The organism is Streptomyces sp. GLSS-08 (assembly GCF_056387915.1).
The window spans coordinates 1-57,671 of record NZ_JBWJAQ010000031.1 but is presented as its reverse complement, the minus strand read 5'-3'; the positions used below and the strand labels follow the sequence as shown (position 1 = coordinate 57,671).

38 protein-coding genes, 9 tRNA genes and 1 riboswitch (1 of these 48 running past the window's edge) are annotated in these 57,671 nt (G+C 72.3%); of the genes, 27 read left to right on the top strand and 20 right to left on the bottom strand.

What is annotated here, in order from left to right; translation table 11 throughout:
- The 3 genes from AC0ZLC_RS32530 to AC0ZLC_RS32520 form a co-directional block, all read left to right on the top strand.
- Positions 1-1,667 carry the 3' portion of a M48 family metalloprotease gene (locus AC0ZLC_RS32530; RefSeq protein ID WP_476755527.1) on the top strand. It extends 103 nt beyond the left edge of the window, so the window shows 1,667 of its 1,770 coding nt (coding positions 104-1,770); its start codon lies beyond the left edge, outside the window; the stop codon is at positions 1,665-1,667.
- Positions 1,668-1,846: 179 nt separating this feature from the next.
- Positions 1,847-3,388, top strand: a complete 1,542-nt coding sequence (locus AC0ZLC_RS32525; protein ID WP_476755524.1) for a N,N-dimethylformamidase beta subunit family domain-containing protein — start codon at positions 1,847-1,849, stop codon at positions 3,386-3,388.
- A gap of 233 nt (positions 3,389-3,621) precedes the next feature.
- The gene (locus AC0ZLC_RS32520) at positions 3,622-4,521 is read left to right on the top strand and encodes a phosphoribosylaminoimidazolesuccinocarboxamide synthase (RefSeq protein WP_476755523.1); all 900 of its coding nucleotides are present in this window, start codon (positions 3,622-3,624) and stop codon (positions 4,519-4,521) included.
- Between the two features lie 42 nt (positions 4,522-4,563).
- Here AC0ZLC_RS32520 and AC0ZLC_RS32515 read toward each other — a convergent pair.
- The 4 genes from AC0ZLC_RS32515 to AC0ZLC_RS32500 form a co-directional block, all read right to left on the bottom strand.
- Positions 4,564-4,639 (bottom strand) — tRNA-Gly (locus AC0ZLC_RS32515).
- 195 nt (positions 4,640-4,834) lie between these two features.
- Positions 4,835-4,910, bottom strand: a tRNA-Gly gene (locus AC0ZLC_RS32510).
- Between the two features lie 79 nt (positions 4,911-4,989).
- A tRNA-Gly gene (locus AC0ZLC_RS32505) sits at positions 4,990-5,061 on the bottom strand.
- Positions 5,062-5,249: 188 nt separating this feature from the next.
- A complete protein-coding gene (locus AC0ZLC_RS32500) occupies positions 5,250-5,567 on the bottom strand; it encodes a histone-like nucleoid-structuring protein Lsr2 (protein WP_476755522.1) in 318 nt (105 codons plus the stop codon).
- A 360-nt stretch (positions 5,568-5,927) separates the two neighbouring features.
- Between AC0ZLC_RS32500 and purS the strand changes: the two genes are divergently transcribed.
- The 7 genes from purS to purM all read left to right on the top strand — a co-directional run bounded on the left by purS (position 5,928) and on the right by purM (position 13,117).
- Positions 5,928-6,179 (top strand): phosphoribosylformylglycinamidine synthase subunit PurS, encoded by a 252-nt coding sequence (purS, locus tag AC0ZLC_RS32495; protein ID WP_476755521.1) that lies wholly within the window; start codon positions 5,928-5,930, stop codon positions 6,177-6,179.
- A complete protein-coding gene (gene purQ, locus AC0ZLC_RS32490) occupies positions 6,176-6,880 on the top strand; it encodes a phosphoribosylformylglycinamidine synthase subunit PurQ (protein WP_476755520.1) in 705 nt (234 codons plus the stop codon). The genes purS and purQ overlap by 4 nt, the downstream gene beginning before the upstream one ends.
- Positions 6,877-9,159 (top strand): phosphoribosylformylglycinamidine synthase subunit PurL, encoded by a 2,283-nt coding sequence (gene purL / locus AC0ZLC_RS32485; protein WP_476755519.1) that lies wholly within the window; start codon positions 6,877-6,879, stop codon positions 9,157-9,159. Before purQ ends, purL begins: the two co-directional genes overlap by 4 nt.
- Before the next feature lie 174 nt (positions 9,160-9,333).
- Positions 9,334-10,131: a maleylpyruvate isomerase family mycothiol-dependent enzyme gene (locus tag AC0ZLC_RS32480; protein ID WP_476755518.1), complete on the top strand. Its 798-nt coding sequence runs from the start codon at positions 9,334-9,336 to the stop codon at positions 10,129-10,131.
- Complete coding sequence (locus AC0ZLC_RS32475) at positions 10,017-10,415, top strand: META domain-containing protein (protein ID WP_476755517.1); 399 nt, start codon at positions 10,017-10,019, stop codon at positions 10,413-10,415. Before AC0ZLC_RS32480 ends, AC0ZLC_RS32475 begins: the two co-directional genes overlap by 115 nt.
- Before the next feature lie 62 nt (positions 10,416-10,477).
- Positions 10,478-12,004, top strand: coding sequence for an amidophosphoribosyltransferase (purF, locus tag AC0ZLC_RS32470; RefSeq protein ID WP_476755516.1), 1,527 nt, complete (start codon positions 10,478-10,480; stop codon positions 12,002-12,004).
- 45 nt (positions 12,005-12,049) lie between these two features.
- The gene (gene purM, locus AC0ZLC_RS32465; protein WP_476755515.1) at positions 12,050-13,117 is read left to right on the top strand and encodes a phosphoribosylformylglycinamidine cyclo-ligase; all 1,068 of its coding nucleotides are present in this window, start codon (positions 12,050-12,052) and stop codon (positions 13,115-13,117) included.
- Positions 13,118-13,231: 114 nt separating this feature from the next.
- Here purM and AC0ZLC_RS32460 read toward each other — a convergent pair whose 3' ends face one another.
- Positions 13,232-13,486, bottom strand: a complete 255-nt coding sequence (locus AC0ZLC_RS32460) for a DUF3073 domain-containing protein (RefSeq protein ID WP_358852611.1) — start codon at positions 13,484-13,486, stop codon at positions 13,232-13,234.
- Positions 13,487-13,776: 290 nt separating this feature from the next.
- Entirely contained in the window at positions 13,777-14,859 is a 1,083-nt protein-coding gene (locus AC0ZLC_RS32455; protein ID WP_476755514.1) for a Leu/Phe/Val dehydrogenase, read from the bottom strand.
- Between the two features lie 245 nt (positions 14,860-15,104).
- Here AC0ZLC_RS32455 and AC0ZLC_RS32450 point away from each other — a divergent pair, with 245 nt between their 5' ends.
- Together AC0ZLC_RS32450 and bldC are read left to right on the top strand one after the other, a co-directional pair.
- On the top strand, positions 15,105-15,956 hold the full coding sequence (locus tag AC0ZLC_RS32450; protein ID WP_476755513.1) for a DUF8083 family protein: 852 nt from the start codon (positions 15,105-15,107) through the stop codon (positions 15,954-15,956).
- Positions 15,957-16,505: 549 nt separating this feature from the next.
- Complete coding sequence (gene bldC, locus AC0ZLC_RS32445) at positions 16,506-16,712, top strand: developmental transcriptional regulator BldC (protein ID WP_003949541.1); 207 nt, start codon at positions 16,506-16,508, stop codon at positions 16,710-16,712.
- Between the two features lie 472 nt (positions 16,713-17,184).
- On the opposite strand, the gene AC0ZLC_RS32440 is transcribed toward bldC, so the two are convergent.
- The 3 genes from AC0ZLC_RS32440 to hrpA all read right to left on the bottom strand — a co-directional run bounded on the left by AC0ZLC_RS32440 (position 17,185) and on the right by hrpA (position 21,651).
- Positions 17,185-17,376 (bottom strand): DUF6274 family protein, encoded by a 192-nt coding sequence (locus AC0ZLC_RS32440; RefSeq protein ID WP_476755512.1) that lies wholly within the window; start codon positions 17,374-17,376, stop codon positions 17,185-17,187.
- Positions 17,377-17,538: 162 nt separating this feature from the next.
- Positions 17,539-17,613 (bottom strand) — tRNA-Asp (locus AC0ZLC_RS32435).
- 93 nt (positions 17,614-17,706) lie between these two features.
- Positions 17,707-21,651, bottom strand: a complete 3,945-nt coding sequence (gene hrpA, locus AC0ZLC_RS32430; protein WP_476755511.1) for an ATP-dependent RNA helicase HrpA — start codon at positions 21,649-21,651, stop codon at positions 17,707-17,709.
- A 141-nt stretch (positions 21,652-21,792) separates the two neighbouring features.
- Between hrpA and AC0ZLC_RS32425 the strand changes: the two genes are divergently transcribed.
- On the top strand, positions 21,793-22,854 hold the full coding sequence (locus tag AC0ZLC_RS32425) for an ABC-2 transporter permease (RefSeq protein ID WP_476755526.1): 1,062 nt from the start codon (positions 21,793-21,795) through the stop codon (positions 22,852-22,854).
- A 97-nt stretch (positions 22,855-22,951) separates the two neighbouring features.
- Here the strand turns inward: AC0ZLC_RS32425 and AC0ZLC_RS32420 are convergent.
- The 4 genes from AC0ZLC_RS32420 to AC0ZLC_RS32405 form a co-directional block, all read right to left on the bottom strand.
- Positions 22,952-23,028, bottom strand: a tRNA-Phe gene (locus AC0ZLC_RS32420).
- 24 nt (positions 23,029-23,052) lie between these two features.
- Positions 23,053-23,127 (bottom strand) — tRNA-Asp (locus AC0ZLC_RS32415).
- A gap of 47 nt (positions 23,128-23,174) precedes the next feature.
- Positions 23,175-23,247 (bottom strand) — tRNA-Glu (locus AC0ZLC_RS32410).
- Positions 23,248-23,338: 91 nt separating this feature from the next.
- Positions 23,339-24,922, bottom strand: coding sequence for a metallophosphoesterase family protein (locus tag AC0ZLC_RS32405; protein WP_476755510.1), 1,584 nt, complete (start codon positions 24,920-24,922; stop codon positions 23,339-23,341).
- Positions 24,923-25,093: 171 nt separating this feature from the next.
- On the opposite strand from AC0ZLC_RS32405, the gene AC0ZLC_RS32400 reads away from it, so the two are divergent.
- The 9 genes from AC0ZLC_RS32400 (at position 25,094) to AC0ZLC_RS32360 (ending at position 36,345) form a co-directional block, all read left to right on the top strand.
- Positions 25,094-25,444: a metallopeptidase family protein gene (locus AC0ZLC_RS32400; RefSeq protein WP_358852618.1), complete on the top strand. Its 351-nt coding sequence runs from the start codon at positions 25,094-25,096 to the stop codon at positions 25,442-25,444.
- Between the two features lie 1,367 nt (positions 25,445-26,811).
- Complete coding sequence (locus tag AC0ZLC_RS32395; RefSeq protein WP_476755509.1) at positions 26,812-29,001, top strand: DEAD/DEAH box helicase; 2,190 nt, start codon at positions 26,812-26,814, stop codon at positions 28,999-29,001.
- 166 nt (positions 29,002-29,167) lie between these two features.
- Complete coding sequence (locus AC0ZLC_RS32390; protein ID WP_476755508.1) at positions 29,168-30,727, top strand: amino acid permease; 1,560 nt, start codon at positions 29,168-29,170, stop codon at positions 30,725-30,727.
- A gap of 109 nt (positions 30,728-30,836) precedes the next feature.
- Positions 30,837-30,912: transfer RNA gene (locus tag AC0ZLC_RS32385), tRNA-Lys, on the top strand.
- A gap of 96 nt (positions 30,913-31,008) precedes the next feature.
- On the top strand, positions 31,009-32,163 hold the full coding sequence (locus AC0ZLC_RS32380; RefSeq protein ID WP_476755507.1) for a dihydrofolate reductase family protein: 1,155 nt from the start codon (positions 31,009-31,011) through the stop codon (positions 32,161-32,163).
- A gap of 215 nt (positions 32,164-32,378) precedes the next feature.
- Positions 32,379-32,452: transfer RNA gene (locus AC0ZLC_RS32375), tRNA-Met, on the top strand.
- 140 nt (positions 32,453-32,592) lie between these two features.
- On the top strand, positions 32,593-33,861 hold the full coding sequence (locus tag AC0ZLC_RS32370) for a PP2C family protein-serine/threonine phosphatase (protein WP_476755506.1): 1,269 nt from the start codon (positions 32,593-32,595) through the stop codon (positions 33,859-33,861).
- A gap of 255 nt (positions 33,862-34,116) precedes the next feature.
- Positions 34,117-34,274: riboswitch (cyclic di-AMP (ydaO/yuaA leader) on the top strand.
- An 11-nt stretch (positions 34,275-34,285) separates the two neighbouring features.
- Entirely contained in the window at positions 34,286-35,335 is a 1,050-nt protein-coding gene (locus AC0ZLC_RS32365) for a M23 family metallopeptidase (protein ID WP_476755505.1), read from the top strand.
- Between the two features lie 65 nt (positions 35,336-35,400).
- A complete protein-coding gene (locus AC0ZLC_RS32360) occupies positions 35,401-36,345 on the top strand; it encodes an aldo/keto reductase (protein ID WP_476755504.1) in 945 nt (314 codons plus the stop codon).
- A gap of 13 nt (positions 36,346-36,358) precedes the next feature.
- Here the strand turns inward: AC0ZLC_RS32360 and AC0ZLC_RS32355 are convergent, their stop codons facing one another.
- The 4 genes from AC0ZLC_RS32355 to AC0ZLC_RS32340 form a co-directional block, all read right to left on the bottom strand.
- Positions 36,359-37,708, bottom strand: a complete 1,350-nt coding sequence (locus AC0ZLC_RS32355) for a PrsW family intramembrane metalloprotease (protein ID WP_476755503.1) — start codon at positions 37,706-37,708, stop codon at positions 36,359-36,361.
- A 190-nt stretch (positions 37,709-37,898) separates the two neighbouring features.
- Complete coding sequence (gene trmB / locus AC0ZLC_RS32350; RefSeq protein ID WP_476755502.1) at positions 37,899-38,747, bottom strand: tRNA (guanosine(46)-N7)-methyltransferase TrmB; 849 nt, start codon at positions 38,745-38,747, stop codon at positions 37,899-37,901.
- A 300-nt stretch (positions 38,748-39,047) separates the two neighbouring features.
- Positions 39,048-40,259, bottom strand: a complete 1,212-nt coding sequence (lhgO, locus tag AC0ZLC_RS32345) for an L-2-hydroxyglutarate oxidase (protein WP_476755501.1) — start codon at positions 40,257-40,259, stop codon at positions 39,048-39,050.
- Positions 40,260-40,367: 108 nt separating this feature from the next.
- Positions 40,368-41,789 (bottom strand): MFS transporter, encoded by a 1,422-nt coding sequence (locus AC0ZLC_RS32340; protein ID WP_476755500.1) that lies wholly within the window; start codon positions 41,787-41,789, stop codon positions 40,368-40,370.
- Between the two features lie 867 nt (positions 41,790-42,656).
- Here AC0ZLC_RS32340 and AC0ZLC_RS32335 point away from each other — a divergent pair.
- Together AC0ZLC_RS32335 and AC0ZLC_RS32330 are read left to right on the top strand one after the other, a co-directional pair.
- Positions 42,657-44,765 carry an asparagine synthase-related protein gene (locus AC0ZLC_RS32335; protein ID WP_476755499.1) on the top strand — a complete coding sequence of 703 codons (2,109 nt, stop codon included), beginning with the start codon at positions 42,657-42,659 and terminating at the stop codon, positions 44,763-44,765.
- A gap of 486 nt (positions 44,766-45,251) precedes the next feature.
- A complete protein-coding gene (locus tag AC0ZLC_RS32330; protein WP_476755498.1) occupies positions 45,252-48,527 on the top strand; it encodes an AfsR/SARP family transcriptional regulator in 3,276 nt (1,091 codons plus the stop codon).
- Between the two features lie 34 nt (positions 48,528-48,561).
- Here AC0ZLC_RS32330 and AC0ZLC_RS32325 read toward each other — a convergent pair whose 3' ends face one another.
- Both AC0ZLC_RS32325 and AC0ZLC_RS32320 read right to left on the bottom strand, forming a co-directional pair.
- The gene (locus tag AC0ZLC_RS32325) at positions 48,562-50,517 is read right to left on the bottom strand and encodes a sigma-70 family RNA polymerase sigma factor (protein ID WP_476755497.1); all 1,956 of its coding nucleotides are present in this window, start codon (positions 50,515-50,517) and stop codon (positions 48,562-48,564) included.
- Between the two features lie 310 nt (positions 50,518-50,827).
- Positions 50,828-51,592, bottom strand: coding sequence for a TetR/AcrR family transcriptional regulator (locus AC0ZLC_RS32320; RefSeq protein WP_476755496.1), 765 nt, complete (start codon positions 51,590-51,592; stop codon positions 50,828-50,830).
- A 378-nt stretch (positions 51,593-51,970) separates the two neighbouring features.
- Between AC0ZLC_RS32320 and AC0ZLC_RS32315 the strand changes: the two genes are divergently transcribed.
- Together AC0ZLC_RS32315 and AC0ZLC_RS32310 are read left to right on the top strand one after the other, a co-directional pair.
- Positions 51,971-53,371, top strand: coding sequence for an NAD(P)/FAD-dependent oxidoreductase (locus AC0ZLC_RS32315; RefSeq protein WP_476755495.1), 1,401 nt, complete (start codon positions 51,971-51,973; stop codon positions 53,369-53,371).
- Positions 53,372-53,586: 215 nt separating this feature from the next.
- Positions 53,587-55,236 carry an ATP-binding SpoIIE family protein phosphatase gene (locus AC0ZLC_RS32310; RefSeq protein WP_476755494.1) on the top strand — a complete coding sequence of 550 codons (1,650 nt, stop codon included), beginning with the start codon at positions 53,587-53,589 and terminating at the stop codon, positions 55,234-55,236.
- Positions 55,237-55,261: 25 nt separating this feature from the next.
- Here AC0ZLC_RS32310 and AC0ZLC_RS32305 read toward each other — a convergent pair whose 3' ends face one another.
- A complete protein-coding gene (locus tag AC0ZLC_RS32305) occupies positions 55,262-56,533 on the bottom strand; it encodes an MFS transporter (RefSeq protein WP_476755493.1) in 1,272 nt (423 codons plus the stop codon).
- A gap of 173 nt (positions 56,534-56,706) precedes the next feature.
- On the opposite strand from AC0ZLC_RS32305, the gene AC0ZLC_RS32300 reads away from it, so the two are divergent.
- Positions 56,707-57,261, top strand: a complete 555-nt coding sequence (locus tag AC0ZLC_RS32300) for a MarR family winged helix-turn-helix transcriptional regulator (protein WP_358855610.1) — start codon at positions 56,707-56,709, stop codon at positions 57,259-57,261.
- The last annotated feature ends 410 nt before the right edge of the window (positions 57,262-57,671 follow it).

Below are 57,671 nucleotides of genomic sequence, written 5' to 3'. Positions count from 1 at the left end.
CCGTCGTGCTGCTCGTCGGCGGCCCCACCGGCCATCTCGTCGGCGGAGCCTGGGGGACCGCCCGCTGGGTCGTCTCGGTCCTCGCCGTGGTGGTCCTGCTGGCAGCCGCGGCCATCGCGCTGGTCGTCTCCCGGGCCCGCCCGGCGGTCAGCCCCACGGTCCCGATCGTCGAGGCCTCGGCGCCCGACCTGTACCGGCTGGTGCGCGACCTGGCCGACCGGCTCGACGTCCCGGTCCCCTCCGCGATAGCGCTCACCCCGGACTGCGACAGCTGGCTGGAGGACCGCACCCACCCGGCACAGAGCCGCCCCCCGCGCCGCGCCGGCCGCCTCCCGGCACTCAGGGCTCGCAGGCACGGGCACCGCCGGAGCACCGCGACACCCGTCCTCGTCATCGGCTCGCCCTTCCTGTGGTGGATGCGGGTGGGGGAGCTGCGCGCGGTCCTCGCCCCGGTCGTCGCGGGTACCGGCCCCTCCGCCCACCCGGACATAGCCGCGGCCCGCCGTTTCGTACGAGGGCTGGACGCGGCCGTGGCCGAGACCTCCGCGCCGACCCGCGGCCCGCTGGTGCGTACGGTGCTCGGCGTCGCCGGCTGGGTGACCCGCCTGCTCCTGCGCAGCTGCCGCGGTCACGCGGCCGAGATGGAGCGGGGGGTGGCGGCAGCCGCCGCCGAGCGCGCCCAGGCCGTGGACTACGGCGTGCGGATCGTCGCCCAGGAACAGGTGGGGCTGGCGTACGCGGGCTGGGACCGCCTGCTGACCAGGGTCGCCGTGCCCGCCTGGCGCATGGGCCGCTGGCCCTCCCGGCTCGACGCGGGCGTCGTGGCGGCCCTCACCGAACTCTCGCGCCGCGACCGCCTCGCGGAGGGCTTCGCCTCCCGGCTCGGCGAGCGCCCCGCCTGCGACCTCCTCGAGGAGCCCGGCACGGTCGACGAGGCGGCCTCCCTCCTCGCCGCCCGCCTCTTCCACGGCGGCCCCGCCGAGCGCGGGCCGGACTGGGCACCGGTGAACTGGCAGGAGTATCCGGAGGAGGTCGTCGACCGCACCTGGCGGACCGACGCGGCCCGCCTCCACCGCGTCCTCGACGCCCAGGGCGTCCGCCCCGCGCGGGGCCCGGCCGCCCCCGACCCCGGCCCCACGCTGTCCCGGGTGATGGACCACATGACGACCGTCCCGGCGGACTCGCCCGCCGTGGCGGCACCTCCGGACGAGGACACCGGTGCCACCGGTGACATCGCCGACGAGGACGAGGACCCCCTGGGCAACGAGCGGACGGCCGCGCTGGTGGCCGCGCTCAGTGCGGAGATCGCACGCGAGGAGGCGGCGGTGGGTCCCGTCCCCGCCTCCGGCGTGGAGCAGGGCGGCCCCGACAGCGCGCTGTGGGCGGACGGGATGCCTCCCCTCTTCCCGCTGCGGCCGCCGCGTACGGGCCGCGAGCTGCTGGCCGATCACGTCACCGCGATGGTCTGCTGCGCCGCGATGGACACGGCCGGCGCGGTGCCGGGCCTCGACTGGCTCGACGGCCCGGCCCTTCTGGTCGACGGCGAACGCGCCGCCGACCTGGGCCCCCGAGTCCTCGCCCTGATCGAGTCCGGCGACCCGGCCCCGCTCAGAAACTGGCTCCACGAGACAGGCGTCCGCCCCGAGAAACCAGTGCGCCTGGTCTGACCGCGCACGGACGCGCCGGGCCGAGGCGCCCCACCCGCCGAGGCCACGGAACCCGGTTCTCCGTTTATGCCGATTCGCGACGAACGGTGACGGTGTACGTGCGTTATGTGATGTGCTGGAGACCGTTCGCGCGCATGGCAGGAACCGCAACGTACGGGGGCACGAGGAGGGGAGCGGACATGGGGTCGGAACAGATCCGCCGCTGGGAGTCGGGAGCCCTGGCGCACGCCGTGACGGACCCCTTCGGCCAGGGCCCCGTCCCCTGGCTCCGCGGCGACGAGCAGTACTTCGGCGACACGGGCCAGGTCGTCCCCTGGTACATCGACCCCGGGGACGAGCTCCCCCTCGACCCCGCACCCCCCGGGGGCCCCGCCGTGGCCGTCCCCCGCCCCCGCCGTGCCCCTTCCGGTCCCCGCTCCCGCCCCGCCCCCGGCGGCCCCCGCTCCGCCGACGACGTCCACCGCCAGATCAAGGGCTTCACGTCCACCGGCGCGGCCACCCCGGGCGAGTCCCTCGACTTCCACATCACCGTCGACCCGCCGCAGGAATTCAGCGTCGACATCTACCGCATCGGCCACTACGGCGGAGACGGCGCCTCGAAGATCACCACCAGCCCACGGCTCTCCGGCATCGTCCAGCCGCCCCCGCTCACCGCCGACCGCACGGTCTCGTGCCACCACTGGTGGCTGTCCTGGCGGTTGCAGATCCCGAGCCACTGGTCGGTCGGCGCGTACGTCGCCGTACTCACCACGGTCGACGGCTACCGCTCCCACGTCCCCTTCACGGTCCGCGACGACCACCCCGCCGATCTGCTGCTCCTGCTCCCCGACATCACGTGGCAGGCGTACAACCTGTACCCGGAGGACGGCCGCACGGGTGCCAGCCTGTACCACGCGTGGGACGAGGACGGCCGGCTCCTCGGCGAGGCCGACGCCGCGACGACGATCTCCTTCGACCGCCCGTACGCCGGCGCCGGCCTGCCCCTCCACGTGGGCCACGCCTACGACTTCATCCGCTGGGCCGAGCGTTACGGCTACGACCTCGCATACGCCGACGCCCGCGATCTGCACGCCGGCCGGGTCGATCCCACCCGCTACCGGGGTCTGGTCTTCCCCGGCCACGACGAGTACTGGTCGACCGCCATGCGCCGCACCGCGGAACGCGCCCGCGACCACGGCACGTCGCTCGTCTTCCTCTCCGCCAACACCATGTACTGGCAGGTGGAGTTGGGACCGTCCCCGTCCGGTGTCCCGGACCGCCTGCTGACCTGCCGCAAGCGCAAGGGGCCGGGAAGGGCGGCGCTCTGGCGCGAGATCGACCGCCCGGAGCAGCAGCTGATCGGCATCCAGTACGCGGGACGGGTCCCGGAGCCCCACCCGCTCGTCGTCCGCAACGCAGACCACTGGCTGTGGGAGGCGACCGGCGCGGACGAGGGGGACGAACTCCCCGGTCTGGTCGCCGGTGAGGCCGACCGCTACTTTCCGCGCACCCCGCTGCCCGAGCACCAGGGCCGGATCCTGCTGGCGCACTCCCCGTACGCGGACAGCGAGGGTGTCACCCGTCACCAGGAGACGTCCGTCTACCGTGCCGAGTCGGGAGCCCTGGTCTTCGCGTCCGGAACGTTCGCCTGGTCGCCGGCCCTGGACCGCCCGGGCCACGTCGACACCCGTGTCCAGCGCGCCACGGCGAACCTCCTGGACCGCATCTGCAAACGGGACTGATCCCCCGCCCCCCGCACCTCCGGCCGCATCACCCCGGCGCCTCGGCCCCCACCTTTGACCGGGCCCGCACCGGCACCCGCGCGCGCACCACCCCCGAGGCTTCCCCGCACACCCGGTGACGGGAACCGCCCCCCGCGTGCGGGAGAATCGACGCACCTGGGCCCACCCGTCGCCCACCGCCAGCCTCTTCGGGCCTCGCGGGCGCCCCTTTTCTTCAACCACGGGGAGGAACCGTGTCCGGATTCGTCGACAAGCCCGAGCCCTTGCAGGTGCCGGGCCTGGTGCACCTGCACACCGGCAAGGTGCGCGACCTGTACCAGAACGAGGCGGGCGACCTCGTGATGGTCGCCAGCGACCGCATCTCCGCCTACGACTGGGTGCTGCCGACCGAGATCCCCGACAAGGGCCGCGTCCTCACCCAGCTGTCACTGTGGTGGTTCGACCAGCTCGCCGAGCTGGCCCCCAACCACGTCCTGAGCACCGAGCTGCCGCCGGGCGCTCCCGCCGACTGGGCGGGCCGCACCCTCGTCTGCAAGTCCCTGGAGATGGTCCCGGTCGAGTGCGTCGCGCGCGGCTATCTGACCGGTTCGGGCCTCGTCGAGTACGACGAGTCGCGCACCGTCTGCGGCCTCGCTCTCCCCGAGGGCCTCGTCGACGGCTCGGAGCTTCCCGCCCCGATCTTCACCCCGGCCACCAAGGCGGCGGTCGGCGAGCACGACGAGAACGTCTCCTACGAGGAGGTCGCCCGTCAGGTCGGCGCCGAGACCGCGGCCCAGCTCCGCCAGACGACGCTCGCCGTCTACGGCCGCGCCCGCGACATCGCCCGTGACCGCGGCATCATCCTGGCGGACACCAAGTTCGAGTTCGGCTTCGAGGGGGAGACGCTCGTCCTCGCCGACGAGGTGCTCACCCCCGACTCCTCCCGCTTCTGGCCGGCCGAGGAGTGGGAGCCCGGCCGCGCCCAGCCGTCGTACGACAAGCAGTTCGTCCGTGACTGGCTGACGTCGCCGGAGTCCGGCTGGGACCGCAGGAGCGAGCAGCCCCCGCCCGCGCCGCCCGCGCACGTGGTGGACGCGACCCGCGCCAAGTACATCGAGGCGTTCGAGCGGCTGACCGGCACGAGCTGGTCCTGAACGCACGAAGAAGCCCCCGGCCGAGGCCGGGGGCTTCTTCTGTGGAGCGAACGACGAGGTTCGAACTCGCGACCTCAACCTTGGCAAGGTTGCGCTCTACCAACTGAGCTACGTTCGCACTGCTGCGCCGTGGCGCGACACCTACTATACCCAACCTTTTCGGTGCCCGGGACGCACCAGGGGGGCGCGCCAGGGGATGCACCGGGGGACGCGCCGACGGCGACGCCGGCCGGACGGGTTCCGGCCCCACCGCGACGGGTTCCGGCCCCACCGCACAGCAAAAAGCCCCGGTCATCGACCGGGGCCTTCTCTGTGGAGCGAACGACGAGGTTCGAACTCGCGACCTCAACCTTGGCAAGGTTGCGCTCTACCAACTGAGCTACGTTCGCATTGCCTCCGACCGGCTCTCACCGATCGGCGCGAGCACCACCTTACCTGATCCACAAGAGTGGTAGGTAAGCGATGCGGAGCGGGTGACAGGAATTGCACACTGCGCCTTCCCCCTGGAAGGGGGATGTTCTACTACTGAACTACACCCGCACAACCTCGTGGGCTGCGGCTTTTCGGCCTTGCCCCTCGGCGTGCTCCAGACTCTAGCTGATCAGCAGGGGGGCAGCGCAAGTCGGCTGCCCCCGGGGCCCGCTGACGGGCCCTCGTCAGGCCCGCGCCGCCCGGGTCCCTCGAAAGAGGGACGCCGGGGCGAGGGGCCGGACCCCGGCGGGCCCGGCTCAGTGCGCGTCGGCGAACGCGTCGTAGACCTTCTTGGGGATCCGGCCGCGCGGCGGCACGTCCAGCTTGTTGGACCGGGCCCAGGCGCGGACGGCGGCCGGGTCGGGGGTCAGTGCCGTGTGCGTGTACGCCTTGCCGGACCGCGCCCGCTTGCGGCCGGCCTCGACGTAGGGGGCGAGCGCCTTACGCAGTTTCTTGGCATTGGCTGGATTGAGGTCGATCTCGTACGACTTGCCGTCCAGTCCGAAGGCGATCGTCTCCGCCGCTTCCGAGCCGTCGATGTCGTCGGAGAGAGTGACCACGACACGCTGCGCCACGAATATCGGTCCCTTCGTGCGACACCTCCGCGGTCGCGCGCCATGACGTGCACGGACGCGGTGAAGTACGCGGAGAGATGTCGACTGTCCGGCTGTTATTGGGCAAAGTATCGGCTAATGCGTTTTCCTTTGTACAGGGCCCGGCATTGCATTGTGAAGCCCGGCTATATCCCTGCGCGTGTCCAGCGGCAAAGAGGCGCCCTCGGTCTTCTGCGGTTTTCCCAGGATTTTTCCCGGCCGACCTCGCGTCGATGCGGGATCGTGATCGGGCTCACGTAGGATTCTACGAATCTACGCGAGTAGAAATTTCGTACGGGTAGTCTGAAGGGACCTGCTCAGCACCACACACCGGGAGTGCCAGTGGCACGCGTCGTAGTCGACGTCATGCTCAAGCCGGAGATCCTCGACCCCCAGGGCCAGGCGGTGCAGCGTGCACTGCCGCGCCTCGGTTTCGACGGTGTCTCCGACGTACGTCAGGGAAAGCGTTTCGAACTGGAAGTGGACGGACCGGTGGACGACGCCGCACTCGTCCGCATCCACGAACTGGCGGAATCCTTCCTCGCCAACACCGTGATCGAGGACTTCACCGTGAAGGTGGAGGAAGAGAAGTGACCGCTCGTATTGGAGTCGTCACCTTTCCCGGCAGCCTCGACGACCGGGACACACAGCGTGCGATCCGGCTCGCCGGTGCCGAGCCCGTCGCGCTCTGGCACAAGGACAAGGACCTCAAGCAGGTCGACGCCGTGGTGCTGTGCGGTGGTTTCTCCTACGGCGACTATCTGCGGGCCGGCGCCATCGCGCGCTTCTCACCGGTGATGGAGCCGCTGATCGAGCAGGCGAAGTCGGGAATGCCGGTCCTCGGCATCTGCAACGGCTTCCAGATCCTCACCGAGGCCCACCTGCTGCCCGGCGCGATGCTCGGCAACGACCACCTGCACTTCATCTGCCGCGACCAGAAGCTGCGGGTGGAGAACGCGGACACCTCCTGGACCACCGACTACGAGTCCGGCCAGGAGATCCACATCCCGCTGAAGAACATGGACGGGCGGTACGTCGCGGACGAGCGCACGCTCGACCAGCTGGAGGCCGAGGGCCGGGTCGCGTTCCGCTACGTGGCCCGCGACGGAGTCGCCGACGAGCACTACAACCCCAACGGTTCGCTGCGGGACATCGCCGGGATCACGAACGAGGCCGGGAACGTGGTCGGCCTCATGCCGCACCCCGAGCACGCCGTCGAGCCGCTCATCGGCAGCGGCCGCACCGACGGTCTCCCCTTCTTCACCTCGATCCTCAAGAAGCTGGTCACCGCATGAGCCGCACGCCTCTGGACACGGTCGAGCACGCGGCCACCACCCCTGACGTCGAGCTGCCCTGGGCCGAACTGGGCCTGAAGAAGGACGAGTACGAGCGGGTCGTCGAGATCCTCGGCCGCCGGCCCACCGGCGCCGAGCTCGCCATGTACTCCGTCATGTGGTCCGAGCACTGTTCGTACAAGTCCTCCAAGGTCCACCTGCGCCAGTTCGGCGAGAAGGCCCCGCAGTCCGACGCGCTGCTCGTCGGCATCGGCGAGAACGCCGGCGTCGTCGACGTCGGCCAGGGCTACGCGGTCACCTTCAAGGTCGAGTCGCACAACCACCCCTCGTACGTCGAGCCCTACCAGGGCGCGGCCACGGGCGTCGGCGGCATCGTCCGCGACATCATCGCGATGGGTGCCCGCCCGGTCGCCGTCGTGGACCCGCTGCGCTTCGGCGCGGCCGACCACCCCGACACCAGGCGCGTCCTGCCCGGCGTCGTCGCCGGCATCGGCGGCTACGGCAACTGCCTCGGCCTGCCGAACATCGGCGGCGAGGTCGTCTTCGACGCCTGCTACCAGGGCAACCCGCTGGTCAACGCCGGTGCCATCGGCGTCATGAAGCACGAGGACATCCACCTCGCGAAGGCGTCCGGCGCCGGCAACAAGGTCATCCTCTACGGGGCCCGCACCGGTGGCGACGGCATCGGCGGCGCCTCGATCCTGGCCTCGGAGACCTTCGACACGGATTCTGACAGTGCCGACGGCACGGGCAAGCCCTCGAAGCGTCCCGCCGTCCAGGTCGGCGACCCCTTCCAGGAGAAGCTCCTCATCGAGTGCACCCTGGAGGCCTTCGCCGAGAAGCTGGTCGTCGGCATCCAGGACCTGGGCGCGGCCGGCCTGTCGTGTGCGACCAGCGAGCTCGCCTCGAACGGCTCCGGCGGCATGCGCGTCACCCTCGACGACGTACCGCTGCGCGACTCCACGCTCTCGCCCGAGGAGATCCTCATGAGCGAGTCGCAGGAGCGCATGTGCGCGGTCGTGGAGCCGGAGAAGGTCGACCGGTTCCTGGAGATCTGCGACAAGTGGGACGTCATCGCGACCGTCATCGGTGAGGTGACCGACGGCGACCGCCTGGAGATCTACTGGCACGGCGGCAAGATCGTCGACGTCGACCCGCGCACGGTCGCGCACGACGGCCCGGTCTACGAGCGCCCGTACGCCCGTCCCGAGTGGCAGGACGCCCTCCAGGCCGACGACGCGAACAAGCTGCCCCGGCCGGCCACCTCCGACGAACTCAAGGACCAGGTCCTCGCGCTCGTCTCCTCCCCGAACCAGGCCTCCAAGTCCTGGATCACCTCCCAGTACGACCACTTCGTGCAGGGCAACACGGTGCTGGCGCAGCCCGAGGACTCGGGCATGATCCGCATCGACGAGGAGACCGGACTCGGCGTCGCCATCGCCACGGACGGCAACGGCCGCTTCGCCAAGCTCGACCCGTACACGGGCGCGCAGCTCGCGCTCGCCGAGGCGTACCGCAACGTCGCCACGACCGGTGCCAGGCCGCTGGCCGTCTCCGACTGCCTGAACTTCGGCTCGCCCGAGGACCCGGCCGTCATGTGGCAGTTCGCGGAGGCCGTCCGCGGGCTCGCCGACGGCTGCCTGCAGCTGGGCACTCCGGTGACCGGCGGCAACGTCTCGCTCTACAACCAGACCGGCGAGGCCGCCATCCACCCGACTCCGGTCGTGGCGGTGCTCGGTGTCATCGACGACGTCGCCCGCCGCACGCCGGCCGCCTTCCGGGAAGAGGGCCAGCTCCTCTACCTGCTCGGTGACACGCGTGAGGAGTTCGGCGGTTCGGCCTGGTCGCAGGTCGTCCACGACCACCTGGGCGGTCTGCCGCCGCGGGTCGACCTGGAGCGCGAGCGGCTGCTCGCCGAGATCCTCATCTCGGCGTCCCGCGACGGCATGATCGACTCCGCGCACGACCTGTCCGACGGCGGTCTGATCCAGGCCGTGGTCGAGTCGGCCCTGCTGGGCGGCAAGGGTGCCCGGCTGATCGTGCCGGACGGTCTCGACGCGTTCACGCTCCTGTTCTCGGAGTCGGCGGGCCGCGCGGTCGTCGCCGTTCCGCGCTCGGAAGAGCTCCGCTTCAACGACATGTGCGGTGCGCGGGGTCTGCCCGTCACCCGGATCGGTGTCGTCGACGGGGACACGGTCGAGGTCCAGGGCGAATTCGCTCTCTCCCTGGACGAGCTGCGCACGGCGCACGAGGGGACGATCCCCGCGCTGCTGGCGTAGGCCTCCTGTGCCGCCCGCGGCGGTACGCGTGCGAAGACCCCGTCCGGACCGTCCGGGCGGGGTCTTCGGCTGCCCGCGGGGAGTCCGGGCAGGCCCGCAGGAGTCCGGCCGGCCCCGGAGGACGCTGTGGAAGACCGCGGTCGGCGCGTCGGCCCGGGACTTAGGCTGAGGATCATGCCACCGGCCAGGAAACGCACCCGCACGTACGACTCCGCCAAGATCCGCGCCGCCGTGTCCGCGCAGTTCCACAACGTCCGGGAAGCCGTACGCGCCCTCGACGACGAGCAGTTGGCGCGGCCCTCGGGCCTCGGGGACTGGACCGTGCGCGACCTGGCCGCGCACCTCACCATGACGGTGGAGGCGGTCAGCCTCGCCCTGGACCGGGACGAGCCGGCCAAGGCGGAACTCTCCCTGACCGACATGCTGTTCGCGAGCGCCGGCTACGCGGAGGCCATCGCCGACGGCGTCCGGCAGCTCGCCGCCCGCACCCCGGACCTCGACGCGCTGTTCGCCCGTACCGAGGAACGCCTCACCGAGCGTCTGGCCGCGGCCCCCGGGAACCGCGTCATCGGCATGCGCGCGGGCGCCATGACCCTCGCCGACTTCCTGGTCACCCGGACCGTCGAACTCGTCGTGCACACCGACGACCTCAACCGCGCACTGCCCGGCCTCGACGTCCCCTGCGACCGTCAGGCCCTCGCCGCGTGCACCCGGCTGCTCGCCGACGCCCTCGCGGTGAAGGCCCCCGGCGCCTCGACGGAGGTCCGCGTCCCGCCGTACGCCGTCGTGCAGTGCGTGCAGGGACCGCGGCACACCCGCGGCACCCCGCCGAACGTCGTGGAGACCGACCCGCTGACGTGGGTCAGGCTCGCGACGGGCCGGATCACCTGGCGGGCCGCCCTCGACGAGGCCAGGGTCAGCGCGAGCGGGGAGCGGGCGGACCTGTCGGCACTGCTGCCGCTGATGAGCTGAGCCCGTCCCGGGGGAGGCTCCGTCTCACCCTCACCGACGAGCACGGCACGCCGGCCGGCAGGCTCGGATGCACCACCGGCGGCGCCGAGGCCACCGTCCGCGACGGACATATCACCCTCGGCGCCCCCACCGGCACCAAAATGATGTGCGACGGCTCACTCATGGACACCGCGGAGAGCCTCAGCGTGCTCTGCGACGGTCGGGTGAAGTACCGGCCGATCCGCCGCATCGTCACCCTGACCAGCGAAAACGGCGCAGCCGTGAAGCCCGTCGCGGGCAGGTGACTCATGCGGGGGCCGACGTCCCCAATTCGGACCAGTACTCGATCTCGCCTACACTCGGAGGCGTGCCACGTGGTGACGGTCGACTCAATCATGATCTGCTCCCCGGTGAGAAGGGCCCCCAGGACGCTTGCGGCGTCTTCGGTGTCTGGGCTCCGGGCGAAGAGGTCGCCAAGCTCACTTACTTCGGGCTCTACGCCCTCCAGCATCGAGGTCAGGAATCCGCGGGGATCGCGGTCAGCAACGGCTCCCAGATCCTCGTCTTCAAGGACATGGGCCTCGTGTCCCAGGTCTTCGACGAGACTTCACTCGGTTCGCTCCGGGGTCACATCGCGGTCGGTCACGCCCGCTACTCGACCACCGGAGCCTCCGTCTGGGAGAACGCCCAGCCGACGTTCCGTGCCACCGCGCACGGCTCGATCGCGCTCGGCCACAACGGCAACCTGGTCAACACGGCGCAGCTCGCCGAGATGGTCGCCGACCTGCCCGAGCAGGAGGGCCGGACCACCCGCGTCGCGGCCACCAACGACACCGACCTCCTCACGGCGCTCCTCGCGGCCCAGGTCGACGACGACGGCAAGCCGCTGACCATCGAAGAGGCATCCGCCAAGATCCTCCCGCAGGTCCGCGGCGCCTTCAGCCTCGTCTTCATGGACGAGCACACGCTGTACGCGGCCCGCGACCCGCAGGGCATCCGCCCGCTGGTCCTCGGCCGGCTGGAGCGCGGCTGGGTGGTCGCCTCCGAGTCCGCCGCCCTGGACATCTGCGGCGCCGCCTATGTCCGCGAGATCGAGCCGGGCGAGTTCGTCGCCATCGACGAGAACGGCCTGCGCACCTCGCGATTCGCTGAGGCAAAGCCCAAGGGCTGCGTCTTCGAGTACGTCTATCTGGCCCGTCCCGACACGGACATCGCCGGCCGGAACGTGTATCTCTCGCGGGTCGAGATGGGCCGGAAACTCGCCAAGGAAGCTCCCGTCGAAGCCGATCTGGTCATAGCGACCCCGGAGTCCGGGACACCCGCCGCGATCGGTTACGCGGAGGCCTCCGGCATCCCGTTCGGCGCGGGTCTCGTGAAGAACGCGTACGTCGGCCGGACCTTCATCCAGCCCTCGCAGACGATCCGCCAGCTCGGCATCCGTCTGAAGCTGAATCCGCTCAAGGAAGTCATCAAGGGCAAGCGCCTGGTCGTCGTGGACGACTCGATCGTGCGCGGCAACACCCAGCGCGCCCTGGTCCGCATGCTCCGTGAGGCGGGCGCCGCCGAGGTGCACATCCGGATCTCCTCGCCGCCGGTCAAGTGGCCCTGCTTCTTCGGCATCGACTTCGCCACCCGCGCGGAGCTGATCGCCAACGGCATGTCGATCGACGAGATCGGCACGTCCCTGGGCGCCGACTCCCTCTCGTACATCTCCCTCGACGGCATGATCGAGGCGACCACCATCGCCAAGCCGAACCTGTGCCGCGCCTGCTTCGACGGCGAGTACCCGATGGACCTGCCCGACCCGGAACTGCTGGGCAAGCAGCTTCTGGAGACCGAGCTCGCGGCGGGTCCCGCCGCGACGGCCGCGGCCGACGCGATCCGTCGCCCGTAAGACTCCGCAGCACTACAGCTGTACGACACGAAAGTTCTCACAGCCATGTCTGAGACCACAGGTGCCAGCTACGCAGCCGCGGGCGTCGACATCGAGGCGGGCGACCGCGCCGTCGAACTCATGAAGGAGTGGGTGAAGAAGACGCAGCGCCCCGAGGTCCTCGGCGGCCTCGGCGGTTTCGCCGGCCTCTTCGACGCCTCCGCCCTCAAGCGCTTCGAGCGCCCGCTGCTCGCCTCCGCCACGGACGGGGTCGGCACGAAGGTCGACCTCGCCCGGCAGCTCGGTGTGTACGACACCATCGGCCACGACCTGGTGGCGATGGTCATGGACGACATCGTGGTGTGCGGCGCCGAGCCGCTCTTCATGACCGACTACATCTGCGTCGGCAAGGTCCACCCCGAGCGGGTCGCCGCCATCGTGAAGGGCATCGCCGAGGGCTGTGTCCTCGCCGGCTGCGCCCTGGTGGGCGGCGAGACGGCCGAGCACCCGGGTCTGCTCGGCCCGGACGACTTCGACGTCGCCGGCGCGGGCACGGGCGTGGTCGAGGCCGACCGACTGCTCGGCGCGGACCGCATCCGCGAGGGCGACGCGGTGATCGCCATGGCGTCCTCCGGCCTTCACTCGAACGGGTACTCACTGGTCCGGCACGTGCTCTTCGACCGGGGGAACCTGAGCCTCGACCAGCGGATCGAGGAGTTCGGCCGGACGCTCGGCGAAGAGCTGCTGGAGCCCACCAGGATCTACTCGCTGGACTGCCTGGCCCTCACCCGCACCACCGAGGTGCACGCCTTCTCCCACGTCACGGGCGGCGGACTCGCGGCCAACCTGGCGCGGGTCGTGCCCGACGGCCTGCACGCGATCGTGGACCGCGAGACCTGGACCCCGGCCCCGGTCTTCGACCTGGTCGGCAGGACGGGTCAGGTGGAGCGGCTCGAGCTGGAGAAGACGCTGAACATGGGCGTCGGCATGATCGCAGTCGTCCCCGGAGAGTCGGCGGACGTCGCGCTCGCCACCCTCGCGGACCGGGGTGTGGACGCCTGGATCGCCGGCGAGATCACCGAACGCGGCGAGCACCCGACGGGTGCGGCGCTCGTGGGTGACTACGCGAGCTGAGACAGGCCGGGACAGCACTCAACCCGGTCCGGCGCTGATGCCCCGGACCGGGTTGAGATGCAGTGCTACGAGTTCCTACGAATGCCCCGGAACCTGCTGAGACCGCTGCAAGCGCTAGGCGCCACGACGGTGCGACTGGGGTCCGGACTGGTCGTCCTCGTCCTCGTCGTCGTCGTTGTAGAGATCCGCGTACTGGGCGTACGGGTCGTCTTCCTCGTCCTCGTCCTCGAACGGCTCGCCGTTAGGCGGCTGGCTCGAAGTCGAAGCGCCCAGCTCATTGGCCAGACGCGACAGGTCGGTCCCGCCGCTGTTGTACTTCAGCTGGCGGGCGACCTTCGTCTGCTTGGCCTTGGCCCGGCCGCGCCCCATGGCTCGACCCCCTCGGTGACGGGGCTCGACGGCCCCAGAGTCTTGACACGCGTTCATGTTCTGGAACGGGCTCTCCGTGGAGAGACCGGTCCGTAGGGCTTCCACGGTACCTGAGCCCGCGGCCATACGGTACGTCGCCCGCAGGACGCGCCTTCGCCCAGAACCCGCGGGGTGCCCTTTCCCCGCTGGTCAACGGCGATTTTAACCTCTTCTCGGCGCACGACCCGCCGACGGACGTGAGAGTTCTCTCGAAGAACGCGTCGGCGGGTCCCTGACAAGCGGGTCCGCGGTCAGCGGCCGCGTGCCTCGGCGATGCGCTGCTCGGCGATCCGGTCGGCCGCCGCGGCCGGCGGAATGCCGTCCGTCTTCGCACGTGCGAATATCCCGAGCGTGGTGTCGAAGATCTTCGTCGCCTTCGCCTTGCACCGGTCGAAGTCGAAGCCGTGGAGCTCGTCGGCCACCTGGATGACCCCGCCGGCGTTCACCACGTAGTCGGGGGCGTAGAGGATCCCGCGGTCCGCGAGGTCCTTCTCCACTCCCGGGTGCGCGAGCTGGTTGTTGGCGGCGCCGCAGACCACCCGCGCGGTGAGCGCCGGCACGGACTCGTCGTTCAGTGCTCCGCCCAGCGCGCACGGGGCGTAGACGTCGAGCCCCTCGACGCGGATCAGCGCCTCGGTGTCCGCGACGGCCCGCACGGACGGGTGCCGCTCGACGATCCGGCGCACCGCGTCCTCGCGCACGTCCGTGATCACGACCTGCGCCCCGTCGTCGAGCAGGTGCTCCACCAGGTAGTGGCCGACCTTGCCGACGCCGGCGACGCCGACCGTGCGCCCGCGCAGCGTCGGGTCGCCCCACAGGTGCTGGGCGCTGGCACGCATGCCCTGGAAGACACCGAACGCCGTGAGCACGGAGGAGTCGCCCGCGCCGCCGTTCTCCGGGGAGCGCCCGGTGGTCCAGCGGCACTCGCGCGCCACGACGTCCATGTCGGCGACGTACGTGCCGACGTCGCACGCGGTGACGTACCGGCCGCCGAGGGAGGCGACGAAACGGCCGTACGCGAGGAGCAGGTCCTCCGTCTTGATCCGCTCGGGGTCACCGATGATGACGGCCTTGCCGCCGCCGTGGTCGAGACCGGCCATGGCGTTCTTGTACGACATCCCGCGCGAGAGGTTCAGGGCGTCGGCGACGGCCTCCGCCTCGCTCGCGTAGGGGTAGAAGCGCGTACCGCCCAGGGCGGGGCCCAGGGCGGTCGAGTGGATGGCGATGACGGCCTTGAGGCCACTGGCCCGGTCCTGACAGAGCACGACTTGCTCGTGACCCCCCTGATCCGACTGGAACAGGGTGTGCAGGACGCCGTTGGTTACGTCGGTCACGGTGGTGACTCCCAGCTACGAAGCGGCGGTTGGAGGCGGTGCCCGTGCGGGTGGCGGGCTCCCGCTGGCACGAGGTTAGAGCCTGCGCCCGGCCGTCATCCGCGCAGTGTTCAGGATCACCCTCTCCCGGAGTACGTTCCCTCACGGCCGTGGGACGATTTGAGTGTTTTCCGGGTCGCTCGCGCGCGGGTCGAGCGGCTTTCGCGCCCGGGTTTCGCGTCCGGTCCGTTGGGGAGGGAGCAGGCGTGCCCAAGGTGTCCTCGGTGATCGTCCCGTACACGTCCTATCTGCGGGTGTACGAACCCCTGGCCGCCTTCCCCGAGCCGGAGCGCGGCCACTGGGCCCGCTACGCCCGCCGCCCCGAGCATCCGTCCTACCAGGACGAACTGCGCCGCTCCCTGACCGACTTGCTGCCCGTCCCGCCCGTCCCCGTGCCCGTGCACGAGAGCGGCGACGCGTTCGTGGCGGAGGTCGACGGCGTGCTCTGCGTCTGCCCCTGGCGCACGCGGCTGCGCGGCTGGCAGGCCCTGGGCGACCTGGCCGAGGAGTTTCCGGCCCCGGTCCTGGACGCGCTCCTGCCCCCGCTCGTACGCCGTCAGGCCGCGCAGGACTACGAGCGCTGGCTCGCCCGCAACCCCGACGCCCGCCCGTGGATCCGCACCTCGACCTGGCAGGTGCCGCTGAACTGGTTCGTGCTGGTCTCCGACGAGGAGCGGGAGTACGGGAAGGGGCCGGGGGAGCCGGGGCGGGACGCGCCGCTGCTGCGCTACCGGACGCCGATGGTGCAGGCGCGGCGGCGGGTGGCGCGGGCGCTGCGGACCCTGAAGGACACCATCGACGAGGGGCCGCTGACCGACGGCCTGCTGGACGTCGGCCGCTGGCTGGAGGAGTTCCACCCCCGTTCGCTCGTCGAGCTGGACTACGGGGGTCTCGTGCACGTCCTGCCGGCCGGGGAGCTGGAGGGGGACCACTCGGCGGCGGACGTCGCCGAGGGCATCGAGGCGCTGCGGGCCGGGGACGGGGTGACCGCGGGCGAGGCGTACGGCCGGCTGGTGGAGCGCTGGCGCGCGGTCCGGGACCGGCGCTCGGCGAACTGAGGGGCTGACAGAAGCCCGCCGCCGTGGTGGACTGACCACCCTTGGCCAAGGGTTCACTACAGACCCCCGCTTCCCGGCTGACGTAGCGGAGTCCTTTCGGCACGGGGACGTAGGTCCTGATCCGGGCTTTTGTCGCAAGCGTGACGGACGGCACTTACTTGCCCCTTGCGCCGCTTGCCCCTCCTCATGCCAAAATAGGACAAGGAGTCCGGGGAGGACTCCGTCCGTCCGTCTTTGGGGTGGAATCTCGGTATTGCTCGCTATGGGGGGTCTCGTGACTCCTGATCGCCCCTGTGACTGATCGTCACAGGGGCGTGACTGTCCGCTATGGCATGGTCCATCGGCTTCCGTCGCTGATGAACACCTGGGAGGGCAATTCCATCGGTTTGGCCGACGCGGCTGGACAGATGGTGTAGTTGTAGTGCCGAGGACAAGCCGTTCGTCCTATAACCGACTCGACTCGCGTCCGCCATTTCGGGCAACGCGGGTCAAGGTGCAGAATTTAGAGGAAAGAACCGAGAAGGTTCGGTTCTCCCGAGGAGGCCGCTCATGACCGCTCGCACCCCTGATGCCGAGCCGCTGCTGACCCCCGCTGAGGTCGCCACCATGTTCCGTGTCGACCCTAAGACGGTCACGCGGTGGGCAAAGGCCGGCAAGCTCACGTCGATCCGCACGCTCGGCGGGCATCGCCGCTACCGCGAGGCGGAGGTCCGCGCATTGCTCGCGGGCATCCCCCAGCAGCGCAGCGAAGCCTGAACAACTGCATAACCGGGCATTTCGGCAAGTCCCCCAACCTGTCGGACGCCCGACCACAGCTCCAAGCGACGCGGGTTCCGCCCCAACGGAGCCCACGCCCAAGCTGAACAAGCATGCGACAAGGGTGTGTCGTGGATCGCGCTGGACTCCGCCGGGTCCAGCGCGATCCCTTTTTTCATGCCCTGATTGATCCCGGGATGGGCTCGGGATGTGCCCGCTTCCGACCGGGATGTGCGGGGAACGGCCCGACTGTGCGCGGCCTTGTCGAAGTCTGGGGAGGGCTGTCGGATCTCCTGTGGGGCACCTGCGGAGAGAGTGCAATTGCACATATAAAATTGACTGGTTGTAGGTGGGGTGTAAGTACCGTTGTTCCGAAAACTTATGCGGTGACACCCGTCACACGCCGGGGTCCTTGTTGCCGCTGTGGGGTCTGCGCTAAGGGAAGAGGGCGCCGAAGGAGTGCCCGCCCGGCTCAGGTCCTGGAGGGGGTCTCGTCCTCGGCGGCCGCGTCGGGGCTCTCCTCGCCGTCCGGGGCGGGTTCCATGGCCAGGCGCAGGAGTTGACGGCAGATCGGACAGTGCCGCGTCAGGTGGCGGTACTGGCTCGCGGCGGCCAGATGGGCCCGCAGCAGGGCCCGCGTCTCGTGTCTGGCGGTCGCTGCCATACGCCACCTCCGAGAGGTCGAGGGCCCTGGTCTCTGGGTACCGGCGGAACGAGGCGGCGTCAAGATGCCGTCGCACGGCCGGGATTGCCGGAAGGGCCCCCGGGCGGGGACGGGAACACGCACGAGAGCCCGGGTCCGAAGACCCGGGCTCTCGATGTCATGCGGTCCTGACGGGATTTGAACCCGCGGCCTCCACCTTGACAGGGTGGCGAGCACTCCAAACTGCTCCACAGGACCAGGTTTCGCAGTCACTTTCCTGCGCTGTGCTGCGAGAAGGACTCTACAGGAGGGTGAGCCCGCCGGTCGAACTCACCCACCGTACGGGGACGATTACGGGACCGCGGCGTCGATCGCCTTCACGATCCGCTTGTCGGAGACGGGGTACGCCGTGCCCAGCGCGTGGGCGAAGTAGCTGACCCGCAGCTCCTCCAGCATCCAGCGGATGTCCCGCACCTGCTGGGGCACCGGCCGGCCCTGGGGCATCTGCTCCAGCAGCCACGCGTACTCGTCCCGCATCTCGTGGACCTTCTCCATGCGGCTGGTGTCCCGCTGGACGTTCGTCGGCATCTGCTGGAGGCGCCGGTCGGCCGCCACCAGATAGCGCATCAGATCCGGGAGGCGGCGCAGTCCCGTGGCCGTCACGAAACCGGGCTTCACGAGGGCGTCCAGCTGCGTCCGTACGTCCGTCAGGTTCGCGAGCAGCGCCGCGCTCCTGGTGGCCTTCAGACGGCGCTCACAGGCCTGCCAGGCGGCGAGGACCTGCTGCACCTGCCCGACCGTGCGGACCGTCGTGTCGACGATCTCGGCGCGCACCCGGTCGTACAGCTTCCGGTAGGACTCCTCGTCCCACGCCGGGCCGCCGAAGTCACCGATCAGCTTGTCCGCCGCGGCCATCGCGCAGTCGTCGAAGAGGGCCTGGACGGTGCCGTGGGGATTGGCGGAGAGCGCGAGCTTCTGGGCGTTCGTCAGCTTGTCCGAGGCGAACTTGGCCGGGTTCACCGGGATGTTGCGCAGGATCAGGCGCCGGGTGCCCTTCCACATCGCCTCCTGCTGCTCCGCCTCGGTGTCGAAGAGGCGTACGGAGACGGTGTCCCCGTCGTCGACGAGCGCGGGGTAGGCCTTGACCGGCTGGCCCGCGCGCCGGGTCTCGAAGACCCGGGTGAGCGAGCCGATCGTCCAGTCCGTGAGGCCCGTGCGCTCCAGGGACTCCCCTCCCGTGCGCTCGGCGGTCGCCGCGGCGGCCTGCGAGATCGCCTGGCGCGCCTTGGGCTTCAGCCGGAGCTGCAGCGCCTGGAGGTCCTTGTCCTCGGCGAGCTTGCGGCGCCGTTCGTCGACGATCCGGAAGGTGACCTTCAGATGGTCGGGGACCCGGGACCAGTCGAAGTCGTCGGCGGTGAGCGGGACCCCGACCATGCGTTTCAGCTCGCGGGCCAGCGTCGTCGCCAGCGGCTCCTGGAGGGGCACCGCCTGCTTGAGGAACTTCTGGGCGAAGTCGGGTGCCGGGACGTAGTTCCGGCGGATCGGCTTCGGCAGGGACCGGATCAGCTCGGTCACGACCTGCTCCCGCAGCCCCGGGATCTGCCATTCGAAGCCCTCGTCCGTCACCTGGTTGAGGACCTGGAGGGGGATGTGGACGGTCACGCCGTCCGCGTCGGCGCCCGGCTCGAACTGGTAGGTGACGCGGAACTTGAGCCGTCCCTGGTGCCACGAGTCCGGGTAGTCGTCCTTGCTGACGTCGCCGGCGCGTTCGTTGATGAGCATGGAGCGCTCGAAGTCGAGGAGTTCGGGCTCCTCGTGCCGCTTGTGCTTCCACCAGGAGTCGAAGTGCGCGCCCGACACGACGTGTTCGGGGACCCGCTGGTCGTAGAAGTCGAAGAGGGTCTCGTCGTCGACCAGGATGTCCCGGCGCCGCGCGCGGTGCTCTAGCTCCTCGACCTCGGTCAGCAGCTTGCGGTTGTCGGCGAAGAACTTGTGGTGCGTGCGCCAGTCGCCCTCGACGAGGGCGTTGCGGATGAACAGTTCGCGGGAGGCCTCCGGATCGATCCGGCCGTAGTTCACCTTGCGCTGGGCGACGATCGGGACGCCGTACAGCGTCACCTTCTCGTACGCCATCACCGCGGCCTGGTCCTTCTCCCAGTGCGGCTCGCTGTACGTGCGCTTGAGCAGGTGTCCGGCCAGCGGCTCGACCCACTCCGGCTCGATTCTCGCGTTGACGCGCGCCCACAGCCGGGACGTCTCGACGAGCTCGGCGGACATCACGAACCGCGGGGGCTTCTTGAAGAGCGCCGAGCCCGGGAAGAGCGCGAACTTGGCGCTGCGGGCGCCCAGATACTCGTTCTTCGCGCCCTCCTTGACGTCCTTCATGCCGACGTGCGAGAGCAGGCCGGCGAGGAGGGAGACGTGGACGCTCTGGTCGGCCGCGTCGTCCTCGTTCAGCTGGATGCCCATCTGCTTGGCGACCGTGCGCAGCTGGCTGTAGATGTCCTGCCACTCGCGGATGCGCAGGAAGTTCAGGTACTCCTGCTTGCACATGCGGCGGAACGAGGACGAGCCCCGCTCCTTCTGCTGCTCGCGCACGTACCGCCACAGGTTGAGGAAGGCGAGGAAGTCGCTCGTCTCGTCCCTGAAGCGGGCGTGGCTCTGGTCGGCCTGGGTCTGCTTGTCCGCGGGACGCTCGCGCGGGTCCTGGATGGAGAGTGCGGCGGCGATCACCATGACCTCGCGCACGCAGCCGTTCCTGTCGGCCTCCAGGACCATCCGGGCCAGGCGCGGGTCCACGGGCAGCTGCGCGAGCTTGCGGCCGGTCTCCGTGAGCCGCTTGCGCGGGTCCTTCTGCACCGGGTCGAGGGCGCCCAGCTCTTGCAGGAGCTGCACGCCGTCGCGGATGTTGCGGTGGTCCGGCGGGTCGATGAAGGGGAACTTCTCGATGTCACCGAGGCCGGCGGCGGTCATCTGGAGGATGACGGAGGCGAGGTTCGTCCGCAGGATCTCCGCGTCCGTGAACTCCGGGCGGGCGAGGAAGTCCTCCTCGCTGTACAGCCGGATGCAGATGCCGTCGGACGTACGGCCGCAGCGGCCCTTGCGCTGGTTGGCGCTGGCCTGCGACACCGGCTCGATGGGCAGCCGCTGCACCTTCGTGCGGTGGCTGTAGCGGGAGATGCGGGCGGTGCCCGGGTCGATGACGTACTTGATGCCCGGGACGGTGAGGGAGGTCTCGGCGACGTTGGTCGCCAGAACGATCCTGCGCCCCGTGTGCTGCTGGAAGACGCGGTGCTGCTCGGCGTGCGAGAGGCGCGCGTAGAGGGGGAGGACCTCGGTGAACCGGTAGTTCTTCTTGGTGAGCGCGTCGGCGGTGTCCCGGATCTCCCGCTCCCCGGACAGGAAGACGAGGATGTCCCCCTTGCCCTCCGCCATCAGCTCCTCGACGGCGTCGGTGATCGCGGTGATCTGGTCGCGGTCGGCGTCGTCCGAGTCCTCCTCCAGGAGCGGGCGGTAGCGGACCTCGACGGGGTACGTGCGACCGCTGACCTCGACGATCGGGGCGTCGCCGAAGTGCCGGGAGAAGCGCTGCGGGTCGATGGTCGCGGAGGTGATGACGACCTTGAGGTCCGGCCGCCTGGGCAGCAGCTGGGCCAGGTAGCCGAGCAGGAAGTCGATGTTCAGCGACCGCTCGTGGGCCTCGTCGATGATGATCGTGTCGTACGCGCGCAGTTCGCGGTCCGTCTGGATCTCGGCGAGCAGGATGCCGTCGGTCATGAGCTTGACGAAGGTCCCGTCCGGGTTCACCTGGTCGGTGAACCGGACCTTCCAGCCGACGGCCTCGCCGAGGGGCGTGTCCAGCTCGTCGGCGACGCGCTCGGCGACGGTGCGGGCGGCAATCCGGCGGGGCTGCGTGTGCCCGATCATGCCGCGGACGCCGCGGCCCAGCTCCAGGCAGATCTTGGGGATCTGCGTGGTCTTGCCCGAGCCGGTCTCGCCCGCGACGATCACGACCTGGTGGTCCCGGATGGCCTCCGCGATCGCGTCCTTCTTCTGGCTGACCGGGAGCTGCTCGGGATAGCTGACGGCCGGGACGCGTGCACGGCGCGCGGCCATGCGGGTCTCGGCCCGGGTGACCTCCGTGTCGATCTCGGTGAGCACGGCGGACCGGGCCTCTGGCTTGCGGATCTTGCGCGCGCCTTCGAGCCTGCGCCCGAGCCGGTGCGCGTCGCGCAGGGACAGCTCGGCCAGGCGGGCGGCGAGATCGCCGAGAACGGGGGCAGGGTGCGTAGACATACGCGGTCCAGGATCTCACCTCGGCGAAATGAGTGGCGAACCCTTTTGCGGGGCGGCCCGCCGGGGCAGGGAGGACGGATGAATATTCCCTTCCATTGAGAAATATCCCTTACGCGGCTTTAGCGTGTCCGTATGTCCGAGATGCCGCACGGTGCCCACGGCAGGCCCGCCACCCGGGGCGAACGGTGGGCGTCCTTCAGGGAGTCCCCCTTCCTGCCCGCGTCCGTGCTGGTCCTGATCCTCGCCGCGGCGGCGGGTCTCTTCGCGGGCTCGTACACCTACTCCATGGCGAACCCGACGCCGCGCCATGTGCCGACCGCGGTGGTGGGCGCGTACGAGGAGGGGCGGGGCAAGGCGTTCGTCGACGGGATGGAGAAGGCGCTCGACGCGTCCCTGGCGATCCGCGCGTACGACAGCCGGGCGGCGGCCGTCGAAGCAGTGGACGACCAGGAGGTCTTCGCGATCCTCGAGGTGCGGGAGGCGGGCCGCGCGGCCACGCTCGACGTCTCGGGGGCGTCCGGGGCCTCGGTCGCGGAGATCATCGCGCGGGCCGCTCCCGCGGTCGGCAGGGAGACGGGGGTCGCGGTCACCGTCGAGGACATCAAGCCCACCCAGCAGGGCGACCCCCGGGGCCTCGCGATCTTCTACGTCTCCCTGGCGGCCGTGATCATCGGATTCGTCGGGGCGATCCAGCTCAGCGTGCACGCGCGGGCCCTGAACCCGCTGGAACGCATCGCGTTCACGGCCGCGTACGCCCTGCTCGGCGGGTTCGTGATCGCGGCGGTGGTGGACTGGGTGCTGGGCGCGCTCGATCTGCCGTTCGCCGAGTCCTGGCTGATCCTGGCGCTGACGATGTTCGCCTCCGGCATGGTCTTCACGATGTTCAACACGCTCTTCGGGCGCTGGGCGATGCTGCCCACGTGGGGCCTGATGGTCCTGCTGGGCAACCCGTCCTCGGGCGGCGCGGTGTCCTGGCCGCTGCTGCCGTCCGTGCTCGGCACCGTCGGCCGCTGGCTGCCCCCGGGAGCCTCGGTGAACGCCCAGCACACGGCCGTGTACTTCGCCGGCCACCAGCACCTGTTCCCGTTCCTGGTGCTCGCCGGGTGGGCCCTGGTCTCCTGCGCGGTGTTCTGGACCTGGCGGCACCGGCATCCGGGGGGCCGCGAGGGGGGACCGGCGCACGCGGCCACAGCCGGTGCCTGACCTCGCCGGTGCCGCTGGTGCCTGGCACGCACGGCGGGCACGGTGGGCACGGCGGGCGTACGACGAAGGCCCCGTCCTGGCGGACGGGGCCTTCGGGTGGTGGCTGGGGCCGGGGTCGAACCGGCGACCTATCGCTTTTCAGGCGATCGCTCGTACCAACTGAGCTACCCAGCCACGAGATTCCTCGCGGAATCTCAGCGGTCCTGACGGGATTTGAACCCGCGGCCTCCACCTTGACAGGGTGGCGAGCACTCCAAACTGCTCCACAGGACCCAGCTGTTGTGTGCGACTGCGTGAACAGTCTTGCACACGGTCTTACGTGCCCCCAACGGGATTCGAACCCGTGCTACCGCCTTGAAAGGGCGGCGTCCTAGGCCGCTAGACGATGAGGGCTATCGGCCCGCCTGGGCGCTTCTCAGCGCGTCGGGGACGTGAGAAGCATATGGGATGGCGGTAGGTATCGCCAAAACGGTTTCGCGCGGGCTCAGGGGGCGGACTCCGCGGGGCCCGGGGACCGGGCCCCGCCCGGCCGGTTCTCCTCCGGGAGATGGCGGCTGACCTCCGCCGTCGTCAGGCCGAGACCGCCCAGCGCGATCTCGTCCCAGGCCTGGAGGTGACGCGTGTCGCGGTCCAGGTAGAGGACCGAGGCCTCGATCGGGTCCGGGTCCCTGCCCTCCACCGCCCGCAGGCCGCTGCCGCCGGTGGAGCCCTCGATGCGGAGCCGGGTGCCGTACTTCATGACCTCCATCTCCTCGTGGTGGACGTGCCCCGCCAGCACGAGCGGCACGTCGCCGTCCGTCTGCCGGGCCGCCTCCGGGTTGTGGGCGACGGCCACGTCGACCGGGGTGCCCGCCCGCTTCTGGTCCACCAGGGCCGAGGCCAGGCGCAGGCCCGCCATCCGTTCCGCCGCCTCGCCCGCCGCCCGCGCCGAGCGGTCGGGGGTGAACTGCGGGTCGCCGATGCCGGCGAAGCGCACGCCGGCCACCGAGGCCGCCTCCCCCTCGTCCAGGACCCGCACGTCCTTCATGCGCTTCAGGTAGCGCTGGGTGTCGGCGGAGTCGTGGTTGCCGCGCACCCAGACGTACGGGGCGCCGAGGTCCGGGATCGGGTCCAGGAAGCCGTTCTCGGCCGCCGAGCCGTGGTCCATGGTGTCGCCGGAGTCGACGATCACATCGATGTCGTACTGCTTCACCAGCGACGCGATGATCTTCCAGCTCGCCGGGTTCAGGTGGATGTCGGAGACGTGCAGGATCCGGATCGTCGCGGGGTCCGGTTCGTACGCGGGAAGCGTGGACGTGACGTCGTACAGCTTCGTCACGTTCGTCACCAGGCGCGCCAACTCCTTCTGGTAGACGTCGAATTCGGTGACGATGCTGCGGGCGTCGCCGACGACGGAGGGCGCGGAGGAGAGCAGCCCGGAGAACTTCGGCTCCAGCACCGACTTGGGGTTCCAGGTGGCGTAGGCGGTCGCACCGGAGGCCGCCAGTAGGGCGAGTGCCAGGCCGCCGGCCGCGAGGGCCCTGCGGGGGCGGCGGTAGACCGCGAGCCCCAGGGCCGTGGCGCCGGAGACCACGGCGATGCAGGAACGGACGGCCAGGTCGAGCGTGCCGTGCTCGACGTCCCGCGCGACCTCGTCCTGGAGGCCGGAGATCCGCTCGGGGTGGTCCACCAGGGCCTGGGAGCGGACGGGGTCGAGCTGGTCCACGTCCACGTCCAGGCGGATCGGGGCCTGGTGGCTGCGCAGCTCCAGGGCACCGAGCGGCGAGATGTTGATCTTCGTGCCGCCGGTCAGGGATGGGCGCAGCGTCATCGTGGTGTCCATCGGGCCGACCGGGACGCGGACGTTGCCGACGATCAGCAGGCCCAGCCAGGCGCCCATCAGGACGACGGCCACCAGGCCCAGGGCGCGGGCGTAGGGATGGGGCTGCTGGACCAGTTCGACCGTCGGGTGGCCGCGGCGGGCGCGGTAGTGCCGGAGGAGGGCGTGCGGTGCCCTTCGGGTGAGGGCGCGGAAGCGGTGGCGGGGGTGGCGGTGGGGGTGGGGCGGGGTCGTGGCGGCGCTGGCCATTGGGGCCGTATGCCCGCGGGTGGGGGCGGATATGCGGGGGTGGGGCTTTCGGGGCGTGTCGGGGTGTCTGGGGGGCTTGGGGTGTCCGGGGCCGCGGGGGCGGGGGCCGGGTGGTGCGGTGGGCTTTCGTGCCGACCTTCCGGTGGCGGGCTCGTGCCTGACAATGGCCGTGTGCTGGAGATGACGCGCGAGGAGTTCGAGGAACTGGTGGCCGACGCGCTGGACCGGATTCCGCCGGAGCTGACGCGGCTGATGGACAACGTGGCGGTGTTCGTCGAGGACGAACCGCCCGCCGACGATCCCGAGCTGCTCGGGCTGTACGAGGGCACGCCGCTGACGGATCGCGGGGAGTGGTACGCGGGGGTGCTGCCGGACCGGATCACGGTCTACCGGGGGCCGACGCTGCGGATGTGCGACTCGCGTGAGGACGTCGTCGCGGAGGTCGAGGTGACCGTCGTCCACGAGATCGCCCACCACTTCGGGATCGACGACGCGCGGTTGCATGCGCTGGGGTACGGGTGACCTGGGGTGACGCGGTCCGACCTGGCCTGGTCTCGTTGCGTCTGGCCTGACCTCTCCTGACCGGACCTGAGATCCGATGCGCCCTGACGTGTCCTGTCCTGAGCGGGGCGGTGGGCGCGGTCGGGGTGCGGGTGGGTGGCCGGATGGTCCGGGTCGGCCGTGGGGCGCGTGTCCTTGTGCGTGCGACGGGAGTTGGGCAGGCGGACTCCCGACCCGCCCTCGGAGGTGGCTGCCCGTGCGCGCCTTGTACGTACCTGTCCGTCTGGCCGCCACGGTCGTCGCCGTCGCCGCGGCTGCCGGTTGCATGAGCGTGGGCGACGACGGGGCCGGGCCCGGGCCCTCGCACTCCTCGGGGCAGCGGGACGGAGCGTCCGACGGGGGGTCGGCCGGGTCCGGGGGTGCGGCGGGGTTCCGCCGGGGACCGGGCGGGCGGGCCGGGTCGGCGGGGGGCGGGGACTCCGCGTCGGGGTCGGCGTCCGCGTCCGCCTCGGGGGGCCGGTCCGCGAAGCCCTCGGGTGAGGTCACGTCGAAGGACGGCAAGGAGGGGGGCGGCAGGGGCGGGAGCGGGGGCGGCGGCGGGGGGCAGCCGGGGGAGCCGGGGGAGCCGGGGCCGACCAAGGGGGAGCCGAGTCCTACCCGTACGGGGGAACCGACCCCTACGGAGTCGGCGCAACCGTCCGCCGATCCGAGCGCGGAGCCTTCGTCGTCGGCGCACGAGCAGAGCACGCAGCTGGTGGAGCGGGAGCCGGCGCCTCGGGCGGGGGTTCCCTTCTCTGGCCGGGTGGCTTGAGGTGGGCGCCGGGCGCCTTGGTGCGGGCGCCGGGCGCCTTGGCTCCAGGGGTGGGTCGGGGCCGCGCCGGTACATCCGCCCGTTGCATGTCGGGCGGCAGGCCGCGTTGCATGGGGTCCCGGGGTTGCCTGCCCGACCTGCAACGGGCGGATGTACCGGCACGGCCCCTTTGTGGGAGGGCGGGTGCAGGCCGTACCTATTCGGTACGGGCAGGTGCGAGTCGCTCCTGCTGAGGGGCGGGCGTGCCGCTTGGTCGTAGTCCGCCGCGGTCGTGGGGGCCCGCAGGCCGGGTGACGTTGCTCACGTAGGCGGTTTGCGGGGGCTCTGAGCTGGGGTTTTGTAGGTTGGCCGGGGTTGCTTCCGGGGGCCGGGGGGTGTGTGGGCCGGAGCGGTTTGCCAGGGGTGGTGAAGGGTGCGTATGGTGGTAGATCGTTTGATCCCATCGCCCGGCGCCGTAAAGAGAGCGCCCCGTGGCGCGTACTCTCCCTTGCCGTGGCCGGACCGCATAGAGGCGGTCGATTGCGACTTCACGGAGTTTGGGCGCGTGCCGAAGAACTCCGGAAGGTTCGCATTTCGCATGTCTGTTTCCAGTACTGATCACGTCGTCGTGCCCGAGAACAACGAGAACGCCGACATCGAGCTCGCCCCGGCCGCGGAGGCCGCTCCCGAGGTCACCTTCGGCACGCTCGGTCTCCCCGAGGGCGTCGTGCGCAAGCTCGCGCAGAACGGCGTGACCGCCCCCTTCCCGATCCAGGTCGCGACCATCCCGGACGCCCTGGCCGGCAAGGACATCCTCGGCCGTGGCCGTACCGGCTCCGGCAAGACCCTCTCGTTCGGTCTGCCGCTGCTGGCGACGCTGTCCGGCGGCCACACCGAGAAGAAGAAGCCCCGCGGCATCATCCTCACGCCGACCCGTGAGCTCGCGATGCAGGTCGCGGACGCGCTCCAGCCGTACGGCGACGTGCTCGGCCTGAAGATGAAGGTCGTCTGCGGCGGTACGTCGATGAGCAACCAGATGTACGCCCTGGAGCGCGGCGTCGACGTCCTCGTCGCCACCCCGGGCCGCCTGCGCGACATCATCAGCCGCGGCGCCTGCTCGCTGGAGAACGTCCGGGTCGCCGTCCTCGACGAGGCCGACCAGATGTCCGACCTGGGCTTCCTGCCCGAGGTCACCGAGCTGCTCGACCAGATCCCCGGCGGCGGCCAGCGCATGCTGTTCTCCGCCACGATGGAGAACGAGATCTCCACGCTCGTCAAGCGCTACCTGACGAACCCCGTCACGCACGAGGTCGACAGCGCCCAGGGCAACGTCACGACGATGTCGCACCACATCCTCATCGTGAAGCCCAAGGACAAGGCGCCGGTCACCGCCGCGATCGCCTCCCGCAAGGGCCGCACGATCATCTTCGTCCGCACCCAGCTGGGCGCCGACCGCATCGCCGAGCAGCTCTGCGAGTCCGGTGTGAAGGCCGACGCGCTGCACGGCGGTATGACGCAGGGTGCGCGCACCCGCGTGCTCGAGGACTTCAAGAAGGGCTACGTCAACGCCCTCGTCGCCACCGACGTCGCCGCCCGCGGCATCCACGTCGACGGCATCGACCTGGTGCTGAACGTGGACCCGGCCGGCGACCACAAGGACTACCTGCACCGTTCCGGTCGTACCGCGCGTGCGGGCCGCTCCGGCACCGTCGTCTCGCTGTCCCTGCCGCACCAGCGCCGCCAGATCTTCCGGCTGATGGAGGACGCGGGCGTCGACGCCGCGCGTCACATCATCAACTCCGGTGCGGCCTTCGAGCCCGAGGTAGCCGAGATCACCGGCGCCCGGTCGATGACCGAGGTCCAGGCCGAGTCCGCCGGCAACGCCGCGCAGCAGGCCGAGCGCGAGGTCTCGCAGCTCACCAAGGAGCTGGAGCGTGCGCAGCGCCGTGCCGCCGAGCTGCGCGCGGAGGCCGACCGGCTGGTCGCCCGTGCCGCGCGTGAGCGGGGCGACGACCCGGAGGCGGCCGTCGCGGCCGCCGCCGAGCAGGCCGTGACCGAGGCTCCCGCCGAGGTCGCCGAGCAGCCCGCCGAGCGCGAGCGTTCCTCGTACGAGGCGCCGCGTCAGCGTCGTGACGACCGCGGCAACTTCGAGCGTCGTGACAACGACCGTGGTGGGTTCCGCCGCGATGACCGTCGTGACGAGCGTGGTGCCGGTGGCCGTACGTTCGAGCGTCGTGATGGTGGTGACCGTGGTGGGTTCCGCCGCGATGACCGTCGTGATGACCGTGGTGCCGGTGGCCGTACGTTCGAGCGTCGTGATGGTGGTGACCGTGGTGGGTTCCGCCGCGATGACCGTCGTGACGAGCGTGGTGCCGGTGGCCGTACGTTCGAGCGTCGTGATGGTGGTGACCGTGGTGGGTTCCGCCGTGACGAGCGTCGTGATGACCGTGGTGCCGGTGGCCGTACCTTCGAGCGCCGCGACGACCGTGGTGCCGGTGGCCGTACCTTCGAGCGCCGCGACGGCGCTGACCGTGGTGGGTTCCGCCGTGACGAGCGTCGTGACGACCGCGGTGCCGGTGGCCGCACGTTCGAGCGCCGTGACGACCGTGGCGGTCACCGCGGCAGCGACCGTCCCTTCAACCGTGACCGTCAGGACAACCGCCCCTCCAGCGGTTTCCGCGCCGGCAGTCACGACCGCCCGTACGGCCGTCGTGACGAGCACCGCGGCACCGGCGCCGGTGCCTTCGGCCGCCGGGACGAGAAGCCGCGCTGGAAGCGCAACGGCTGAGCCGGTGACCTCGCCCGCCTGAGGCACTGACTTCGAAGGGCCCGCACGACATGCGTCGTGCGGGCCCTTCGGCGTGTGCGGGTGATCATTTTTCCGACCGGTCACGGTCGAGTTTCGGCCTTCGTGCGGCGCATGTCGGGCACCCGGCGAGGGAATCGCTGGGGGCATGACAATTCCTGACGCCTCGGGTGCGCGCGACCCGTCCCCGGCCGCCGCCCTCTCCGACGAGGAACGGCTCGCCCAGCTCGGCTACACGCAGGTCCTCGCCCGCCGCATGTCCGCGTTCTCGAACTACGCGGTGTCCTTCACGATCATCTCGGTCCTGTCGGGCTGTCTGACGCTGTACCTGTTCGGGATGAACACCGGCGGTCCCGCCGTGATCACCTGGGGATGGGTCCTGGTCGGACTGATGACGCTGGTCGTCGGGCTGGCGATGGCGGAGATCTGTTCGGCGTATCCCACGTCCGCGGGCCTGTACTTCTGGGCCCACCGCCTGGCGCCGCCGCGTACGGCCGCGGCCTGGGCGTGGTTCACCGGCTGGTTCAACGTGCTCGGGCAGCTCGCGGTGACCGCCGGCGTCGACTTCGGCGCCGCCTCCTTCCTCGGGGCCTACCTGAACCTCCAGTTCGACTTCGAGGTCACACCCGGCCGGACGGTCCTGCTCTTCGCCGGGATCCTCGTCCTGCACGGGCTCCTCAACACCTTCGGCGTCCGCATCGTCGGCCTGCTCAACAGCATCAGCGTGTGGTGGCACGTGCTGGGGGTCGCGGTGATCGTCGGTGCGCTCGCCCTCGTGCCGGACCACCACCGGCCGGCGTCCTTCGTGTTCACCGAGTTCGTGAACAACACCGGCTGGGGCAGCGGGGTGTACGTCGTCCTCATCGGCCTGCTGATGGCGCAGTACACCTTCACCGGGTACGACGCCTCGGCCCACATGACCGAGGAGACCCGCGACGCGTCGACTGCGGGACCACGGGGCATCGTCCGCTCCATCTGGACGTCCTGGATAGCGGGTTTCGTCCTGCTCCTCGGCTTCACCTTCGCCATCCAGTCGTACGACAAGGCGCTGGACTCGCCGACGGGGGCCCCGCCGGCGCAGATCCTGCTCGACGCGCTGGGAGCGACGTCGGGCAAGCTCCTGCTGCTGGTCGTCATCGCGGCCCAGCTGTTCTGCGGGATGGCGTCCGTGACCGCCAACAGCCGCATGATCTACGCCTTTTCGCGGGACGGGGCACTGCCGTTCTCGCGGGTGTGGCACACGGTGGACCCGCGGACCAGGACGCCCGTGGCGGCGGTCTGGCTCGCGGCACTCGGCGCCCTGGCGCTCGGTCTCCCGTACCTGATCAACGTGACGGCGTACGCGGCCGTGACGTCGATCGCCGTCATCGGCCTCTACATCGCCTACGTCATCCCCACGCTGCTGCGGCTGCGCAAGGGCGAGGCTTTCGAGCGGGGACCCTGGCACCTGGGCCGCTGGTCCCGGGCGATCGGGACCGTCTCCGTCGCCTGGGTGGCCCTCATCACCGTCCTCTTCATGCTGCCGCAGGTCTCCCCCGTCACCTGGGAGACCTTCAACTACGCCCCGGTCGCGGTCCTCGTCGTCCTCGGCTTCGCCGCGACCTGGTGGCTGACCTCGGCCCGGCACTGGTTCCTCAACCCCGACCACGAACGCACGATCGCCCGGGAGGCCGCCCGTGCGGGCGCGCCCGAACCGGTCGATCCCTGACGGTCCCGCCCACTTCGGACCGCGCGGCGCGGCCGGGTCACCGATACCCGATCGGAGTCCCGGCCCGGTCCGGCTATGCTCGGGGATGCATCGGCGCGAGCCGCTGCGTGGACCCTTAGCTCAATTGGCAGAGCAGTGGACTTTTAATCCATTGGTTGTGGGTTCGAGTCCCACAGGGTCTACCACCCACAGCGCCCCACCCGGTTCCCGCCGGGTGGGGCGCTGTTGTCGTTGATCCGAACCACCAAGAGCCGAGCGCTCGGAGCCGGAGGGTGCGTCGCATGCCCCATCCCCACGTCCTGCTGTCCGCCGCCGTCTCCCTGGACGGCTTCCTGGACGACACCGGGCCCGACCGGCTGCTGCTCTCGGGGCCGGCCGACTTCGACCGGGTCGACGAGGTGCGGGCGTCCAGCGACGCGATCCTGATCGGCGCCGGGACCATCCGTGCCGACAACCCCCGGCTGCTGGTGAACTCGGCGGAGCGGCGGGCGGCCCGGCTCGCGGCGGGGCGTCCCGAGTACCCGCTCAAGGTCACGGTCAGCGGGTCGGGCGACCTCGACCCGGCCGCGCAGTTCTGGCACACCGGCGGCGAGAAGGCCGTCTACACCACCGACGGGGGCGCCGCCCGGGCCGCCGCCGCCCTGCGCGGTCTCGGCGTCGGCATCGTCGCCACCGGACCCGAACTTCACTGGCGCGCCGTCCTGGAGCACCTGCACGACGTGCGGGGCGTCCGGCGGCTCATGGTCGAGGGCGGCGGCCGGGTGCACACCCAACTGCTGCGCCAGGGCCTCGCCGACGAACTTCAGTTGGTGCTGGCTCCGCTCCTCGTGGGCGACCCGGACGCGCCGCGCATGTTCGGGCCCGGGCCCTACCCCGGCGGGCGGATGCGGCTGGTGGAGAGCCGGCCCGTCGGCGACGTCGTCCTCGCCCGGTACGTGCCGACCGCGCCCGGCACCGGACCACTGGCCTCCGCCGCCGACCGGCGGTGGCTGGCGCTGGCCTGCGAACTGGCCGGGCAGTGCCCGCCGTCGCGGACCGCGTTCAGTGTGGGCGCGGTCGTGGTGGCGGCGGACGGCACCGAGATCGCCCGTGGCCACTCCCGCGAGGGCGACCCGGTGGAGCATGCCGAGGAGGCCGCACTCGCCAAGGCCGGTCCCGCGGACCCGCGGCTCGCCGGCGCCACCGTCTACAGCAGCCTGGAGCCCTGCGCCCGCCGCGCCTCCCGGCCGTCGCCGTGCGCGCGGCTGATCCTCGACGCCGGGGTGCGGCGCGTGGTCACCGCCTGGCGGGAGCCCGACACCTTCGTCGCCGGTGCCGACGGAAGCGGGGTCCTGCGGGCCGGGGGCGCCGACGTCGTCGTCCTCGCGGAGTACGAGGAGGCGGCCAAGGCACCCAACCGGCACCTCCCGCCGCCCGCCGGGCCCGACCGGACCTGACCGGACGGGCCGGCCGGGACGGTCCGTGCCCGTCCCGGCAGACCCGGACGCACGTCGGGAACCCGGCCGCCCAGGCGGTCGGGAACCCGGCCGCCCAGGCGGTCGGGAACCCGGCCGCCGAGGCCCCGCCCGAGCCGGTCGTCCCTGGTGAGGGGCGGTGCCAGGAGCCAGTGTGTGCCGGGGGCCCCGCGGATGGCGTACACTGGTTTCAACGACGCGGGGTGGAGCAGCTCGGTAGCTCGCTGGGCTCATAACCCAGAGGTCGCAGGTTCAAATCCTGTCCCCGCTACTGAAGACCCAGGGCCGGAACTCGGATCATCGAGTTCCGGCCCTGAGTCGTTTCCGCGGGCCGGGACACAAGCGCGGCCGGTGTCATCCGGTCGGTCCACACCGGTCGCCGCCCGCCCCCGCCGCGGGAAGCCTGGACGGGTGGGGCAGCGAGGTGATGTGCAGCGGCCGGGGGAGCCGGAGTCCGGCGGGACCAGGGCCGGGTACTCCGGCGGCGACCGGGCGAGCGGCCCGGTTCCCGAGGGGCGCGAGCGGGCCGGAGGGCGGCTGCCGGGGGATCCGGTGCCGGACCCCGGCCTCGGGAACGCCGCGCCGCCCACGTCCGCCGAGCCCGCCGCCCGGCGGATCTCGTCCGCGCGCCGCTTCCTCCGGGCCCTGCCCGCGCTGCTCATCGCGGCCGGGATCGTCTACGACCTCCTCACGCCGTCACAGTTCACCGCGGCCCCCTTCTTCACGGCCGCTCCCCTGCTCGCCGCTCCGCTCCTCTCGCTGCGCGGCACGGTCCTCACCGGTCTCGCCGCGCTCGCCGCCGTCCTCTCCGTCCACGTCGAACTAGGCGTCCTGCTGCGCGTCGACGCGATCACCGAACTGGTCACCGTCGCCACCGTCACCGTCCTGGCCGTCCTCATCAACACCCTCGTCCGCCGCTCCGACGAACGGCTCGCCTCCGCGCGCGAGATCGCCGAGGCCGCACAGCGCGCCGTACTGCCGCGCCCGGAGGAGAGGATCGGCGGGCTCCAGGTGGCCGCGCGGTACGAGGCCGCGCAGGCCGACGCGTTCATCGGCGGTGACCTGTACGCGGTGCAGGACTCCCCGTACGGCGTGCGGCTGGTCGTCGGGGATGTGCGGGGCAAGGGCATGGGAGCGGTGACGGCGGTCGCCGTCGTCATCGGGGCCTTCCGGGAGGCGGCCGAGCACGAGTCGACGCTGGAGGCGGTCGCCCAGCGGCTGGAGCGGGCCCTGGCGCGGGAGGGGACACGGCGCGACGGGCTCGACGCCTTCGAGGGGTTCACCACGGCCGTCCTCGCGGAGGTCCCGCACGGGGACGGCGTCGTGCGCCTCCTGAACCGAGGCCATCCCCCGCCGCTGCTCCTGCACGCGGACGGCACCCTGCGCACGCTGGAGGCACCGGAGTACGCGCTGCCGCTCGGGATGGGCGAGCTCGGCACATGGCCCGACCGCGCCACGGTGGTCGCGTTCCCGGGCGGGGCCACCCTGCTCCTCTACACGGACGGGCTGTCGGAGGCGCGCGACCCTCTGGGGCGGTTCTACGACCCGGCGGAACGGCTCGCCGGACGGGCCTTCCGCGACCCGGACGCGCTGCTCGCGACCCTCATCAAGGACGTGCACCGGCACACCGGGGACGGGACGACGGACGACCTGGCGCTGCTCGCCGTCCGGCGGTTGTGAGTTTCCGGCGCACGTTCGGAGCCCGTCGTCACCCGAGGTGACCGGGCGGGATCACTGCGCATAATATCTGACGTACCGTCAACTCTTTTGAGGTTTACGACTCACGGTCAACTCGCCCGGTTTTCACCGCCCGTGACCCGTAAGTCCGTGACGAAGGCGTTAATGATCAGTCGGAACAGCTTGGAATAGGGGACCCGCGTCTATTAACGTTCGATAACGCAGCGCGGTTGTCCCAGCCGTCACAAGAGACGGCTCCGTGCGCACGCGCCGAATCCCGCAAGGGAACCGGGGAACCACCTATTTGGGGTGAATCGAGCGTCTATCGCGGTGCACCGCACCCTGGTTGACGCGCGTAGGAGACCTTCCTGCTCCGAACCCGTCAGCTAACCCGGTAGGCGAGAAGGAAGGAAAGGAGCGCGCCCACGTGGCGTCCAACCGGCCTGCCCAGAGCACCTCGTTCGCGCCGAGTGAGAAGCAGAGCGACACCTTCGGCTACGGCCGCGGCAACGACGAGGGCCCCTGGGAGGAGTGGAATCCCACCGCGGATTCCGTCCGTCCCGTCCGTGGCCGGCATCGCGTCTCCAAGCAGCGCGGCGGAGGACTCGCCCGGAGTTCCACCGTCCTCGGCGTCGGCGTCATCGCCGCCGTCGGCGCGGGCGGCATGGCCACCGCGCAGAGCGGCAAGCCCCCGGTCTCCATCTCGATGCCCGACCTGTCGTCGGTCGCCGACTCGGCCAGGAACCTGATATCGGACGGCTCCGGCGCCGAACCGGCCACGGCCTCCGCCACCCCGCTCACCACCGCCGGACTCGCCGGCACGGACACGGCCCAGGGCACCACCGGCGCGGGCGAGGCCCTGCGTGCCCGCATCATGCAGCAGGCCGAGTCGCAGCAGGACCAGGTCGACCTCAAGGCCGCCGAGGCCGCGCAGGCCGCCGCCGTGAAGAAGGCCGCAGAGGAAGCCGCCAAGTCGCAGGACGAGGCCGAGGCCAAGGCCGCCGCCGCCAAGAAGAAGGCGGAGCAGGAGGCCAAGGAGAAGGCGGAGGCCGAGCGCCTCGCCAAGCTCGCCAAGAGCTACACGCTGCCGACCTCCTCGTACACGCTGACCTCGCACTTCGGTGACGCCGGTGCCATGTGGTCCTCCGGCCACCACACCGGCCTCGACTTCGCGGCGCCCACCGGCACGCTGATCAAGGCCGTGCACAGCGGCACCGTCACCGAGGCCGGCTGGGCCGGTGCGTACGGCTACCGCACCGTCCTCACCCTCGACGACGGCACCGAGATATGGTTCTGCCACCAGTCGTCCATCAGCGCCGGCGTGGGCCAGAAGGTCTCCACAGGTGAGGTCATCGGGCGGGTGGGCGCGACCGGCAACGTGACCGGCCCGCACCTGCACATGGAGGTCCACCCGGGCGGCAGCGCCAGCGGTATCGACCCGCTGGCCTGGCTGCAGAGCAAGGGCCTCAACCCGTAACCACGGCGGCCCTCCCGGCCGGGCCTGCGGAATACGTGCCTTCGTCAACGGTGTTGAGATGCACCATGACTGCACTCCGCAAGCTCGGCCCGTCCGACCTCGAGGTCTTCCCGCTCGCCCTCGGCGGCAACGTCTTCGGCTGGACCGCCGACGAGGACGCGTCCTTCGCCGTACTGGACGCGTACGCGGCAGCCGGCGGCAACTTCGTGGACACCGCCGACACCTACTCCTCGTGGGCACCCGGCAACGAGGGCGGCGAGTCCGAGACGGTCATCGGCAGGTGGTTCGCCGCGCGCGGCAACCGCTCCGAGATCGTCCTCGCCACCAAGGCCGGCGCCCATCCCGCGTACAAGGGACTGTCCCCGGACACCCTCAGGGCCGCGGCCGACGCGTCGCTGCGCCGCCTGGGGACGGACTACATCGACCTCTACTACACGCACTACGACGACCCCTCGGTCCCGGTCGAGGAGATCATCGGCACCCTCGACGAACTGGTGCGGGCCGGCAAGGTGCGCGCCGTCGCCGCCTCCAACATCTCGCCCGAGCGGCTCCAGGAGTCCCTGGAGTTCTCCGACCGCGAGGGCCTGGCCCGCTACGTCGCCCTCCAGCCGCACTACAACCTCGTCTCGCGCGACACCTACGAGGGCCCGCTCCAGGAGATCGCCTCCCGCTCCGGCCTCGCCACCGTCCCCTACTACGCCCTGGCCTCCGGCTTCCTGACCGGCAAGTACCGCCCCGGTACGACGGTCGACTCCGCGCGAGCCGCGGGCGCCGGCAAGCACCTGGAGACCGAGCGCGGGCGTCGGGTGCTGGCCGCGCTGGACGAGATCGCCGAGTCCCGGGGCGTCCCGCACGCCACGGTCGCCCTGGCGTGGCTCGCCGACCGGCCTACGGTGGCCGCGCCGCTCGCCTCCGCGCGGACGGTCGAGCAGCTCCCGGCGCTCCTGGGCGTGGCCGGCCTGACTCTCACGGACGCGGAGTCGGCCAAGCTGACGCGGGCGTCGGCGTAGGGAAGGTCGGCGGTCACGAGCGGTAGGGGTTGTAGCCCGGATACGCGTCGTACGCGGGGTGGGGCGGGCGGTACGCCGCCGCGGGGTCGGCGTACGGCCGGGCGTGCGGCGGCGCGTACACCGGCGGCCACGGGGGTGCGACCGGGGGCGCGGCGGCGCGGGCCGCGTACGCGAGGGAGGGGCGGGCGATGTCCCTGCGCCGCCACAGCTCGTGCAGCAGCTCCCTCTCCCGTACGACGAAGTCGGGGCCGGCGTGGCCACGGCGCCCCCGGTGCCGCAGGAACGCGAGCGAGGTCGCGTAGGCCTCGTACTGGGCGACGGAGCGCGCGGCGGCCCGGCCGAAGTGGTGCTTGGCGTAGTCGCGGGCGAGCCGCCGCGCGCGCATGGAGCCGAGCACGAACGGCTCGGGCGCGGTCAGCCACCCGGTGACGGCATACGCGGGCAGTTCCGCGCGCACCGTGCGCAGCTCCCGCTGACGGGTCCAGACGACCAGCCAGGTGAGCAGCCCGAACGCGGGGACCATGAACGCCGCGTACACCGCGAAGAAGCCGTACTCGCCGAAGGACGACGAGCCGTTCCACATGGCGTGCATGCCCATGGCCGCCAGCAGGCCGGACAGCGGCAGCAGTACGCGCCGCAGCCGCCGGCGGTCCGCGGGGAGCGCGGCGACGCCGAACCCGATGCCGGTGAGGACGGTGAACAGCGGGTGCGCGAAGGGCGACATCACCACCCGCACGAAGAAGGTCGCCGCCGTCACGGACGCGAGTCCTTGGTCGCCGTTCAGCTGGTCGGTGCCGAAGGCGGTGCCGAGGTAGAGGATGTTCTCGGTGAACGCGAAGCCGGTGGCGGTGATCCCGGCGATGACGACTCCGTCGACGATCCCCGTGAAGTCCCGTCTGCGGAACAGGAAGACCAGCAGCACGGCCGCGCCCTTCGCGGACTCCTCCACCACGGGCGCTATGACCGTGGCGCCGAGCGTGTCGGCGCTGGACGGGTCGGCGGTCGCGGTCGCTATCCAGCGGGTCGCGAAGCTGTTGGCGACGATCGCGATCAGCGCGGCGGCGCACGCGCCCCAGGCGAAGGCGAAGACCAGGTTCCGCCGGGGGCCCGGCTCGACCCGGTCCAGCCACCGGAACGCGGCGACGAGGAGCGGGACGGGCAGGACGGCGAGGCCCAGGCCTACCAGGAAACCCTGGGTGCCGGTCTGCCGGCGGACGAGGGCCAGGATGACGAGCCCCGACAGCGCGAGCAGGGTGATCAGGGCGCCGTAACGCACCCATCTGTGCTGCCACCAGTGCGCGTGCCGCAGCCCGCCGTCGGCGGAGCCGCTGGGGTACGTCGGGTACGGAGGAAAGGTGGCCACGGCATCGACCCTAACGAGGGAGGGGCGCCGCCCGCGAGGGCGCCCGGCGGATGCCGTGCGGTGGTCAGCCGTCGGCGGGCGGTCGGTCGGCGTGCTCCTCCGGCGGTCGGCTCCGGTGCCCGGCCCGTCGGGTTCGGTGCGCGGTCTGTCCGGTTCGGTGCGCGGCCGGTCAGGTCCGATGCGCGGCCGGTCAGGATCGGTGCCCCGGCGGGTGCTCCACGCGGCGGAACAGCAGGTCGTGCACCTTATGGCCCTTGTCCAGCCCCTGGCCCTCGAAACGGGTCAGCGGCCGGAAGCCGGGACGGGGCGCGTAACCGCCGTCGGGCCGGGTGTTCTCGAAGTCCGGGTGCGAGGTCAGCACGTCCAGCATCTGCTCGGCGTACGGTTCCCAGTCGGTGGCGCAGTGGACGAGGGCGCCGGGCCGCAGGCGGGACGCGGCGAGGGTCAGGAACTCCGGCTGGATGATGCGGCGCTTGTGGTGCCGCTTCTTCGGCCACGGGTCCGGGAAGTACACGCGCAGCCCGTCCAGCGTGTCCGGCGACAGCATCTCGCGGAGCAGGATGATCGCGTCGCCGTTGCCCACGCGGATGTTGGTCAGGCCGTCGCGGTCGGCCAGGTTGAGCAGATTGCCCTGGCCCGGGGTGTGCACGTCGACGGCGAGGATGCCGGTGTCCGGGTCCGCGGCCGCCATCTGCGCGGTGGCCTCACCCATTCCGAAGCCGATCTCCAGGACGACGGGACGGCCGGGGCCGAACAGCTCCGCGAGGTCCAGGGGGCGTCCGTCGATGTCCAGTCCCCACTTGGGCCACAGCCGCCGCAGTGCGTCCGCCTGGCCTGCGGTCACCCGGCTGCGCCGGGGCTGGAAACTCCGGATCCGGCGCTCGAAGTGCGACCCGGCCGGGTCCGGCTTCGGTCCGTCGGGGAAGCGGGGCTCGCTCTTGGCACGGGCGGGACCCGGCGAGCCGTCGGCGACGGAGGGCCGGGGCTCGTCGGTGAGGGCGGGCCGGGGCTCTTCGGAGGAGTTGAGGGAATCAGACACAGTGAGTCGATTTTACGGCGGTCACGACTGGACACCTGCCGCGCGGGCTGCCAGCCGGGTCCATACCGGTCCCGGGCGGGTTTCACGCCGACTCCCTCCCCGGGCGGGTTTCGCACCGGGTCCCTCCCACGGCGGGTTTCGCACCGGGTCCCTCCCAGGGTGGGTTTCGCACCGGGTCCCGGGCCGGCTGCCGGGTCCGGCGGGTCACGCGCCGGGTCCCGGGTGGCTCCGTGCCGGGTCCCGCGCCGGTTTCCGCGGATGCCCGGCGGGTCAGGCCCGGTGAGGGGCGCAGCGGGGCGGTCAGGTCCCGGCGAGGGACTTCAGGGCCCGGCGGGCGATCTCCCTGCCGATCGGGAGGGACGCCGTGGCGGCGGGGGACGGCGCGTTCAGGACGTGGACCGTCCGGGGGCGCTCCTGGATCAGGAAGTCGTCCACGAGCGTCCCGTCCCGCAGGACGGCCTGCGCGCGGACCCCCGCCGCGGCCGGTATCAGGTCGTCCGGCGTGATCGCGGGCAGCAGCCGCCGGACGGCCTCCGTGAACGCCGTCTTGGAGACCGAGCGGCGCAGCTCGCCCGCCCCGTACCGCCAGTGGCGGCGGCCGATCCGCCAGGAGCCGGGCCAGGCCAGCGTCGCCGCCAGCTCGCGCGGGCTGACCGTGCCCCAGCCGTACCCCTCGCGGGCCAGCGCGGGTACCGCGTTCGGGCCGATGTGCACGCTGTTGTCGATGCCGCGGGTCAGATGCACGCCGAGGAACGGGAAAGCCGGGTCCGGCACCGGATAGACCAGGCCGTTCACCAGCTCCGGCCGCGCCAGGGTGAAGTACTCACCGCGGAAGGGCACGATCCGCATGCCCGGGTCGTCCCCGGCGAGGCGGGCGATCTCGTCGCAGTGCAGCCCCGCGCAGTTGACCAGGACGCGGGCGCGGACGACCCGGCCGTCGGCCGTGCGGACGGCGACGCCGAGCTCGGGGCGCCGGTCGATGCGGACGACCCGCGCCCCGTAGTGGATCCGGGCGCCGGAGGACTCCGCGAGATGGCGGGCCACGGCGGCGAAGTCGCAGATGCCGGTCGTCCCGACGTGGATGGCGGCGAGACCGCGGACCTGCGGCTCGTACTCCCCGATCTGGGCGGCGCCCAGCTCGCGGACCGGGATGCCGTTCTCCCGGCCGCGCTGGACGAGGGCGTGCAGGCGGGGCAGCTCGGACTTCTCGGTGGCGACGATCAGCTTGCCGGTGACGCGGTGCGCGATGCCGTACTCGGCGCAGAACTTGGTCATCTCGGCGGCGCCCCGCACCGCGTACCGCGCCTTCAGCGAGCCGGGGCGGTAGTAGACCCCGCTGTGGATGACTCCGCTGTTGCGGCCGGTCTGGTGGCGGGCGGGGCCCCGCTCCTTCTCCAGCACCGTGACCCGCGTGCCCGGCGCGGCGCGCGTGATCGCGTACGCCGCCGACAGGCCGACGATCCCGCCGCCGGTCACCAGCACGTCGCAGTCGTAGGCAGCCCCTTGCCGCACCCGCTTCACCTCCCGGCTTCGATAGTGCACTGCGCCACTGACAATGCCCTCAAACCCGGGAAGGCTCCCCGGCGCCCGCGGGCGGCGAGGGGTGCCGGGAGCCCGCCGCTACGCGGGAGCCATCAGCAGGGGCCGTGCCCGCTCCCGCAGCTCCACCACCCGCGGCTCGTCGCCGTACGGCTCCAGCCGGTGCAGGAGGTCCTTCACGTACTCGGTGGTGCGCGCCGAGGAGATGCGCCCGGCGACCTCGACGGCCCGGACGCCCTGCTCGCAGGCCGCGTCCAGATTGCCCGACTCGAGCTCGGCGACCGCCGACACCACCAGGCGCAGTCCGTGGGAGCGGACGAACTCCTCCGTCGGCTTCGACAGCGCCTGCTCGGTGAAGCGGCGGACCTGGCGGGGTGCCTTCAGGTCGCGGTAGCACTCGGCCGCGTCGGCGGCGAACCGGTCGTACGAGTAGAACCCGAGCCAGGACGGGTCGTGGTCGCCGTCCCGGGCCCGCTCCAGCCAGCCCTCGGCGGCCTTCAGGGCTGCGCCGGCGGCCTGTGCGTCGCCGGCGCGCGCGTGGGCCCGTGCCTCGACCAGGCGGAAGAAGCTCATGGTGCGGGCGGTGGCCAGTCCGCGGTTGCGCTCCAGGGCGGCCTGGGCGAGGTCGACGCCCTCGTCGCCGAAGCCCCGGTAGGTGGCCTGGAGGGACATCGACGCCAGGACGTATCCGCCGAGGGGCACGTCCGCGGCGGCGCGGGCCAGGCGCAGTGCCTGGATGTAGTAGCGCTGGGCGGCTTCCTGCTGGCCGGTGTCGAAGGCCATCCAGCCGGCCAGACGGGTCAGTTCGGCGCTCGCCCCGAAGAGGGCCCGGCCCACCTCGTCGGAGTACGCGCCGAGCAGCAGCGGTGCCGCCTCCACGCGTAAGCACTCGGGCACCATGGACGAACGCCAGTCGCCCCCGCCGTACTTGGAGTCCCAGCGCCGGGCGTCCTCGGCGGCCTCGCGGAGTTTCAGCACATCGCTGTGGCCGACTTTCAGCGGTGCTCCGGAGCCCTCGCCGGGGTTCTCGTCGCGTGCCACCGAGCTGTCGGCCGGGGTTATCAGCCATCGTGAGGCGGGCGTCGCGTAGGCGCTCACCGCGAACGAACCGGCGAGCGACTGCCAGATGCCGCCGCCCGCGCGGCGCCCGGCGAGGTCGAGGCGGTACAGCTCCGTCGCCGACCGCACCGCCTGCCCCACGTCGCGGGGGAAGGCGAGGCCCACTTCCGGCGCGGGATCCGCGTCCGCCAGACCGATCTCGTGGAGCGGTACGGGGCGGCCGAGCTTCTGCCCGATGGCGGCGGCGATGAGGTGCGGGGCGGCGCCCTGGGGCACCATTCCCTTCGACACCCAGCGCGCCACCGACGTCTTGTCGTAGCGAAGAGTCAGGCCGCGCTGAGCGCCAAGGTCGTTGACGCGTCGCGCGAGGCCTGCGTTGCTGATTCCCGCGAGGGCGAGAACGGTGCCGAGTTTTTCGTTCGGCCCGCGTTGCTCCCTGGACATGCGCCACCCCTCGACACAGACGGCTGCCGTGCTGGCATAACCACGCGGCATTCGTAAACCCAGCGTAGTTCGCCCAATCCCAAGCGTTAAGGGGCGTACTTCCGGATGGCGGGAATGTGGTCCGCACGGCAGTACGGAGTGTTGCGGCGTGCTCCCGTTGTGTGGCCGTGCGCCTGTCCGTGCGCTCTTCTCCGGCCATCCGGGGAGCCGCTTCCATGGGGACGCGTGGGTCGGCCCGCTGTACTGGATCCGGTGGGCTGGGGGACACCGCCGCCTACATCCCCGCGGGCGGCGGACCGGTCCGGGAGGCGAGCCTCGCCTCCCGGACTGCGGGTCGGCGGTCCCTGCGCAGGGCCTGTACGGAGCGTGTGCACGCCTGGCCATCCCGCGTCGATTTGGCTTATTTTCGACGGTGCCTCTGGAGGTGGATTCGCGCTCTCACCACGTGACTTGAGGGCGCGCGGGGTGCCTTTGGGGAGCGTATCGGGGGTGCATTCGCGTCGCCGTTGGTGCGGAGTCCTCGGCGGCGGTCGTAGGAGTCCTCCGCGACCGCCGTGGGGAATCCTTCGTGGCCGCCCGGGTGGCGGGCGCGGGCGCGGCCCGTCGCGGTGGTCCGGGCGGTCCGCCGTCCGGCCGTCAACGTGCCGTGCCCACCGTACCCCTGACGGTTCGTCACGTCCGCCTCGACGTCCTCAGCGCCTCATCGGGTGCCTCGTCCCGTGCCTCGCCGCGAGGGCGCCGGGGCCCACGGGGGCGCATTCCGGGGGGCGCAAGCAGTCGCACAGGCCTTCCCGCATGCCCGCTTCGTGGCAGCATGGTGCCCAGTTCGTGCGGTGCACTGGTTGTCCACAGCCCGTGGAGGCGGCGATGCGGTGGTTGGTGGGGTGGAGCAGTACCGCCGCCAGAGCCTCTGAGATCGGCTCGGCAGGATCCACCGGAGGCGACGGCGAGACCGTGCACCCGGTGGGCTCCCAACTCCTGTGGGGCGACCCCGATCCGCTCTGGGCGGTCGGCGACTGGCGCCCCGACGAGGTGCGCGTCCTGAACGCCGACGCGCAGAACCGCATCGCCGTCCTCGGCACCTGCGGCGCCTCCGACGAGGAACTGCGCGTCGGGCTCTTCGCCGCCCGCGGAGGGGCACTTCGGCATCTCACCGCCTGGCCGGGCAGCTACACCGTCATCGTCCAGGCCGGGCGGCGGGTCACCGTCTGCGGCGATCTCGCGGGCGCCCGGCCGGTGTTCCACACCCCCTGGGCGGGCGGCACGGCCTACGCGACCGCCGCCCTGCCCCTCGCCGACCTCATCGAGGCCAACCTCGACTTCGGGCACCTCGCCGCGCTCCTCGCCGCCCCCGACGTACCCGCCGCCGTGCACGACTCGACGCCGTACGACGGCGTGCGCCGCATCCCTCCCGGACACGCGCTCATCCTGCGCGCGGGCGCCCGGGAGATCGCCGGGTACGAGGCGGTCGCCTCGCTCGCCGTCGCCGCGCCCACGGCCGATCCGACCGCCTCCGTGGACGCCGTCCGCGACGCCCTAGTCGACGCCGTCCGCACCCGGCTCGCCGCGCCCCGGCACGTGCCCGGAGCCGACGTGGACCCCGGGCCCGTGCCCGGCATGGGGCCCGCCGAGCGGCGCGCCGCGCGCGGCATGCCGGTGCCCGGCATCGGCGCCGACCTCTCCGGCGGGCCCGCCTCGGGCACCCTGGCGCTCCTCGCGGCCGGGCTCCCCGGGATGCCGGGAACCGTGCTGGGGCACGGCACCGGCGCCGGGGAGCGGCTCCTCGCCGTCACCTTCAACGACCTCGCCGTCAGCGGGCGCGAGGCCGAGCTCGAACGGGCCGGGACGCTGGCCGCCAACCCCCGGCTGCACCACGTGGTCGTCACCGGCGGCGAGGAGGTCCTGCCCTACGCCGACCTGGACGGGCCGCTCACCGACGAGCCCGGGCCGTCGCTGGTCACCGCCGCCCGGCACCGGGCGCGGCTCGCCGCGGGCAGCGCGGACCACTTCACCGGGTACGGGGCACGGCAGGCGCTCGACGCGCATCCCGCCCGCCTCGCGGACCTCCTGATGGACCGCAAGCGGCGCCATCTGGTGCGCCCCGTCGCGGCGCTCGCCCGGGCCGACGGTTCCGTCATGGTCCCCGCGCGCGTGTACGGCGCGGCGCGCAGGCTCGCCCGTACGCCCTACCGGGCCGGGGTCGACGTCCTCGCCGACCGGCTGCTGCACCGGCGGTTCGAGGAACCCGGCGGGGCCGTGGGCGCCTCCCTCGCCGCGCTCACCTGGGCCAGGCCCGGGCCGGCCGCGCGGTGGCTGACCGGGGAGGCACTGGCTGAAGTATCGGTTCGCCTGCAAGGGGCGTCCGGGCGGCCGGGGGTGAGTCCGGGGCAGCGGCCCGGCGACTTCCGCGCGCGCGCCGCGCTGGCGCGGCACGCGGCGGATCTGCGCATCCTGGAGCAGGCCGCCGAGATCCGCTTCCAGCGGCTGCACGCGCCGTTCCTCGACAACCAGGTGGTACGGGCGTGCCGGGCGCTGCCCGAGGCGCTGCGGGTGCAGCCCGGGGCGCGGGCCGCGATCCTCCGTACGGTGCTGGAGGGGGCCGGCGTCGGGGACCTTCCACCGGGCTGGGGTGCGCCGTCCCACGCCTCGGCCGCGGCGGCCACGCGTACGGGGCTGCGGGTGTCCGTCGACTCGCTGATCGCGTTGTTCGACACGCCGTTGCTGGCGGAGGCGGGGCTGGTGGAGGCGCGGGTGGTCCGCAAGGCGCTGCGGGCGGCGGCGGACGGTGAGCCGCTGCCGCTGGACGGGCTCGCCGACCTGGTCTCGCTGGAGCTGTGGCTGCGCCGGTTGCTGGCGCGCCGGGGGACGTGCTGGACGGGGACGCCGGCGCGGCAGCGGGCGGTACCGGCGGGGATCGCTCCGCAGGGGCGGGTGCTGGGGTCGGCGGGGCGTCGGGGGCTGGCGGGGGCGCCCTGACGGGGGTGTTGGTGCGGGCGCCGGGCGCCGGGGGTGGGTCGGGGCGGTGCCGGACATCCCCTGGTGTGGGCGCGCGGGCGCCTCGGCTCCGGTGGGTGGGTCGGGGCCGCGCCGGTACATCCGCCCGTTGCATGTCGGGCGTGCACCTTGGTGACGGGGGTGGACCGGCGCTTCCTGCCCGACCTGCAACGGGCATCTGATGTACCGGCACGGCCCCTTCTGACGGAGGGCGGGTGCAGGCCGTACCCATTGCGGTACGGGCGGGTTCCGCTGGAACGGGGCCGAGAGTGGCAAAGGGGGGCGGCGCCCCACGTGGGCGTCGGGTGCACCGCACCACCCGACCCCGGCTGCGGCGCCGGGTGCCGGAAGTACACGGGGTCCTGGGCGGCTCCCCAGACCCCCGGGCAAGGGAGCGCCCCACGCCGGGTTCCGGCTCGCCGGGGAAAAGCTGGTGGCGGGGCGTGGGGCCCCGGAGACAATGGGTGGGTGCGGTACAGAATCCTGGGCGTCACCCAGGCGGAGGACGACCAGGGAACCCCCATACCCCTGGGCGGCCCCCGCGTACGCGCACTCCTCACCGCCCTGGCCCTGCACCCCGGCCGCACGGCCACCCCCGAGACCCTGATCGACGAGGTGTGGGCGGACGACCCGCCGCAGGACGCCCCGGCCGCCCTCCAGGCCCTCGTCGCCCGCCTCCGCCGTACCGCAGGCAGGCACACCGTCACCTCCGAGCCCGGCGGCTACCGGCTCGCCGCGGCGCAGGACGACGTCGACCTGTACGTCTTCGAGCGTCTCGTACGGACCGGCAAGGCCGCCCTCGACCGGGGCGACGCGGCGACCGCCGCCCGCGAGCTGCGCGAGGCCCTCGCCCTGTGGCGCGGCCCCGCCCTCGCGGACCTCCCGGACCGCGCCGCCGCGACCCGGCCCGAGGCCCTGCGCCTGGAGGCGACGCGCACCCGCATCGCCGCCGACCTGCGCCTCGGCCGCGCTCCCGACGCCGTGCCGGAGCTGCGGGAACTGACCGCCGCCCACCCCTACGACGAACCCCTGCACGCCCTCCTCCTGCGCGCCCTGCGCGACTCGGGACGTCACGCGGACGCCCTCGCCGCGTACGAGGGCGTGCGCCAAGCCCTGCTGGAGGGGCTGGGAACCGACCCGGGGCCCGAGCTTCGGGCACTGCACCGGGAGCTGCTCGCGGGCGCCTTCGACGCGGACTCCGTATCCGTGCCGGAGCCCGGCCGGCCGGCTCCGCCGAGCGGGAACATCCGGCGGCGGCTGAACTCCTTCGTCGGGCGGGAACCCGAACTGGAGGCCATCCGCGCCGAGATGCGCGGGGCACGCCTGCTCACCCTGACCGGACCCGGCGGCTCGGGCAAGACCCGCCTCGCCGAGGAGGCCGCCGCCGGGCTGCCGCAGGCGTGGCTGGCCGAGCTGGCCCCGCTGGAGCGTCCGGAGGCCGTGCCCAGCGCGGTGGTCAGTGCCCTCGGGCTGCGCGAGACCGTCCTGATCACGAACGAGCTGTCCGCCGCGGCGGCACAGGCCGACCCGGTCGCCCTGCTCGTCGAGTACTGCGCCCCGCGCGGCCTGCTGCTGATCCTCGACAACTGCGAACACGTCATCGGCGCCGCCGCCGGCCTCGCGGAGACCCTGCTGACGCACTGCCCGGACCTCACGATCCTCGCCACCAGCCGCGAACCCCTCGGCGTACCCGGCGAGTTGGTGCGACCGGTGGAGCCGCTGCCGCTCGACCCCGCACACCGCCTGTTCATGGAGCGCGCCGCAGCGGCCCGCCCCGACGACGACGCCGTGCACGATCCCCGCGCGGTGGACGAGATCTGCCGCAGGCTCGACGGACTGCCCCTCGCCATCGAACTGGCCGCCGCCCGGCTGCGCCTGCTCACGCCCCGGCAGATCGCCGACCGCCTCGACGACCGGTTCCGGCTGCTCACCTCCGGCAGCCGTACGGTGCTGCCCCGCCAGCAGACCCTGCGTGCCGTCGTCGACTGGTCCTGGGACCTGCTCGACGAGCGGGAGCGCACCGTGCTGTGCGAGGCGTCCGTGTTCGCGGGCGGCTGGGACCTCGCCGCCGCCGAGGCGGTGTGCACCGGTCCCGCGGCCGACCTGGTCGGGGCGCTCGTCGACAAGTCCCTGATCGTCGCCACGCCGTACGAGGACGGCGCCGGCGCCGGCATGCGGTACCGGATGCTGGAGACGATCCACGAGTACGCCGCCGAACGCGCCGACGAGGTGCCCGGGCTGCGCGCCGCGGCCGAGCGCCGCCACCGTGCGTGGGCGCGCGCCCTCGTGGAGGAGGCCGAGCCCCAGCTGCGGTCCGCCGGGCAACTGCCCTGGATCCGGCGCCTGGAGACCGAGCTCGACAACATCAGGGCGGCCCTGCGGCGGGCGGTCCTCGCCGGTGCCGAGGAAGAGGCGGCCTCCCTCGCCCTCGCCATGTGCTGGTTCTGGTGGCTGCGCAACTACCGCCAGGAGGGCGCGGAGTGGACCGGCCGCATCCTGCGGCTGGGCGTCGTCCTGGACGCCGGCGGCGACCTGTCCGCGTCGGACGCCGTCGATCCCGCCCGGGCGTACCTCGCCGGCGCCGACTCCGAGGAGACCCATCCTCTGCACCGGATGCGGATGAAGCTGCGGATGCAGGAGCTGTTCCTGCTCGCGGAGGCGCAGCCGCTGGAGGCGCTGCGGGACCGGCTCTCCCCCGAGTACATCCGGCGGGTGATCGGTGTCTTCGAGCAGGGCGGCCCGGACGCGGCGGTCATGCCCGGCCTCGTCTGGCCGCTCGCCGTCCACTTCCTGGGCCTCTCGGAGGACCTGCGGCTCGCCCTGGACGCCTCGGTCGCCAACTGCCGCAGGTACGGCGGCGACTGGGAGACGGGCGTGACCCTGATGTTCCGTACGCACATGATCGTCGATTCGCCCGGCGGTCTGCACGGCATCGACGGCGACCTCGCCGAACTCCGCACGCTCAGCCGCCGCGTCGGCGACCGCTGGATGCGCGCCCAGGTGTGCAGCGCGGCCGGTGAGGCGGCGACGGCCCGCGGCCGGTTCGAGGAGGCGAGGAGCGAGTACGCGGAGGCGCTGCGGCTCGCCCGCGAGGTGAGCGCGCACGTGGAGACGCCGTTCCTCATGGCCAGGCTCGCCGAGATCGCGTTCCGCTCGGGCGACCGTACCGGGGCGCTGGCCGCCCTCGACGAGGCGAGCGCGGCGGCCGACCGGCACGGGGTGACCGACTCCAGGGCCTTCATCCTGGTGCTGCGCGCCTACATGACGCTGGAGGACGGGGAGCCGGGCCGGGCCCGTGAACTGTACGAGGCGGCGCGGGCGGAGAGCGGCCGGGGGACTCCGCCGCCGCAGTTCCTCGCCGTACTCGGCCAGATCGACGCCCTGGTCACGGCGACCGAGGCGGGCCCGGAGCGGGGGCTGGCGAAGCTGGCCGAGACCTTGCGGCAGGCCGTGGACACGCGGTGCGCGGAGTGGGTGACGGCCTCCCTCGTGGAGAGCGCGGCCCGGCTCTTCGCGGACATGGACGACCTTCCGCGAGCGGTCCGCCTGCTCGCCGCCGCCGGACACTGGCGGGGCGTCCATCCGCGTCCGATGCCGGAGCGCTGCCACGCCGAGCGCATCGAGGCCGACGCCCTCGCGTCGCTGGGCCCCCGCCGCTGCGAGTCCGAACGGGGCAGGGGCGCGGACTTCACCCCGGACGACGTCCTGCGGGACCTGAAGGAAGCCCTGGACAAGACCCCCTAGGCACGCCCGGTCGATAGGGGGCGGGCCCCGGGCCTCACCGGCAGCCGAAGTCGGCATCGGCCCAGTCCGCCGGCGCCACCGCGTCGAAGGGGGTGTCGGCCTCGACGGCGAGGCGGATCGTGCGGCGGCCGGTGAGGTCCACGTGGACGGGAACCGCGCGGTCGCCGCCCGCGAGCAGCGGGGACCGCCAGAGACGAACCCCGTCGGCGTACACGGAGAACCGCACCTTCCCGAGCCCCCTCGTCATGTCGTCGACACCGACCACCGCGTCGTACGCCGAGCAGTCGCGGTTGAGGTCGATCGTCACCGAGGACCGGCCGTGCACGGTCACGCCGCGCGCGTACGCCCGGCCGCCGACCGAGACGCCCCACCGCTGCCACACCCAGCTGCTCTCGCCGAGCCGCATCTCGGGCTCGGTGCCGTCGCCGGTGAGGCCGTACCGCAGCTCGTTCCACCGGTAGACGGCCGGGACGGGCGCGGATGGAGGCGGGGGCGTGGGTTCCGGGTCGGGGCGGGGCGGCGGCGTGGGCCTCGGCTCCGGCTTCGGACCGGTGGGCTCCGGGGACGGCTCGGCCTTCGGTGGAGCGGACGACGGAGGCGGGGCCGGGGCGGGCGTGGGGGCTGGGGCGGCGGCCGGGACCAGGGGCGGCCGGGCCGACGCCCGCTTCGGCGGCTTCGAAGCCGGCACCGCTGTCGGCGACTCGACGGCGTGCGACGCGGCCGGCCTCGCCTCGGGCTTCCCGACGGGGCTGTCGTCGCCCACCAGCGCGAGCGCGACCGCCGCCGCGGCCACCGCCACGGCTCCCGCCGCGACAGCCGCCTTCGCCGGTGCGCCGAGCCCCTCGGAGGCCGCGGCCCCGCCGGACCCGCCGCCCGCGGTGACGGCCGCACCGGCGGCGCCGGCGGCCCCGGCCCCCGTGCCGCCGGCGACGAGCGCGACCGCCTTCGCGTACCCGGCGGCGCCGAACCAGCCGATGACCGCGACCGGCACGACCGCCGGGATGCCGCCGGCGACCTCCTTGATCTGGCACGCCGCGAGGCGGCACTTGGGGCACTCCTCCAGGTGCTTGCGCAGCCCGCGCTCGGCGCGCGTACGCAGGCCGCCGCGGGCATGGGCGCCGAGCCGGTCGGCGTAGCGCGCGCACTCCTCGTCGGCGATGAGCGCGGTGCTGACATGCGCCTGGAGATAGGCCTGCCTGAGTCCCTCCCGGGCCCGGCTGGCGAGGACGCGGGTGCCGTTCGCGTCGAGCCCGAAGAGCGTGGCGACCTCGCTCGGCGACTCGTCCTCGACCTCGGTGTGCCAGAGCACCGCCTGCCACCGCTCCGGCAGGGACCGGAAGGCCCGCACGGCCATGGACTGCTCGGCCTCCCGCATCGCCAGCACGTCCGCGCCGAGGTCGAGCGTGTCGTCGCCCGAGACCTCGGGATTGCGCTCGGCCTGTGCGGCGAACACCGCGAAGTCGTCGACCAGTTGCTCCCGCTTCGCGGTCTTCGTCCAGTGCGCGGCGACGCGGCGGACGGTGGTGAGCAGATACGCGCGTACGGCGTGCTCCGGGCCGCTGCCGCCGCGCACCGCCTGGAGCACGCGGGCGAACACCTCGGCGGCGAGGTCGTCGGCGGTGTGCACGTCCCGGCAGCAGGTGCGCGCGTAACGGCGTACGGCGTCGGCGTGACGGCGGTACAGCGCCTCGTACGCCGTGTCGTCGCCGGCGCGCATGCGCACGATCAGGTCGGCGTCGGACGGCGGCGGGCCGGACGGCGGTGGCTTGAGGGGCGCCTTGTCGGACGGCGGTGCGAGCACGCTGTTCTCGTGCCGCTCGCGCTGTGACGGCACGCTGGGGTGAGTGCCCCCGTCCTCACCCGGGTCGGCGCTCGCGCCGTGGTCGTCGCCGCGGGGAGGGCGGCCCTGGCCGGGGACCCGCCGTGCGGCCGGCGCCACGGGGTCCGTGCCCCCGTCGCGGGGTGACTCGCCCAGCCCGTCAACGCTCATCGCGAAACTGCCCCCGCCTGCACACTCGGTCCCTGAAATTCCGGGAAGCGTGTCATACGGGGGCCCTGGCGAGCCCGGCAGCAGCGAACGATCACTCGTCCGTGGGGATTTGCCGTACGGCGGTACTGACCGTCACCCGTCCGGGAAAAGATCCACGGCCTACCCGGCAGCAACCCCGTCCCGAACGTGCGGGAGTTGGTGGCCCGCTCGTAACGCCCCGCGGGGCGACGGCCGCGTACGGGGCCGCCGTGGACGGCTGCGGTGAGGGGCCACCGGCTGTCACCGGTGGTCCCTCACCGCGAGCGTCGGCCTACAGCGGGCGGGACCGCAGCCCTTCCAGCAGGATGTCCAGCAGCCGGGCCGAGGCCGCGGCCTGCTGGGTGGCGTCCGGCAGCGAGGGCGCCGCCGTGGCGATGACCAGCAGGACGTCCGCGACCGTCACGTCCGCCCGCAGCTCGCCCGCCGCCCGGGCCCGGTCCACCAGCCGGCCGACGACCTCGAGCAGCGCCGCCACGCCGGTGTCGTCGGCGAGTTCGGCCGTGGCGTCCGCGACCAGCCGCAGTTCGGTGGCCGGCTGGGACCGCTGCTGCGGCACCCGGACCTCGTCCACGAGGACGCCGTCGGGCTCCTCGTCGGCGACGCCCACCCGCAGCACCTGGGGCGGTAGCAGTCGCCCCGCGCCCGAGGCGACCGACGTCCGCAGGAAGCGCGACAGCGCCGACCACGGCTCGTCCTCCTGGCCGAGCGCGGAGCGGGCCTGGTCGGTCAGCCGGGCGGTCTCCTCCTCGGCGATCCGGCGCACCAGGACGTCCTTGCTCGGGAAGCGCCGGTACACCGTGCCGACACCGACCCGGGCGCGCCGCGCCACGTCCTCCATCGGCGCGCCGTACCCCAGCTCGCCGAAGACCTCGCGCGCCGCGCGCAGTACGTGTTCCAGATTGCGCTGTGCGTCCACGCGGAGCGGGGTGGTGCGGGAACTGTCGCCCGGCCCACGTCCGTTGCCGCTCACCGCGCCGAGCGCACCGCCTGGTGCGACGGCCGACGCGGTAGACCAATGAGAATCCTGAATGTGCATAAGCGTTCCCCCGGTAATGACGTCTCCCCCCGGAGACTCTCCCCGCCATTGGAAGGCGGAGCGTGCGGAACGAGCGTGTTGCACGAGCCCGCCCCTGCGGACTCGTCGCGCACATCCCCCTACACCCCGTCGACACACGAACATAGTTGAGAGGGGGTCAATTCAGAAGGGGCAGGTTCCGCACGGAGCGCCCCCCGATCGGACCACGGGTCGGTTATCTCCCGATTACGCCCCTTCCTCTCTCTCCCTGCACACCCGTTGAGCTGGGCGTCTTCCGCGTACTCCGGCAAATCGGCCAACCCCGCGCGACGGCGGCGGTCGGTCACACAAATTGCCGGGCCTGTGGACAAACGCGAGCGCCGGGTGCGTCATGGGGTGGTGACGGCTGAGATCAATCAGGGGACGACCCCCGAACCACGGAAGAGTGCACGCATTCTCATCGTCGGTGGCGGCTATGTGGGGCTGTACACCGCGCTGCGCCTGCAGCGAAGGCTGAAACCGGAACTCCGACGGGGCGAGGCGGAGATCGTCGTGGTCTCCCCCGACCCGTACATGACGTATCAGCCGTTCCTGCCGGAGGCGGCCGCCGGCTCCCTCTCGCCGCGGCACGTCGTCGTACCCCTGCGGCGGGTCCTCCACGGGTGCAGGATCGTCGTCGGCGAGGTCCGGTCGATCGACCACGCCGGGCGCACCGCGGTCCTCACCACGCCCGCCACCGAGGAACGGGGCGCGAGCGCGGAGGAGCTGGCTTACGACGAACTGGTCCTCGCGCCCGGCTCCGTCTCACGCACCCTCCCGGTCCCCGGCCTCGCCGAGCACGGCATCGGCTTCAAGACCGTCGAGGAGGCCATCGGACTGCGCAACCACGTCATCGAGCAGATGGACATCGCCTCCTCCACCCGCGACCACGCGATCCGCGACGCGGCCCTGACCTTCGTCTTCGTGGGCGGCGGCTACGCGGGCGTGGAGGCACTCGCCGAACTCGAGGACATGGCCCGCTACGCCACGCGGTACTACCACAACATCAAGCCCGAGGACCTGAAGTGGATCCTCGTGGAGGCCTCGCCGCGCATCCTGCCCGAGGTCGGCGAGGAGCTGGGCAGGTACACGGTCACCGAGCTGCGCAGGCGCAACATCGACGTGCGCCTGGAGACGCGGCTGGAGACGTGCGCCGACCGGGTCGCCGTCCTGAGCGACGGGGCACGCTTCCCGACCCGTACGGTCGTGTGGACCGCCGGGGTGAAGCCGCACCCGCTGCTCGCCGCCACCGACCTGCCGCGCGACGAGCGCGGGCGCCTGAAGTGCACACCCCGCCTCACCGTGGACGGCGTCACGCACGCGTGGGCCGCGGGAGACGCCGCCGCCGTCCCCGACGTCACCGCCGCGGAGCCCGGCGCGCAGACCGCGCCCAACGCCCAGCACGCGGTGCGCCAGGCCAAGCTCCTCGGCGACAACATCGCCCACTCCCTGCGCGGCGAGGAGCTGGAGACGTACTCCCACAAGTACGTCGGCTCGGTCGCCTCGCTCGGGCTGCACAAGGGCGTGGCCCACGTCTACGGGCGCAGGCTGAAGGGCTACCCTGCCTGGTTCATGCACCGCGCCTACCACCTGAGCCGGGTCCCGACCTTCAACCGCAAGGCCCGTGTCCTGGCCGAATGGACCCTGTCCGGGCTGTTCAAGCGGGAGATCGTCTCGCTGGGTTCGCTCGAACACCCCCGCGCCGAGTTCGAACTGGCGGCCGGGGGGAAACCCGCCCAGGACCCGAAGGGGTCGTCCTGACCGGAGCCAGGAACTCCGCCGGAGGGACCCGCGTCTGACGGATGTCGGTCCGGTCGGCCAGACTGGTCCACGGCCGGGCGGTCCCCACCGCCCGCTCTTCGGACCCACGATGCTTTCCCACGATGCTTTTTCCACGTGCTGTATTCCTTCGGGGGAGACCCCCGGACCCCCGGCGACCGTGCCGTCCGGGGGTCATGAACCCGAGGCAAGGACTCGTGAACTTCACGCGCTGGAGCGCCCGACTCCCCGGAACGCAGCGCCGCGCCGCGCGCAGCGACCATCCGGTCATCCAGGACCGGCGGGGGGACGGCTCCGTGCCCGCGGCCCGCGCCGAGCGGCTGACCGACGACGCGCCGCCCGTGCCCGCCGTCGACGCGCTGCCGGTCCGCGAGGTCCTCGACCGCGTCCCGGCCCTCGTCGCCCTGCTGCACGGCCCCGGCCACCGCATCGCGTACGTGAACGACGCGTACGTGTCGGCCTTCGGCGTACGCCCCCTCGGCGAGCCCGCGCGCGCCGCCCTGCCGGAGCTGGAAGGGCTCGGCCTCCTGCCGCTCCTCGACCAGGTGCTGCGCAGCTCCAAGTCCCGCACCGTCAAGTCCCGCAGGACGCCCGACGGCCGTTCGTACACCTTCACCTGCACGCCCGTCGACACGCCCGACGGCCGGGGTGGCGGGGTCCTGATCTTCGCCACGGACGTCACCGACCATGCCGAGGCCGCCGAGCGGCTGCGCGCCAGCGAGCGCCGGCAGCGCGAGACCGCGGTCACCCTCCAGCGCTCCCTGCTCCCCCAGGAGCTGGAGGAACCGGACGACCTGCGCGTCGCGGCCACCTACCACCCCGGCGGCACGGAGGCCGCGGTCGGCGGCGACTGGTACGACGTGATCACCCTCGGCGGCGGCCGCACCGCCCTGGTCATCGGCGACGTCATGGGCCGCGGGGTGCGCGCCGCCGCCGTCATGGGCCAGCTCCGTACGGCGGTCCGCGCGTACGCCCGGCTCGACCTGCCCCCGCACGAGGTGCTCCAGCTCCTCGACGGCCTCGCCATGGAGATCGACGCCAACCAGATCGCCACCTGTGTGTACGCCATCCACGACCCCAACGAGGGCCGGCTGGTGTACGCGTCCGCGGGCCACCTGCCGATCCTCGTCCGGGACGAGAGCGGCACCGTGCTGCGCGCGGACGAGCCCACCGGGCCCCCGCTCGGCACGGGCGGCTGGATGCACGCCTCGGGTTCGGTCCCGCTCGGCCCCGGCTCCACGGCCGTCCTCTACACGGACGGTCTGGTGGAGCGGCGCAACGAGGACCTCGACGAGGGAATCGCCGCCCTGGAGCGCGCCCTGGCCGGCGCCACCGGCACCCCCCAGGTCGTCTGCGACCGGCTGGTGCGCTCGGCGGGGGTGACCGCCGACCACGACGACGACGTCGCCGTCCTCGTCCTCCAGCACCCCGCCCGCACCGGCCCCGACAGCGAGCTCTTCCGGAACGCGGCACTGGAACTGCTGGGCGGTGTGGAGGCCACCCCACGCGCGCGTGCCTTCGCCTCCGGCGTGCTGACCAGCTGGCGCTTCCCGCGCGAGCTGCACGACCTCGGCGTGCTGGCGGCCAGCGAACTCGTCGCCAACTCGCTCCAGCACGGCACCCCGCCGATGCGGCTGCGGCTGCGCCGCACCGACCGCCGGCTGATCATCGAGGTCACCGACGGCGACGACCACCTGCCGCGCCGCCGCCGTGCCGAGCCCGGCGACGAGGCGGGACGGGGCATCGCCATCGTCGCCACGATCGCCTCCGGCTGGGGGTCCCGGCGCACACCGGGCGGTGGCAAGGCGGTGTGGTGCGAGTTCGCCCTGCCCGGCGGGAGTGCCTGACGGGGGTGTCCGACAGACCCCGCCGTCAGGCGTCGGCGCGCGCGGACTCCGCGGGAGCGCCGCCCTGCGCCACCACCCGGCTCCGGGCGAGCGACGGCTGGTTCTGCAGGGGGGTGAGCTGCCGTCCGAGCCGGATCGCCAGGTAGGTGATGCCGAGCGAGAACAGCAGGAACGTCACGATGTACGGCGCGTGCAGCGACGCGCCCATCGGGCCGCCCACCGCCGGTCCGACGGCCAGCGCGAGCTGCTTCACCAGGGCGAACGCGGAGTTGTACTGGCCCGCCATGCCCGTCGGGGCCAGATCGGCAACGAGCGGCGCCACCGTCGGCGACAGCATCGCCTCACCGAGCCCGAACAGCGCGTACGTCGAGACGAACGCGGCGGTCGCCATGGTCCCGCTGCCGTGCCCGAGTCCCGCGTACCCGGCGACGACCCACGCCAGGGCCCAGATCAGCCCGACCGCGGCGATCACCCGGGACCGCTTCCGGCGCTCCACGAACCGCAGCACCGCGAACTGCGCGACGACGATCATCGCCGTGTTCGCCGCGAGCGCCGTACCGAGCGCGGACGTCGAGATGCCGGCCGCCTCGACGCCGTACGCGCTCAGCCCCGACTCGAACTGCCCGTAGCAGGCGAAGAAGAGCACGAAACCAAGGACGCACAGCTGCACCATGGCCCGGTTGCCGAGCAGTTGCTTCCAGCTGCCGCCCCTGCCCTGCGGCGCGTCCTCCACCGCCGGCGCGTGCGGCATCCGCACCGTCGTCATGATCAGGGCAAGCAGCAGGAACATCGCCGCCTCGATCGAGAACAACAGGGTGAACGAGTCCACGCGCGTGGTGTCGACGAGATGCCCGCCGATCAGACCGCCGACGCCGAGCCCGAGGTTCTGCAGGAAGAACTGCGTCGCGAAGGCGCGTGACCGGGTGTCCGCCGTCGAACAGTCCACGATCATCGTGGCCAGCGCCGGCTGCATGACCGCCTGTCCGGCACCCAGCGCCGCCGCCGACAGCAGGACGGTCGTCGCACTGCCCGCGAGCCCGAGGCTCAGCGCCCCGACGGCGGCCGTGACCAGGGCGGCGACGAGGACCGGCCGCGGGCCGCGCCGGACGATGGCCCGCCCGGCGAACGGAAGCACCACGAGCGCGGCCACGGCGAAGACGGCGAGCACGAGACCCGCCGTCATGGCGCCCAGCTCCCGCACCTGCGCCACATAGACGTACAGATACGGAACCGTGAAGCCGAGGCCGAACGCGCTGAGTGCGTTGCCCACATGGATCCGGCGCATCGCTGCGCCCATCGCCCTGGTCACTTTCACCTGCCTTTGAACGGGGACCGGCTCCCCACACGGGGGAGCCGGTCCGAGAAGAGGTACGAGAAGTCAACCCTGAAGACTTCAGAGCTAAAGTTCGAAGCTAAACTGTACACCTCGAAGGACTTCAAGGCCAAGCGGGGGCGTGCCATACTCCGCCCATGGGTGACATCCCCGGTGTCGGCGCCAGCGAGCCGACCCTCGAAGAGCAGATCGCGGCCTATCAGCGCGAGTTCCGTGACCTCGATCCCCAGGTCGAGAAGATCGTCTCGGCGCTCGGCCGGCTGAACCGCCGGATGAACGTCGCCTACGGCCGGCAGACCGCCACCCTCGGCATCAGCAATGCCGACTGGGAGGTCCTGAAGGCGCTCGTCCTCTCGGGCGCCCCGTACCGCCTGGGCCCGAGCGACCTCGCCAAGCGGCTGGGACTCACCCCGGCGGCGATGACCCACCGGATCGACCGCATGGTCACGGAGGGCCTGGTCACCAGGGAGCGGGACGAGTCGAACCGCGTGCGCGTGATCGTCGAGCTGACCGCGGAGGGCCGCGAGAAGTGGCTGGAGGCGATGCGCCTCGCCACGGTCTTCGAGGAGGACCTGCTCCAGGACCTGTCCGCCGATGAGCGCGGTGTCCTCGGCGAGGTGCTGACCCGGCTGCTCCGCAGGGTGGAGGACGCCCAGCCGGACGCGAGCGGCCGTCTCACCGACCTCGACTGAGACCACGGACCCCGGCCGGCGACGGGCGCGAGCCGGTCCCAAAAGTTCTTGACAGAGGTGGTTGACAGTGACCTCCTGGATCCGTAAGGTTCTTCGAGTTGCCGCGGAGCCGTCACGGTTCTGCGACAGCGCCTCCGCCGCTGAAGCGGCACCCAAACCACCAGCACGATCTCCCAACCGGGTTGAATTTCGGCGTGCCCGAATTCAATTCGATTTGGCTCCGGCAGCTCCGATTAGGAACCGCCGGGAAGATCCGCTAAAGTTTGGGACGTCGGAACGGCCCAAAAGCCGGGAAGACAAGCCCCCTGACTGGGAATCAGGCCCGAGAGGATCTGGTAGAGTCGGAACCGCCGGAAAGGGAAACGCGAAAGCGGAAACCTGGAAAGCACCGAGGAAATCGGAGCCGGAAA

What these genes read in the sequence shown, in the direction of transcription:
- AC0ZLC_RS32525 (WP_476755524.1), top strand. Translation starts at nt 1,847, where the DNA reads ATGGGGTCGGAACAGATCCGCCGCTGGGAGTCGGGAGCCCTGGCGCAC.
- purL (WP_476755519.1), top strand. Translation starts at nt 6,877, where the DNA reads ATGAGCCGCACGCCTCTGGACACGGTCGAGCACGCGGCCACCACCCCT.
- AC0ZLC_RS32480 (WP_476755518.1), top strand. Translation starts at nt 9,334, where the DNA reads ATGCCACCGGCCAGGAAACGCACCCGCACGTACGACTCCGCCAAGATC.
- purM (WP_476755515.1), top strand. Translation starts at nt 12,050, where the DNA reads ATGTCTGAGACCACAGGTGCCAGCTACGCAGCCGCGGGCGTCGACATC.
- AC0ZLC_RS32460 (WP_358852611.1), bottom strand. Translation starts at nt 13,486, where the DNA reads ATGGGGCGCGGCCGGGCCAAGGCCAAGCAGACGAAGGTCGCCCGCCAG.
- bldC (WP_003949541.1), top strand. Translation starts at nt 16,506, where the DNA reads ATGACCGCTCGCACCCCTGATGCCGAGCCGCTGCTGACCCCCGCTGAG.
- AC0ZLC_RS32440 (WP_476755512.1), bottom strand. Translation starts at nt 17,376, where the DNA reads ATGGCAGCGACCGCCAGACACGAGACGCGGGCCCTGCTGCGGGCCCAT.
- hrpA (WP_476755511.1), bottom strand. Translation starts at nt 21,651, where the DNA reads ATGTCTACGCACCCTGCCCCCGTTCTCGGCGATCTCGCCGCCCGCCTG.
- AC0ZLC_RS32425 (WP_476755526.1), top strand. Translation starts at nt 21,793, where the DNA reads ATGCCGCACGGTGCCCACGGCAGGCCCGCCACCCGGGGCGAACGGTGG.
- AC0ZLC_RS32405 (WP_476755510.1), bottom strand. Translation starts at nt 24,922, where the DNA reads ATGGCCAGCGCCGCCACGACCCCGCCCCACCCCCACCGCCACCCCCGC.
- AC0ZLC_RS32395 (WP_476755509.1), top strand. Translation starts at nt 26,812, where the DNA reads ATGTCTGTTTCCAGTACTGATCACGTCGTCGTGCCCGAGAACAACGAG.
- AC0ZLC_RS32390 (WP_476755508.1), top strand. Translation starts at nt 29,168, where the DNA reads ATGACAATTCCTGACGCCTCGGGTGCGCGCGACCCGTCCCCGGCCGCC.
- AC0ZLC_RS32380 (WP_476755507.1), top strand. Translation starts at nt 31,009, where the DNA reads ATGCCCCATCCCCACGTCCTGCTGTCCGCCGCCGTCTCCCTGGACGGC.
- AC0ZLC_RS32360 (WP_476755504.1), top strand. Translation starts at nt 35,401, where the DNA reads ATGACTGCACTCCGCAAGCTCGGCCCGTCCGACCTCGAGGTCTTCCCG.
- AC0ZLC_RS32340 (WP_476755500.1), bottom strand. Translation starts at nt 41,789, where the DNA reads ATGTCCAGGGAGCAACGCGGGCCGAACGAAAAACTCGGCACCGTTCTC.
- AC0ZLC_RS32335 (WP_476755499.1), top strand. Translation starts at nt 42,657, where the DNA reads ATGCGGTGGTTGGTGGGGTGGAGCAGTACCGCCGCCAGAGCCTCTGAG.
- AC0ZLC_RS32325 (WP_476755497.1), bottom strand. Translation starts at nt 50,517, where the DNA reads ATGAGCGTTGACGGGCTGGGCGAGTCACCCCGCGACGGGGGCACGGAC.
- AC0ZLC_RS32320 (WP_476755496.1), bottom strand. Translation starts at nt 51,592, where the DNA reads ATGCACATTCAGGATTCTCATTGGTCTACCGCGTCGGCCGTCGCACCA.
- AC0ZLC_RS32305 (WP_476755493.1), bottom strand. Translation starts at nt 56,533, where the DNA reads ATGGGCGCAGCGATGCGCCGGATCCATGTGGGCAACGCACTCAGCGCG.
- AC0ZLC_RS32300 (WP_358855610.1), top strand. Translation starts at nt 56,707, where the DNA reads ATGGGTGACATCCCCGGTGTCGGCGCCAGCGAGCCGACCCTCGAAGAG.